The sequence below is a fragment of the Rhizobium herbae genome, from assembly GCF_017873135.1.
GTDB classification, from domain to species: domain Bacteria; phylum Pseudomonadota; class Alphaproteobacteria; order Rhizobiales; family Rhizobiaceae; genus Pararhizobium; species Pararhizobium herbae.
Window position 1 is genome coordinate 1 of record NZ_JAGGJV010000003.1, and the last position, 57,671, is coordinate 57,671.

Below are 57,671 nucleotides of genomic sequence, written 5' to 3' on the forward strand. Positions count from 1 at the left end.
AACTATTTCCACAAACAACCAAAAACACCCCGAATCCGACCAACATTCAAACAACCCAACCGACAATTCCTTGTCCAAATGGTCAAAATCGGGAAAGCGCTGCTTGCATCGATGAAGGCGCCTAAAGCGCCTTCACGCTGCGGCTCACCTTGAACTTGCGCTTCTCCAGCTCGGGGAAGAAATCGGCAGCCGTGAAATATTCCTCCGGCGCCCAGACGCCGGGACGTTTCGGGTTCTTCAAAACCAGCTGGGCGGCGATCGATGCGCTCATCGACGTGCCGGCATCGACATAGGGAGCATACATCTCGTCCGGCGTGACGATCACCTCATAGCGGACCTCGACCGGCTTGCCGTCTTTCATGCCCCGGCCGATGGCAAAGTGGATCTCGGAACTCTCCTGCTGCGGAATGCGGTGCGGATTGCGGGCGATGTTGCGCTGGATCACCGCGTTGAGCACATCCAGCGGCTTCACCGAGACGCCGCCGACCTCGACCGGATCGTTGAAATCGCCAAAGCCGGCCTTCACCAGGCCGACCCAGGCCTCGTGCTCGCGATGCGGCAGGTGCAGCTTCCAGGTGAACTCGCGGATCCCCTTGTCGCGGATGCCGTCGGCGAGCGGCACGGTCAGCTGTTCGGAATGCGGCGAATACATGAATTCGCAGCGCCCCCAGGGCTGTGGCAAATCGATCACCTCCCTGCCCGTCATCGGCGCGCATTCGATATGCTTGCCATCGAAGAACTGGGTGCTCGGATGGGCATATTCGGCCAGGACCGTCGAGACGCTGTAGGGCGGCATCAGGATCGGGTTCTCGTCACCCGTCAGTTCGGCCGCCCAGTAGAGGTTGATTTTCTCGATCGTATCAAGCTCGTCGGCCACCGCCCGGCAGATGACGTTGGACATGCCGGGATCGGCGCCGACGCCGACGACAGCCGTAACGCCCGCCGCCTTGAAGCGGTCGTGTTCGGCGATCTGCTTGACCGTGAAGGTACCGAGGCCGCCGAGATCCATATAGGCGACCTTTGCCGTAAGCGCCGCCTCGAAGATGGTCATCTGGAAACCGAGCAGGGTCGGAACGCAGTTGATGCAGAGGTCAGCCCCCTCGATCGCTTCAGCCAGCCGGGCGGGATCGGTGACATCGAGATCGAACAGCTCCAGCCGCGGATCGCCGAGGTCTGCCGCCAGGCTTTCCATGCGCTCGCGCGAGGTGTCGCAGATGCGGATCGAGGCAATGTCGACGATGGCACGATCGGAGACGAGGTCGCGGACGATACCGGCGCCCATCAGGCCGGCGCCACCGAGAATGGAGATTTTCATGAGCTAGGCGTCCTTTTTCGAATTCTTGCCCGGCGGGCATCGTGTTTTCGGAGAGTTGTGCTCCCCCTCATCCGGCGCTTCGCGCCACCGTCTCCCCGTTGGGGAGAAGAGGAAATCAGACGTGCTTGCGCCCGCCCTCCTCGTAGAACCAGCTGTCGGGATAGGGGTACCACCACTCGTGGATGACCGGCTTGTGGTCGATGATCACCATTTTCGACCGGCGGAAGGCATCGAGACCCTGGCGGCCAAGTTCGCGGCCCATGCCGGACGCTTTCCAGCCGCCGAAGGGCAACGCATCATTGTCGATCATCGGATTGTTGACCCAGACCATGCCGGCCTCCAGCCGCTCGGCCGCCTCCATCGCCTCCTCCAGGCTGGTGGTGAAGACCGAGGCGCCAAGGCCGAAGGGACTGTCGTTGGCCCGTTCGATCGCCTCGTTAAAATCCGCGACGCGGGCGACGGCGGCGACCGGACCGAAACATTCCTCCTGCAGGATCGCCATGTCGGGCGTGCAGCCGGTGAGAATCGTCGGCTCATAGAACCAGCCGACAGGCTCGCTGTCGGGAATCCTGCCGCCGAGGACAACCGTTGCGCCCTTGGCTTTGGCATCCTCGACCAGCCGGATCACTTTTTCGCGCGCTGCCTCACTGACCAGCGGGCCGATCTCGGCCTTGGTCAGGCCGTTGCCGACGCGCAGCCGTTTCGTCTCGGCTGCAAACTTCGCGATGAAGGCGTCATGGACGCTATCGACCACGAAGAAGCGTTCGGCCGAGGTGCAGACCTGGCCGGAGAGGTGGAAGGCGGCGGTGACCGCACCGGCGGCGGCGACATCGAGCGGCGCATGCGCGGTGATGATCATCGGATCGCTGCCTCCGGCCTCGATCACGGCCGGCTTCATCTGGCCGGCAGCCGCCGCGGCAACGGCTTTCCCGGCGGCAACCGAACCGGTGAAGGCGACGGCATGCGTCAGCGGAGAAGCAATCAGGTATTGTGCGACCTCGGCACCGCCCGGCACGCAGGCGATCAGGCCCTCGGGCAAAGCCTCGAACACCTGCATGAATTCGAGCGTGCAGAGCGTCGTCGCCAAGGCCGGCTTGATGATGCAGGCATTGCCCGACGCGAGCGAGGCCGCGACCGTCCAGCACATCAACAGGATCGGAAAATTGAACGGCATGATGTGGACGCTGGTGCCGAGCGCCTCGTAACGGGCATACTGGAACGACCCGGCCTGCGTCGTGCCGGCCACCTTGCCGGCCTCGTCGCGAGCCATCTCCGCGAAATAGCGGAAGGCACCGGCGCAATTGGCGACCTCGCCGATCGCTTCCGGATAGGGTTTGCCCATCTCGCGCGACATCAGTTCGGCGCAGACGCGCATGTCGGTCGCTTCAATTCTGTTGGCAATTTTGTGCAGGATCGTAGCCCGGCTCTTGGCGTCAAGGCGCTTCCATACGGATTGCGCCGACTTGGCGGTCAGAAGCACGGAATCCAGCTCTGCAGATGTCGTTCCCGCAAACGTACCTTCTTTTCCGAACGTGGCTGGGTTGATCACCGAATGGCGTTCACCCTTGGCTGGAACATAGACCGGGTGCCGGTAGAAGACGGGCTCGGCTGGATTGAACATCGGTTTTTCCTTGTCGCTCTATGTCGAGAGGCGAAGCCCCCTCACCCTGCCCTCTCCCCGCTGGGGAGGGGGGGGTACAGAGGTCGCCGCGAACCTCTTCTCCCCAGCGGGGAGAAGGTGCCCGAAGGGCGGATGAGGGGGCCTTCGCCACTTGCTCGAACAGAGCAAGAAAGCCCTCCCACCCCAAGCTCAACGGATCATGTAAACCTTCTTGATTGTCTCATGCACGGTGCACACACCCTTCCAGTCCTGCGGAAAGAAGGCCGCCGTATCCGGCACGATCTCGATCACCTCGCCACTCTCGTGCACATAGGTGCAGCGGCCTTCGAGGAAGTGGCAGAATTCGTCGCGGGTCACATGGCAATCCCATTTGCCGGGCGTGCAGATCCACAACCCGCATTCGGATTCCCCATTCGGACCCTTGTGGATCAGCTTGCCGGTCGTGCGGCTTTCGCCCTCGATCATGGTCGGGATAATGCCCCAGTCCTTGAGGTCGGTTTGGTCGAGCGGCTTGCGCATCAGTGGCGTTGATGTCATCGGATGTTTCCTTTCGTTTTTTCTTCCAGCAGCGTCCGCGTTCTCAAGAAAGAGCAGAAGACTGCGGCAGTAATTTCAAGTTCGGCCCTTCAGGCCAGCATGTAGATATTGCGCATGGTCTCGATCACGTGGCACTCGCCGGTCCAGCCGCCGGGGAACATCACGACCGTGCCCGCCTCGACCTCGATCACCTCGCCCTCGTCCGAGCGATAGACCGCGCGGCCGGCGACGAAATGGCAGAACTCGTCGCGCGGGATCGACAGCCGCCAGCGGCCGGGCGTGCAGACCCAGATGCCGGATTCCGGCTGGTTGTTCGGCCCCTTGTGCACCAGGCGGCCGGTCGATTTCGACTGACCCTCGACGCTGTCGGGCTGCAGGCCCCAATCGACGAGGTCGTCATATGTGGTGGCGCTGTAGATACGCGGTGCGGAGGAGGGTTTCGGCTCACCCATGAAGATACCCCCCTCTGTCGGCGACGCCGACATCTCCCCCACAAGGGGGGAGATCACCATGAGCCTCGAGGTCGATAAGGGAAAAGAATAATCTCCCCCCTTGTGGGGGAGATGTCAGCAAAGCTGACAGAGCGGGGTACCCACGCACCGTCAGGATTTGTCCTGTTTTACCCATCGAATTTCCCCGTCGTTGCCAGCTGGTCGAGGATTGCCGCCGCCTTCTGCGGACCGTTTTGCGACTGCATATGGGCACTGGTGGCGGCAAGCTTGGCCTTCATCTTCGGGTCGCTGACACAGGCATCGAGCTTTGCGGCCAGGTCCGCATCCGTCCAGTCGTAGCGCGGCATCTTGAAGCCGTGGCCGGTCTCGTCGACCCGCGTCGCATTGTCATGGCCGTCCCAGACATAGGGCATGATGATCGCCGGCTTGCCGAAATAGAGGCACTCGGTGAACGAGTTGTTGCCACCGTGATGGATGGCCGCATCGATCTGCGGAATGACGGAAGGTTGCGGGAACCAGCTTTCGACAATGATATTGCCGGGCAGATCGATATACTGCTCCTTATAGTCGCCGACATTGACGAGCGCCCGATAGGGCAGCTTTCCAATTGCGGTGATCAGCCGTTTCAACAGGTCTGTATCGCCGGCACCAAGACTGCCGAAGGATATATAGAGAAGAGGCTTGTCGTTATTCTCGGCGAAGACCGGAACGTCGTAGGGCTTTTCCTTGCGCACGCAGCCTTCTAGATACTGGAACTGCGAAGGCGGCAACGGATGCTCGCGATCGAACTTCACCGCCTCCGGATAAAGCAGCAGGTTCATGAACGGCGATGCCTCGAAGAACTGGCCGATCGGATAGGCCTCCTCTCCGGTCGAGGCGAGGAAGGCATTGAAATCATCGTGGATCGACTTGATCACGGCATTGAATTTTTCGCGGTAGGCGGCATGGCCGGCAAGATCGTCCTGGCGGCAGCCGGACAGATGCGGCGGGATTTTTTCGTCTTCGATCTCGTTTTCCGAGCAGGAGATGATGCGCACCCAGGGCTTGCCGAACTGCTTGATCGCCGGAAACAGGATGACGTTATCAACGCAGATCAGGTCCGGTTTGATCTGCGCCAGCACGCCCGGCAGATCCTTCTGCGCCCACTTGGCGCTGTCGACGATCGCTTCCCAGCAATCGCGCACATAGTTGTCGATCTGGTCGTAGGGGCTTTTGCGGAAATTCGGAATATGGCCGTTGATGAAATCCTCCCAGAACTTCGCCATCTGCTCCGGCGGCATCGGCGCCGACAGGTTCACCGGATAGGCCTCGAAACCATAACCCTTGTAGACATCGACGAAGCCCGGATCGGACAGGAAGACCGCCTTGTGGCCAAGCGCCTCGACGGCCTGGGCAATGCCGACGGAATTCAGCGCCGGGCCGAAGGCTGCTTCGGGAAAGAATGCAATCGTCTTGGACATGAGTTCCCTCTTGTTTTCTTTCAATCTTGGAAAAGGCGGCAGGTCGCGGCATCAAACCCGAGCGACACCACCGCCCCGGTCTGCGCAGCAGACGCGCCGGGTCCGGTCGCTGCCACACGAACCTGAAGTGGCACCGTGGACAGCGCCGTCTTGACGTAGATCTGCCGGTCGAGACCATGATACGCGACGTCGACGACCGTGCCGGAAACACCGGCACCTGCCGGTTTCAACGCGATGTTCTCGGGGCGCACGGCCAGCACGGCCTTCTGATCGCGTTTCAGCCCGCCGAGATCGCAGGCCAGCGCTTCGCCGCCGGCGCGAAACAGGGCGTCGGCACCGATCTCCCCCTCGATGAAATTCATCACGCCGATGAAGCCCGCGACGAAGCGATTGGCCGGCCGCTCGTAAACCTCTTCCGGCGTACCGCATTGCAGGATGCTGCCATCCTTGAGTACCGCGACCCGGTCGGCCATGACCAGCGCTTCTTCCTGATCATGGGTGACGATGATGAAGGTGATGCCGACCTCGTGCTGCAGCCGCTTCAGTTCCAGCTGCATCTTTTCGCGCAGCTTCTTGTCGAGCGCGCCCAGCGGTTCATCGAGCAGAAGCACTTTCGGCCGCTTGATCAGTGCGCGGGCCAGCGCCACGCGCTGTTTCTGGCCGCCGGACAATTCGGCCGGCTTGCGCCCGGCCAGCGCCTGCAGATCCGTCGTCTTCAGCATCTCCTCCACCCGGGCGGAAATCTCCGGCTTGCCGAGCCGTTCCATCTCAAGGCCGTAGGCGAGATTCTGCCGGACCGTCATGTGCGGAAACAGGGCATAGGACTGGAACATCAGGTTGAGCGGACGCTTTTCCGGCGCCTGCTCGGTGATATCGCTGCCCGAAAGCCTGATCCGTCCCTCGTCCGGCACTTCGAAACCCGCGATCATCCGCAACAATGTCGTCTTGCCGCAGCCGGACGGCCCAAGCAGCGCGAAGAACTCGTTCTCGCGGATATCGAGCGACAGGCCGTTGACGGCAACCGTCTTACCGAAGCGCTTGACGACGTGATCGACCGCCAGAACCGGGGCTTTCAAAGGAGTGTTCATCGGGTCATCTGTTCTTTGTTCAGCCATTGCGAAACGAGCAGGGCGGCGGCGCTGACGCCCATGACGATGGTGGCGAGCGCGTTGATTTCCGGCGTGACGCCGAAACGGATCATCGAATAGATCTGCATCGGCAGGGTGATCGAGGAGCGACCGGCGCCGGAGGTGAAGAAGGCGATGATGAATTCATCGACCGACAGCGTGAAGGCAAGCAGTGCACCCGCGATGATGGCCGGCAACAAAACCGGGAAGGTGATCCGCCAGAAGGTCGTCAACGACGAAGCGCCAAGATCGCGAGAGGCTTCGACGATGGAGAAATCAAAATTCTTCAGCCGAGCCCGCACCACCGAGCACACGAAGGCGAGATCGAAGATCACGTGGCTGACGACGATCGTGGAGAGACCCATGGTCACGTTCAGCCGCGAGAACAGGGTGAGCAGAGCCACCGCCAGCACGATGTCAGGAATGACCATCGGCGCGAAGGCGAGCGCTTCCAGCGCCGTACTCTTGCGCTTGCGCGTTTCCATGCCGATCGCCAGCATCGTTCCGAGAACGGTCGCGATCAACGTCGCAAAGATCGCAACGACGAGCGTATTCCACGCGGCATGCAGGATATCGCTATTGCCGGCAAGCGAGACATACCAGCGCAGCGAAAAGCCCGACCACGTTGTCGGCAGACCACTGTCGTTGAACGACAGGAGGACGAGGACCGCAATCGGCAGATAGAGAAAGCCGAAGACAAGAACGAGGATGGTCCGTCCGGTCAATTTCATGCGCCACGCATCAGCCATTGGCGGCTCCCTGCGTTTCGCCGCTGAAGCGGGAGGAGGCGCGGGCCTGCAACAGCAGGAGCCCGATCATGACGGCGATCAACACCATGCCGAGGGCCGCGCCGAACGGCCAGTCGTTGGCGGTCAGGAACTGGTCGTAGACAAGATTGCCGATCATCTGGAACCGGCCGCCGCCGAGCAGCGCCGGCGTGACGAAATTGCCGATCGACAGCACGAAGACGAAGACGCCGCCGGCAGCCACGCCCGGCATGGTCAGCGGCAGGGTCACGCGGAAGAATGTCCGCACCCGCCCCGCCCCGAGATCGCGCGAAGCCTCGATCAGCTCGCCGTTCAGCCGCGACAGGCTGGAATAGATGGCGAGGATGACGAAGGGCAGGTAGTTGTAGACGAGGCCGGTGATAACGGCGCCTTCGCTATAGAGCAGGGCCAGCGGTTCACCCTCGTAGCCGAACCAGCGCAGCAGGTTGTTGATCAGCCCTTCGCGATTCAAGAGTACGATCCAGGCATAGGTGCGGATCAGGTAGTTGCTCCAGAACGGCAGCACGGCGAAGAACAGCAGCAGCGGTTGCGTCCGTTTCGGCGCAAGGCAGATGGCGTAGGCGGCGGGATAGGCGATCAGGATTGCAAGCAGCGTCGCCAAGCCCGCGATGCGCACGGACGTCAGGAAGATCTTCGCATAAAGCGGATCGACGACGCGCTGAAAATTCTCGGCGGTCAGCGTGTATTCGATGCCGCCATACAGCCCGCGCGTCAGGAATGCATAGGCAAGGATGATCAGGCAGGGAACGACCATGAACAGGCCAAGCCAGGCGACGGCAGGCAGAGCCATGAGATTGGAACGAGCCGTCTGCGATGACAAGAAAAGGACTCCGGATTAGATATGTGCCCTCTCCCCGTTTCCGGGGAGAGGGCTGGGGTGAAGATCAAAACAGCCCCCTCTTCACCCTTTAGGCGCCGTCGCCGCAAAAGCGCGGGACGAAAACACAACTCAGTTGGCAGCCTTGATCTCGCTCACCGCGCGCGAATAGTCGCGTTGCGCTTCGCCGAGATCCTGAAGTTCCTCGTATTTCACCAGCGTCTCCGGCGAGACGCCCATCGTCGGGTATTTCTTGATCAGCTCGGGATCGAGGCTTTCCATCGCCGGCTTGTTGGGCACTTCGTAGAAGATGTTGGAGGCCGCCCAGGCGTGGTTCTTCGGTTCGAGGATATAATCCAGGAACTTCAGCGCCGCCTCCTTGTGTTCGGAATTCTTCATGACGACCATGGTGTCGATCCAGAGATCCGAGCCTTCCTTCGGCACGACGAACTTGATCTTGTCGTTTTCGGCGATGCCGTAGTTGCACCAGCCGTCCCAGGCCTGCACCAGAGATGCTTCGCCGGAAACGAGCTTCGAATAGAAGGTCGTGTCGTCATAGGCGAGCAGGCTCTTCTTGGCTTCGATCAGCGCGGTCTTCGCCTCTTCGATCTTGGCCGGGTCTTTCTCGTTGACCGAGTATCCCTTGTAGAGCAGGCCCGCAGCCATAAGCCAGCGGTCGGTCGAGAGCATGGTGATCTTGCCCTTCAGGGCTTCCGGCGGATTGAGCAGATAGGACCAGCTGTCCGGTGTGCCTTCGACGAGATCCGAGCGATAGCAAAGACCGGTGGTGCCCCAGGCATATGGTACCGCATAGGTATTGCCCGGATCGAAGGCCAGCTTGGTCGCCTGCGGGTAGAGGTTTTTCAGGTTCGGCACCTTCTCCACGCCGAGCGGTTCGAGCAGACCCTGGCCGTTGAGGATATGCGCAAAGGGAGAGGAGACGAACACGACGTCATAACCCTTGCCCTGGCCCGCCATCAGCTTGCCCATGATCTCTTCGTTGGTGGCATGGTTGACCACCTCGATGGTGAGGCCCGTCGCCGCCTTGAAGGTATCGGCAATATCGGGCGCCATGTATCCAGCCCAGTTGGAGATCACCAGATCGGCCGACAGCACGGTTCCCGCAGAAAGAACCATGGCTGTCGCAGCAAGGCCGACCAGACGCAATTTCACTGATGTTTTCAAGGACATCTCCCGTTGCTGGCGCAGTCCGGATGACCAAGGTGCCTTGGGCAATCTCCGCTTGCGCAAATCCATCATCCCGGAGGGTTTCGCGGTTCCGCGCGGTGCCTGTTCCGAGGGTTCAACCTCTGTTCCCGAAGCGGCGCGCCGGTTATCCGATCTGCGCCTCGCTTCATCAGGCAGTATTATTTATAAAAAAAATACGTCAATACGAAATCGTACTATGGCCAAAATTTTATAAATCCTCTTGCGCGCCCATTCCGGAAGAGGCAGCATGCGTTCTGTTGCAGAAGGCACAGGGCAAAGGGCGATGACCGTGGAGGCGAAAAAAGTAAATCATCGCCATGTTGAACTAGCGCAAAGAATACTGGATATCGCCACAGAACGCGGTATGAGCCGCGGCGAGCGGCTTCCCGAACAGGCCCTTGCTTCCCGCTGCAACGTTTCACGCACGCCGATCCGCAAGGCGCTGCAGTTCCTCGCCGAGAAGTCGATCGTCACCACGGAAGCCGAAGGTGGCTATCTGCTCGCCATCGACCCGGCCTCCTTTCCCGGCCTTGAAGATACCGCCCAGCCGGCCGAGGAAACCGAACTCTACAATGCCATCCTGCGCGACGTCTCTGCCGGGCGCATCAGCGATTCCCAAACCGTCGCCGGCCTGCAGCGACGTTACGCGGCATCACGAAACGCTGTGCAAAATGCGTTGACGCGACTGGCCGAGGACAATCTGGCCGAACGCGCCGCCGGCCAGCAATGGCTGATCAAGCAATTCGCCATCAGCGGCGATGCGGTTGCCAAGAGTTTCGAATACCGGCTCTCCTGCGAGCCCCTCGCATTGACCATGCCCGGCTTCCGCCGCGACATCGCGGCGATCACGTCGCTCAGACAATCGATGGAAATCCTGCGTTCGATGACGGAGAGCAGCTTCGACCAGAAACTGTTCGAGCGCACCGATTTCGATTTCCACATGCTGATCGCCAGAAGCTGCGGCAATCCCTTCATGTCGGAGGCGCTCTCCAGCCATCACCGCCGCCGCCGCTCCAACCAGCCGCCGGTGCATGTCAACGCCTTCCGGCTGATGCAATCCAACATGGAGCACATCCAGATGCTGGAGCAGATCGAGCGCGGCCAGCTTGAGCTTGCGGCCGACCTGATGCGCGTGCATATCCAGCTTTCCCATTCCCAGCGGCCACGCCTTGCCGGGCGCGGCGTTCCGCCCGTCTTCAAGGTCGTGGGATAGACAGTCGGTGCATGCATGACCCAGCCCAAGGTGATCGCCTTTTTTCCGGAAGCCAGCTACGGGGCGGCGCTCAATTGCGTCGGCATCGCCCAGGAACTGCGCCGGCTGGGCGCGCGGCCGGTATTCATCTGTCATCCCGGCTTTCGCGGCGTCTTCAGCGAATACGGGTTTCCCGAATATCAGCTGCAGTCGGCGGGCGCTGAAAGCCAGACCGATTGGACCGATTTCATCAACCGGCATCAGGACGCCTTTCGGCAAACGCCGCTGGAGCAGCTGAAAAGCTATGTCGCGCCGACCTGGGAGGCGATCGTCGATACCGCGATCGCGGCGGAAGAGCCGCTTCGCCAGCTTCTGGCACAGTTGAAACCGGCCGCAATCGTGCTCGACAATGTGGTGATGTTTCCGGCCATCGCCAATGCCGGCGTCCCCTGGATCCGGGTCGTTTCCTGCGCCGAGACGGAACTGCCCGATCCGCTGGTGCCGCCCTATCTGTCGGGGTGCGGCGGCAAGCCCGGCCCGGAGTGGGCGGCTTTTTCGCGAGCGTATGCCAAGGCCGTGGCGCCGGCGCAGAAACGCATGAACGCCTTTCTGGCCGAATGCGGCCTGAACCCGCTGCCGCCCACAGAATTCCTTGAAAACTCCCCCTTTCTCAATCTGCTCCTCTCGCCCGGCGTCGTCCGCTTCGAGCGCCAAAACCCGCTCGATCCAAAAAAATTCGTCTATCTCGACGGCTGCGTCCGGCAGGAGGCACCCTATACGTTGCCACATTTCGCCTCGCAGCAGGATGCGCCGCTGGTACTGGCGAGCTTCGGCAGCCTTGGGGCCATGGACGTGTCGATGATCAAACGGATGATCGGTGTTTTCGAGACCCTGCCCTACCGTTTCATCGTCAATGTCGGCCCATGGCGCGACGAGTACAGCCGCATCCCCGACAACGTCTTCCTCGAAAGCTGGTTTCCCCAGCCTTCCGTCGTCAGGCAGTCGAGCCTGTTCATCCATCACGGCGGCAACAACAGTTTTTGCGAGGCGCTGTATTTCGGGGTTCCTTCCCTCGTCATGCCGTTCTGCTGGGACGGACACGACAATGCCCGCCGCGCGGAAGAGGTCAACGTCGGCCGCAAGCTCGACCGCTATCGGTGGAGCGACGGCGAACTCGTCTCCGCGATCACCGGGCTTCTCGACAATCCGGCCCTGAACGATAAACTCGCGGCCAATTCCGCTGCCATGAAAAAGGCTGCCGGCGTGACGGTGGCTGCCAAGGCAATTCTCGACCTGATCTAATGAGGGACGGCGACATGCAGGACAGGCTTTATATCGACGGCGAATGGGTGCGGCCGGAAAAGGGCGGCACGTTCGATGTCATCGATCCCGCCACAGAAGAGGTCATCCACACGGCTCCATCAGGTACCAGCGGCGATATCGACAAGGCCGTCAAGGCCGCCCGCTACGCCTTCGATTCCGGGCCGTGGCCGAAACTCACCGGCAGCGAGCGCGCCGTCTATCTGCGCGCCATCGCCGCAAAGATCGTCGAGAAACGGCAATTCCTCGCCGAACTTGAAGTCGCCGACAACGGCAAGCCCCTGCCCGAAGCGCTCTGGGACATCGACGATGTCGCCGGCTGCTTCAATTTCTACGCCGGCCTTGCCGAAGAGCTCGATCAGCATCCGGAAGAAACCATTCCGCTCACTGAGCCTCGTTTTTCGTCGCGGGTGGTGCGTGAACCGCTCGGCGTCGTCGGCGCCATCACGCCCTGGAACTATCCGCTGCTGATGGTTTCCTGGAAGGTCGCACCCGCCTTGGCCGCCGGCTGCACCATGGTGCTAAAGCCCTCAGAATTGACGCCGCTGACCGCGCTCGAACTTGGCGTCATTGCCGAGGAAGTCGGGCTCCCGGCCGGCGTACTCAACATCGTTACCGGCACCGGGATGCAGGCCGGCGAGCCGCTGACCGAACATCCGCTGGTCGACAAGCTCGCCTTCACCGGGTCGGTCGCCACCGGACGGAAAGTCATGATGGCCGGTGCGCAGGACATCAAGACTGTCAGCCTCGAACTCGGCGGCAAATCGCCCTTCGTCATCTTCGCCGACAGCGACATCGAAAAAGCCGTCGAATGGATCATGTTCGGCATCTTCTGGAACCAGGGCCAGGTCTGTTCGGCGACCTCGCGCGTGCTGGTCGAGGCAAGCATCTACGACGCCGTCGTTTCGCGGCTCTGCGAGGAAGCGGCCAGGATCAGGATCGGCAACGGCATGGATGAGGGCACGCTGCTGGGCCCGATCGTCTCCAAGGGCCAGTACGACAAGATACTGTCGGCGATCGAACGTGCCCGCATCGACGGCGCGACGGTCGCCCATGGCGGCAGCCGCCCGGCCGGTCTCGACAGCGGCTATTTCATCGAGCCGACTGTCCTGACCGATATGAGCGAGGACAGCTATGTCTGGAAGGAGGAGATCTTCGGCCCGGTCGTCTGCGTCAAGCCGTTCAAGAACGAGGACGATGCGATCCGCATGGCCAATGACAGCCGCTTCGGCCTGGCCGCCGCCGTCATGTCGAAGGACGTGATCCGCGCCGAACGCGTGGCGGAGGCTTTTCGCGCCGGCATCGTCTGGGTCAACTGCTCGCAGCCGACCTTCGTCGAAGCCCCCTGGGGCGGCTACAAACAATCCGGCATCGGCCGCGAACTGGGGCGCTGGGGGCTTTCGAACTATTTGGAGACGAAGCAGATCACGCGTTTCAACAGCGACGAGCCGTGGGGGTGGTATATCAAGGGGTGAGGCTGGGCCACGGGCCGGGAGGGTTCTTTACCCTCCCCTCGAGGGGGAGGTGGGCTTCCCGCTTCTCCCCGGCGGGGAGAAGGTGCCCGAAGGGCGGATGAGGGGGCGGTTCGGCATAGAGGAGGAGACCTTTCATCGACGTGGTTTCCCAATTTTCCCAATCTGAGTTTGTCCGGGGTTTCTTCTTCAAGGTGGCTTCGCCCCCCTCATCCGGCCCTACGGGCCACCTTCTCCCCGATGGGGAGAAGAGGGAGATCGCGGCAGCTTCAACGGCCTATAGCCACGCGCGAAAAATTCGCCGTGGGTTTCAAAGAGCAGGTGGCCGGGGCACAACGTATGCCTCAATAGATAGTAATAGGTGACACACGCTGTGCCCCGTTTCAGTGTCTTTTGCCGCGCTTCTCAGGTTCTTCTACGCTTTTGCCTCTTGTGAAGGAAAAAGCCTCCAATGCCCCAGCCCGGCCGCTTATCCGCCGAGCCTTTCAATGAGGCGGGGTTTAGCCCTGGACCCTCGGACGGCAAAGCCGTCCGGCGGTGTTACCCGCCCGTGGTGTGGCTACCCGGCACGCCCGGTTCATTCACGAACCGGAGGAGAACCGCCTTTCACGCAGCCCCGGGGATTTCGCGCGCGTTTCGCCAAACCGTCCGGGCACCGGCCCCGCCTCGCCGGCAACGCAAACCGGTGTATCCTTGGCGGAACGAGGTCATGATGGCATGGAACCAAAGGGCGGGGATGAACGGGGATGATTTTTGTTAGGTCGGTCTATCTCGCCCCTGGCGGGCGAGAAAGCAATTTCAGCATCTTGGCGAAACGCCAAGTGCTAGAAATTGCAAGAGCGGAGGTAGGACAAAGGGCAAGGACTTCCCTCCCACTCAATCCCGCCGCCGCCCTCTCTTTCGTTGGAAACCCGCACCAACTTCGGCCAAGTGATCGGCTACGCTTCTCACGACCTTCGTATCCTCTCCGGCAAGGGGAGAGGTAGGGTGCCACAAACACCGACCTATCCACGGGTGGATCACAGCAGACCCACCCGTAATCATTGAAAATGTGGTGCCGTCAGGAACCGGTCTCCAAATTACGGCGAGACACATTGGCGACGCCCGCCATTGTACGGCTGGAACGTGTTGTCGTAAGCCCTGTACGAGCGATAGCGCGCGAAGCACCAATCGGCGTGCGAGCTGCCGCGATAATAGCGCTCGCCGGAATATCTGGGTTGCGCCAGCATGCCGCCAATGATCGCCCCGGCAGCCAGGCCGCCAAACGCTGCGCCGAAATTATCGCCGCGGTGACGGTAGTAGCTCCGGCCATGGCGGTAGTAGCCATCATTGCGATAGTAGCTCCGATCGCGATGGTGGCGCCTTATGTAACGGCGATTGCCGCCATATCGGCCGATACCCCACGAACTGCGGTATGATTCGACCTGTTGGACATCCGAAGCCTGAATCTTCGGCCTCTCGATGGATGGAAAAGCCTGCGCCGGCGCTATGCTGGAAAAGGCGGTCGCCAGAGACAGACCAATGATTGCGAGCATCTTCATTTGATTCACCATTTTGCCTTTCAACAAGCAAACGTTTGAAACAATGATTTGTGCCACTGCCGGACCGAAGTAACGGCATTGTGATAGCACCGCACGCGCAATCAGATACTCCCGCTGACGTCTTTTCAGAAGAGACGCTGGAATGTCCATTTGACAGTATATTCGCCGTTGCGCTTCATTTTTGTCTTGGTTCGCACCCGGACCGGGCCGCCGAGCGCAACCTCGGCGTCTTCGAAGGCCTGGCGGGCCTCCGCAATCGCTTGATGATAGGCGCTGTTGTCTCGCTTGGGATCTGCGGCAATCGCCTTGAGCAGCGCGATCGTATCCAGTTTGTCTTCGGCCATGAATTCGTCGCACTCCTTCTCGCCATATCGCGGCTTGGCATCGACCCTTCTCGCGCCGCCGAACACAGGGGGTTCAATACACCAACATGTAAGACCGTCTCAAGGTAAACGCCCGGCAGGTAGGTCTATTGCCGCCACGGAAAGTGTGTCACCAAGGCCCTTGCGCCTTCGCCGTCAAATCAGCGGGTCCCAATGAGTTATTTGCCTGAAACCAGCCCTGCCCGTCACAACCCGCACAAGATGGCCATCGTACTCCTAGCCATATCGCAACTGGCGGCCTGCGCGACGCGCCCGACCGATGCCGTCTTGCAGCCGGCAAGCGCGGCGGGCGGCGAAAGACAGATCACACTCCTGACGGCGACCGACAGGACGAAAGATATCGACGGTCACGGCTTTTCAAGCGGCCGGGCGCCATCGATGGCGTTCGAGGAATATACGATCTCCATTCCGCCCACGCACAAGCCGTCGAAAATCGAATGGGCGAACAGCAAACCGAACGCGCAACGTGACTTCGTGGTCACGAAGCGGACCGCTATCGACAAGCGGAAGTTCGTGGCTTTGGCTGGGATACCGGACCGCGACGGAGCTGTCGGTCTGTTCGTTCACGGCTATAATTACAGCTATCAGGAGGGTCTGTTCCGCCTGGCGCAGATCGCCGCGGACGCAAAGATCGACGCCACGCCGGTCCTCTTTTCATGGCCGTCGGAAGCGACGCTCACAGGCTACGTGGCTGACAAGGATGCGGCTCTCTATTCCCGGGACGATCTGGTGGCCGTCATCACCGAGATGTCGCGCCAGCCGCAAGTGAAAAAGCTCATTCTTTTCGGGCACAGCATGGGATGCTTCCTGATCATGGAGGCGCTGCGACAGATCAAGTTCGAAGGCCGTAACGATGTCCTGGACAAGCTTGTCGTCATGCTGGCGGCGCCCGACATCGATGCGGATATTTTCCGCCGGCAGCTTGCCGTCATCGGACCGTTGAAGACGCCGCTGACAGTGTTTGTGGCGAAGGACGACAAGGCATTGAGGGTTTCCAGCTTTCTGGGCGGCGAAAGACAACGCGCCGGCGGTCTGGATGTCGATGATCCCATCGTCGAGGACGCCGCCGCCCGGTACGGTATCAAGGTTATCGACATCACCTCCGTAAAGGCCGATGACGGCCTCGGTCACGACCGCTACGCCAACCTCGCCGCGATCGGTCCCGAACTCGTCTCACTCGACAAGCGCCAGGGAGTATCGACCGCAGAAACGGGCGCGTTCGTTTTCGACGCCGCGGCTTCCGTCGTTTCGAGCCCTTTCAAGCTGGCTCGCAGGGTCGTGGCTGGACAATGAGTTGACCTAAGCCATCGACGATGAACGGCGGCGGTTTGATCGAAACCGCCGCTTCACATCAGCCGACGGCCGCCAAATCTACTCCGCCGCTTCCGCCCTCGGTGCAGGTACGTAGTTCAAGATAGGCCCCAGCCAGCGCTCGACCTCGGCGACCGGCATGTCCTTGCGCGCGGCATAGTCCTCGATCTGGTCGCGCTCGACCTTGGCGACGCCGAAATAATAGGCGTCGGGATGGCCGATATAGATGCCGGAGACCGACGAGCCCGGCCACATGGCAAAGCTCTCGGTCAGGGTCACGCCGATTTCGTCCTCGGCTTTCAGGAGATCGAACAGCGTCGCCTTTTCCGTGTGGTCCGGCTGGGCCGGATAGCCCGGAGCCGGGCGGATGCCGGCATAGGGTTCGCCCGCCAGTTCGCTCGGCTCGAAGGCCTCGTTCGCCGCATAGCCCCAGAGTTCCTTGCGGACATATTCGTGCATGCGCTCGGCGAAGGCCTCGGCGAAGCGGTCGGCCAGCGCCTTGACCATGATCGAGGAATAATCGTCGTTGGCGCGCTCGAAACGCTCGGCAATCGCCACTTCCTCGATGCCGGCCGTGACGACGAAACCGCCGAGATAGTCGTGTTTGCCGCTATCGACCGGGGCGACGAAATCCGACAGGGCGACGTTCGGCCGACCGTCGCGCTTGGCCATCTGCTGGCGCAGCGTGAAGAAGGTGGCCCGCTCGGTTGCGCGGGTTTCGTCGGTGAACAGGCGGATATCGTCGCCGACCACGCCGGCCGGCCAGAAGCCGACGACGGCTTTCGGCGCAAACCATTTCTCGGCGATCACCTTGGCCAGCATCGCCTGTGCGTCGGCAAACAGCGCGCGGGCGGCCTCGCCCTGGCGTTCGTCGTCGAGGATTTTCGGATAGACGCCCTTCATCTCCCAGGTCTGGAAGAACGGCGTCCAGTCGATATAGCGGGCCAGTTCTCCCAGGTCCCAGTTCTGGAAAACGCGGGTGCCGAGGAAGGACGGCGTCTTCGGCTGGTAGGCGTCCCAATCGACTTTCTGGGCGTTGGCGCGGGCTTTTGCCAGCGGCAGGCGCTGTTTTTCCAGCTCGTTGCGCGCATGCGCATCGGCCACCTTCCTGTATTCGGCCCGCACCGTCTCGATGTAGCCGTCCTTCGCCTCCGGCGACAGCAGGCTCGACACCACGCCGACCGCGCGGCTGGCGTCGGTGACGTAGATCGCCTGGCCCTGATGGTAGCGCGGGTGGATCTTGACCGCGGTATGGACGCGGCTCGTCGTCGCGCCGCCGATCAACAACGGGATATTAAAACCCTCGCGCTCCATTTCGGCAGCCACATGCGCCATCTCGTCGAGTGACGGCGTGATCAGGCCGGAGAGGCCGATGATATCGACATTGCGTTCGCGGGCGACTTCGAGGATTTTCGCGGCGGGAACCATGACGCCGAGATCGATAATCTCGTAGTCATTGCAGGCCAGCACCACGCCGACAATGTTCTTGCCGATATCGTGGACATCGCCCTTGACCGTCGCCATCAGCACCTTGCCGGCGCTCTTGCGTTCGCCAAGCCCGCCGCCGGCCAGCCGTTCGGCCTCCATGTAAGGCAGGAGAATGGCCACCGCCTGCTTCATCACGCGGGCGGACTTCACCACCTGCGGCAGGAACATCTTGCCCGCGCCAAAGAGATCGCCGACGACATTCATGCCGGCCATCAGCGGGCCCTCGATGACATGCAGCGGCCGCTCGGCGTTCTGGCGGGCTTCCTCGGTGTCGGCCTCGATAAATTCGGTGATGCCGTTGACCAGCGCATGTTCCAGCCGCTTTTCGACCGGCCATTCACGCCACTTCAGGTCCCGTTCCTTGGCTTCCTTGCCGGCTACGCCCTTGAAGCGCTCGGCCAGCTCCAGAAGCCGCTCGGTCGAATCGGCCCGGCGGTTGAGGACGACGTCCTCGCAGGCTTCCTTCAGCTCGGGCTCGATGGATTCATAGACCGCCAGCTGTCCGGCATTGACGATGCCCATGTCCATACCCGCCTGGATGGCGTGGTAGAGGAACACGGCATGCATCGCCTCACGCACCGGCTCGTTGCCGCGAAACGAGAAGGAGAGGTTGGAGACGCCGCCGGAAATATGCACATGCGGCAGGGTCTGGATGATCTCGCGGGTCGCCTCGATGAAATCGACGCCGTAATTGTTGTGCTCCTCGATGCCGGTCGCCACAGCGAAGATGTTCGGATCGAAGATGATATCTTCCGGCGAAAAACCCGCCTGCTCCGTCAGCAGCCTGTAGGCGCGGGTGCAGATTTCGACCTTGCGGGCTTGCGTATCCGCCTGCCCCTTTTCATCGAAAGCCATGACGACGACGGCGGCGCCATAGGCGCGGCAGAGTCTGGCGTGATGCAGAAAGGCCTCCTCGCCTTCCTTCATCGAGATCGAATTGACCAGCGGCTTGCCCTGCACGCATTTCAGGCCGGCCTCGATGATCTCCCATTTTGACGAGTCGATCATCACAGGCACGCGGGCAATATCCGGCTCGGCGGCGATCAGGTTGAGGAACTCGACCATTGCCTGCTTCGAATCGATCAGGCCCTCGTCCATGTTTATGTCGATGATCTGGGCGCCGTTGGCCACCTGATCGCGGGCGACATCAAGTGCTGCCGCATAATCGCCCGCCGTGATCAGCTTGCGGAACTTGGCCGAGCCGGTGACGTTGGTGCGCTCGCCGACATTGACGAAGGGAATGTCCTTGGTCAGCGTGAACGGTTCCAGCCCCGACAGTTTCATCAGCCTCGGCACGTCGGGAATGGCGCGCGGCGGGTGCTTGGCCACCGCTTGCGCGATCGCCCGGATATGTGCCGGCGTCGAACCGCAGCAGCCGCCGACGATATTGACCAGACCTTCGCGGGCGAAGCCCTCGATCTGGGCGGCCATTTCCTCCGGGCTCTCATCATACTGGCCGAACTCGTTCGGCAGGCCGGCATTCGGATAGGCGCAGACGAATGTGTCGGCGACGCCGGAGATCTCACTCAGATGCTCGCGCATGGCGTTGGCGCCGAGCGCGCAGTTCAGCCCGATGGTGAAGGGATCGGCGTGGCGCACCGAATGCCAGAAAGCGGTCGGCGTCTGGCCGGAGAGCGTGCGGCCGGAAAGGTCGGTGATCGTTCCCGAAATCATCACCGGCAGGCGGATGCCCTTTTCGGTGAACACTTCCTCGGTCGCAAAGATCGCCGCCTTGGCGTTCAGGGTGTCGAAAATCGTTTCGATCAGGATGATGTCGGCGCCGCCGTCGATCAGGCCGCGCAGCTGCTCGCCATAGGCGATGCGCAGGTCGTCGAAGGAAACCGCGCGGTAGCCGGGATTGTTGACGTCGGGCGAGATCGAGGCGGTGCGGTTGGTCGGCCCGAGCGCGCCGGCAACGAAGCGGCGCTTGCCGTCGACCTGCTGCGCCCGCAATCCGGCCCGCCGCGCCAGGCGCGCGCCGTCGCGGTTCAATTCATAGACCATCGCCTCCATGCCGTAATCGGCCTGGGCGATGGACGTTGAGGAAAACGTGTTGGTTTCGAGGATATCGGCGCCGGCGATGGCATAGTTGTAGTGGATCTCCTCGATGGCGCCGGGCTGGGTCAGCGTCAGAAGGTCGTTGTTGCCCTGCAGATGGCAATCGCAACCGACGAAACGGTCGCCGCGGAAGTGATCCTCGCCGAGACCGAGCTGCTGGATCTCCGTGCCCATGGCGCCATCCATGATCAGGATGCGCTCGCTGGCCGCCGCTTTCAGCGCGGCCATAACTTCGGATCCATCCGGCCTGGAGGAAACGGCGCCGAAGAGTGCATCGATGGCGGACATGGGAAATCTCCCGTTCTGAAAACGACAATATAACGAAAAACAGAAGTCACATAAAGATATCTTTATGTCAATATATGACTTGCGTCCTTGATCGCAGGCAAAACGAAACCGGCCCGCCTCCTTCGAAGCGGGCCGGTTGCAGAATAACAGCAAGAATGTCGAATCAAAGCCGCTTCAGGCAATCGTCCATTTCATAGATGGCGCAGAGAATATGATAGAAGCTGCTGGCCGGCGCTGGTTCGTCGACGAAACTGCCATCCGCCTTCTGCTTGTCGCGCCAAAGGCCTTTGACCGGCGTATCGAGAAACCGGGTGAGCGCTGTTGCGGCACGCACGGCGGAGCGCAGGTAACGCTCGCGCTCCTCGCCTTGCGTCAGCGCCGCAAAGCGGACCGCCGCCTTCAGCCATTCCGTCTGCGGCCAGAGCCGGGCGATCGGATCGGCAACGGAGAAATCGTCGAGAAGCGTCATGACAACCACCTCCCGCGGCTGCGCGATCCCGTATTGCTCGCCGATCTCGAACAGCCGCCGCGCCTTCACCAGCGCATCGGCATTGCCGCGCCGTTCACCCCAGCGCAGCAGCAGCCACGCCCATTCGAACTGGTGGCCCGGCTCGACGATCCGTCCCTTGTCGCCCGGCATCGGCGACCAGTCATGATCGAAGAATTCCCGCAATGCGCCGGTTTCCCGGTCGATGAAATGGTCCATGCAAAGGGTGGCGATTTCATCGGCGAGATTGGTCCAGGCAACGGTATCGAAACCATCGACCGCTTCACTGGCGAGACACGCTTCGAACAGATGCATATGCGGATTGGAGCAGAGCGGCAGACGCGGCGGATTGTCTTCCTCGAAGCCCGCCGCCGGATGCTTGCAATGGGCCTCCAGGTTGTCGCGCAGCGTGTTGCTGCGCGCAATCATCTCCGCCTTCCGCTGCGGGAATACCTGCGCCAGATAGGCAAAGGACAAAAGCGCGAAGGCCTGATTGTAGAGATCGAAGGACGGATCGATCAGATTGCCGTCCGCATCCGCCAGCGCTCCGTAAAAACCGCTCGGCTGCCGGTAGACCCGGTCGAAATAGGCGATGCCATCGGTGGCGACTGTCTGCCAGTCTCCCTTCCAGCCGCGGCGGCCCGCTTCCGCGAAACAATAGACCTGGCGCGGCTGGACGCGCGAACGGCGATCGGCCCGCGTCGGCTGCCCCGCCATGTCGATCGTCTCGACAAAGCCGCCGCTCAATGGGTCGAATCCCCTGTCCCGCCAGAGCGGCAGGGCCGCCTGCGTCAACCATTCGTTCAATGTGGCGGAAAAGCCGGCAATATCCATGGTCATCTATCCGTTCAGACGCTAGGTATCGAACTTCAGCGCTTTGATGTCCTTATCAAGCAGCGTGGCAATCGCCTCGACAACCATGATGTGATCGTCACGTTGCGGCAAGCCGGAAACGGTCACCGCTCCGATGCAGCCGGTGCCCTTGACGACGATCGGAAAGCTGCCGCCATGCGGCGCATATTCTGCATCCGGCAATCCGAACTTCGCCTGAATGGTGCTTTCCTGCTTCGTAAGCGACAGGCCGACCGCATAGCTGCTCTTCAGGAAACGGAAGACGCAGTTGCGCTTGCGGCGAACCCAGCTCGGGTTGTCTGGCGTCGAGCCCTCAAGTGCTGCGTAGAACACCGGCATGGAAAACAGCGTGACGTCGATGACGACGCCGAGCTTGCGCTCCACCGCCATGCCGCGCAGCAGCGAACCGAGCGCCCAGCCCGTTTCCAGGCTGAAGCTGTCGAACTGCAGCTCGCTTTCCTGCAAAGCAATCCGTTCCAGATCCGCGTCGATACCCATTCTGCTCTCCACTTCGGTTTTCAGTCTTTCCAGAGCCATGCAGCGCCGCGCACGCCGGAACTGTCGCTATGCACCGCCTTGCGAATCGGCGTCTCGAAACTGTCGCCGAAAATGTATTTGACGATCAGATCCGGCAATTCATCGTAGATTTCATCGACATTCGACATGCCGCCGCCGAGCACGAAGACATCCGGATCGACGACATTGGTCAGCAGCGCCAGGCTGCGCGCCAGCCGATCGACAAACCGCGTATAGACGGCGGTCGCAACAGGTTCGCCGTTGCGCTTGTCGGCGATGATGTCGCGGCCGCGCCGGTCGACCCCGGTCGTCAGGCGGTAATCCAGCTCCACGCCGGTGCCGCAGGCATACATGTCAAGGCAGCCATGTTTGCCGCACCAGCATTTGTGGCCCGGATACTCATCCGGCGTCATCCAGGGCAGCGGATAGTGGCCGATTTCGGCGGCGATGCCCTGATAGCCGGCATGCACATGCTTGCCGATCGCCAGTCCGCCGCCATGGCCGGTACCGACGATGATGCCGAACACCGTATGCTCGTCCTTGCCGGCACCATCCACCGCTTCGGAAACCGCCAGACAGTTGGCATCGTTGGCAAGCCGCACGTCCCGTCCGAGCGCCGCCTGAAGATCGCGCCCGAGCGGCTGGCCGTTCAGCAGGACCGCGTTGGAATTGCGCACGATGCCGGTGCGCGGATTGGGGCTGCCGGGAATGCCGATACCGATCGTTCCCTTTTCGCCCGCCATCTGCTCGGCGGTTGCCACAAGTTCCTGCACGGCGCGGATGCAGGCATCGTAGCCGCTGGTCGGCGTGGCGATGCGGTGCCTTGCCCTTGTCGTGCCATCGCGGTCGAGCGCGATGACTTCCATTTTCGTGCCGCCCCAATCAATTCCGATAAACATGCTGGATCAAACTCTGTGGGTCTCGTTGTCGAAGGCGACGCCGTTCCGGCCGGGTCTCCTCCCCGTTGCGCCGCACCCTGCTTAACATCGGAAAGTCATCCGGCGCCAGCCCCGGCCTGCGTCACGCACATCAGAAACGCCTGTTCCTGCAAAAGCATCAAAAAGCGCACCGGAAAACACTTGGCTTCCGCCGTCTCCTTTTGTAAGTGTTCTCTCCGGTCGGTCCCATAGCTCAGCAGGATAGAGCGCAAGATTCCTAATCTTGAGGCCACTGGTTCGAATCCAGTTGGGATCACCATTTATCCGCAATACATATCGGAAAACGCGCGGAGCCAATCGGCCGGCCGCCGATGCCGCGCGCATCGTCACCGGCAGAGCCCGGCAAGCGAGGCGCACAAGGGGCACGCGCCTGCCCCTTGATACCGACGCTTCAGCGACGGATTAGTAGCTCACCCGAACGCCACCGGGATCGGAAGCACCGAAGTCCGGGACTGGGCCATAGCCCTGATATTGCGCATAGGTGGTGTTGTTTCCGCCGGTGCTTGCACATCCCGAAAGGGCCAAAAGCGCCATTGCCGCAACTACCATCAAGGATCTCAGTGGCATGGTTTTCTCCTGTCGAGGGGACTGGCCAGACAGCCGAACAGTCCGACCGCGATCCTTCCCCAAATCGTCTTCAATGGCAAGTAGGGCCATCTTCCGGAAAGGCGAGATGATGAACAGCGAAGCAAACACCGGTTTCAAAAAGAAACATCGTGCGTGGCAGCCGGCGGATGGTCCGGCCAAAGAAAAAGGCCGGGTGAAAACCCGACCTCTCCGACCCGTCTCGACAACAGCTGCCAGTACATCCGTGGTCAACCGCTGGAAACGAATTCCATGGGCCCAATATGGCAACGGAATGTAACTGTTTCAAGACAAAAGGAAAATTTCTCGCCGTTTGCAAATGTTCAAAATTCGCCCCGACGGATCGGTGAATAGGTGCCCGCTCTTTTTGAGCGGTATATCTCGACAATAAAAAATTAATCATGCAATCTCAGGTTTTATCGAAGGAGGGCTCCATGATTTCACTGACACTTCCCAACGGGGTATCAGTCCAGATCGAACCTGCAGATGTACTAAGGATACGTCATGAAGTTCCTGACCTTTATGCCGGTTGCAATACACGTATCGATACGACAAAAATTTTTCGGGTGATTGAGAATGCGTCAGCCGTTGCTGACATGGTTCGACCTTTTCTCCCGACCATGAGAGAACTGAAACTGCCCGGTGGGCAGCCAGTTTGGTTCAACGCAAAAATGGCAGAAGGCCCGGTATACATGGGGCCACTTGAACGAGCCCGAGGCAATATATCAGGCTTCCGCTTCGGCAAGGACCTAACCTATGTCGGCAGCAGTGCCCAAGAAGTGGCTGATGCAATTGCATCCGCCGGCGGGCAACCGGGGCCGATATTGCCCGACGGATTTATGACCACAGTCGTCCAGACTTTTAAGAACTGGATGACGCCCATGAATGACTGGGACAAGCCACCCACTCAGTAAAACCGCTTTTTTTGATCCTTGGATTCGGCGAAAAAAGTCAACTTCATGCCGCATCCAGGGCGATCGTCAGGTCGGCAATCAGATCGTCCGGATGTTCGATGCCGATCGACAGGCGGATGGTCGATTCCAGCACGCCGATCCGTTGACGGACCTCCAGCGGAACACCGGAGTGGGTCATGGTGGCCGGGTGGCTGGCGAGCGATTCCGTACCGCCGAGGCTGACGGCCAGCTTGAAGATCTGCAGCGCGTTGAGGAACTTGAAGGAGGCCGGCTGCCCGCCGCGAATATCGAAGGAGAATGTCGAGCCCGCGCCTGTGCACTGTGCCGCAAAGGTCTTTCCAAGCGGCGACTGCGGATCGTGGTAGGGCAGATAGTGGATGCCGTCGACCTTCGGATGCTCGCGCAGGAAGTTGGCGACTTCGAGCGCGTTGTTGTTGGCCTTTTCCATGCGGATCGACAATGTTTCCAGCGAGCGTCCGAGCATCCAGCAGGAATGCGGATCAAGCTGCGTGCCGATTGCGCCGCGCAGCGCCTTGACCTGCTTCATTACCGCCTTGCCCCCAAGGGCAGCACCGGCGATCAGATCGGAATGGCCGCCGACATATTTGGTCAGCGAATAGAGCGAAATGTCGGCGCCATGCTCGATCGGCCGCTGGAAAACGGGACCGAGCAGCGTGTTGTCGCAGGCGACGATCGGCGTATGCCCCTGTTTCCGGCCGATTGCATCGGCGATCCTGCGGATCATCGCGACATCGACGAGACTATTGGTGGGATTGGCCGGCGTTTCGATCAGGATCATCGAGACCCGCCCCTTCGCCACGGCCTCATCCGCCGCGCCCTGCACCGATGCCTCGTTGACGCCGTCGGCAAACCCGACGGCCGCGACGCCCATGTTGAGGAAGGTCTTTGCCAGGAGCGTTTCCGTGCCGCCATAGAGCGGCTGCGAATGCAGGATGGCATCGCCCGGCCGCACGAAGGCAAGCAGCGTGGTGGCAATCGCCGACATGCCGGAGGAAAACAGAACGCAGCTTTCCGTGCGCTCGTAAACCGCCAGACGGTCCTCGACGATCTCGCTGTTGGGGTGATTGAAGCGGGAATAGACCAGCCCTGCCCCGGTGCCCGCAGGCGGCTCGCGGCGGCCGGAGACGAAATCGAAGAAATCGCGCCCCTCTTCCGCCGATTTGAAGACGAAAGTCGACGTCAGGAACACCGGTGGCTTGACCGCCCCTTCCGAGAGTTCCGGATCGTAGCCATAGTTCAGCATCTGCGTTTCGGGATGCAGTTTGTGATTGCCGATATGTGTCTTGGAGGGATGGGGAGCGGTCATGACAGTCTCCGGCTTTTGCTGTGAGGTAGAGCAGCTTACATCAACTTCGATTGCTGCATCTTGCCAATCTTCATGCGTTTTCGGCCAAAAATTGCGCCGCGACGAATGAGGGTGGACCACCCCGGCCCACAGGGATTCGGCGTTCGCCGGAGGAACCGCAACAAACGCCCCAGGCCAACTTGCCACCGGTGATCCATATCCCTGACGGGCATCTCCGGCCAGGGTACGGCCGCCATCGGACTTAGGTCCCTGCCACACCCTTAAAGGTCTGAGGGCCGTTCCTCTCCCGCATTTCGTATGTGCATGGTAGCGTCATGAGAAGCCAATACGGGTTCTCAAACCAGCCTTCGACCAGCGTAGAAGGCCCAATGAGGAGCAAGAAGATGTCCATTACCAAACATGCCCTGCGTTCTGTGATCGTGCTTGCCGCACTCTTTTCCGGCGCGTCCGCCAACGCGGCATTGAACGGCAGCATCGGCGCGACAGACAGTTCCACCGCACGCCTCCATCAGAACCTTGATGTTCTTGCCAAGAAGGGCGCCGACGACCGCCCCGGTCACAACCGTCGCGGCCGCGGCCGTGATGATGGACCCAACCACGCGTTTCTGCTCAAACTGGATGATGTGCAGGTTGCACGCCGGGGTGCCGACGATCGCCCGGGCCATATCCGCCATGGCCGAGGTGCCGACGATGCGACCACCGGCCATAACCGCAGGGGACGCGGATCCGACGATGCAGTCGGGCATGACCGCCAGGGGCATGGTTCGGATGACGCGCCGGGCGACGATCACGGCGGTCGCCGGAGCTGAATTCTGCAAGCCCGGCACGCCCGATTTTCCAGCCGGCAAGGCAGGAATGGAGAAACGGCCGACGCGTCCTTGGAGGACGCGTCGGTAAACTGATTTCGAGAGGCCCACGCAATGGTCAGCAACCGCCGACTTACTCTTGCAACAGCCAGAGCGCTTGTTATCGCCACGGGTGTTCTTGCCTCCTTGCTTGTCGCCCCGCAGCTTGCCCTGGCGGACAGGGGAAGCTCGCACGGAGAGCATTCCGGCGATTCGGATTCGGGAGGCCACGGATCGGATGATTCCGGAGACTCCGGCTCGTCCTCTCACGGCGGAAGCGACGGGGATGACGACAGGTCCGGCAGCGGGGGCAAGGACGGCAACGAGCCCGGTCGGGAAGACAGCCGGCGATCCTATGAAGGCGGCTGGCGAGCGCAAATCAAGAACGGTCGCTATGAGGTTTTCGATCCGGCGGGGCGCCTGGTTATCCGCCGGAAGGCCAAGAGTTCGGACTATGGCAAGTTCTGACCGGCTCTGGCCAGAACTCCGACCAGAACTCCGGCCAGCCGGCGCAATCACTCTCAGGACCTGTTGCGTGCATCCCGCAAAAGCATGGCGGCCTCGGTCCTGTTGCGAACCTTCAACTTCTGCAGGATCCTGGTCATGTGATGCTTGATGGTTTTTTCCTGCAGGGCGATCTGGCGGGCGACTTCCTTGTTGCTGTTGCCGTCAGCCACCAGCCGCAGAATTTCCTCCTCCCGACGTGTCAGGCTCGACAACGGGTCTTCGCTCCGCCCCGCATCGACAGCTGATTCCAACGGTCGAGAAGAACCGCCTGTCCGCAGCTCGGCCAGAATACGGGCGGCAAGCGTCGGCGAAACGTAACTTTCTCCGGCAACCGCGCCCCGGACGACCTCGATCAGCGTCGAGGCGCCGACACCCTTGAGAACATAGCCGCGCGCGCCGGCGCGCAGGGCCTGCAACACATCGTCATCCGCCTCGGATGCCGTCAGCACGATGATCTTCGCCTCGGGCGACTGCTCCAGAATGGTTCGCAGCGCATGCTGACCGCCTCCCGGCATGGACAGATCGAGCAGAATGACATCCGGCTTCAGATCCCGGTCGAGCTGGATCGCATTGTCCGCCGAAGCCCCCTCGCCGCACACCAGAAGATCCGCGTGCTCGGAGAGGCTTCTGGAAACGCCCTCCCGGAACATCGGATGGTCATCGATCACGAGTATGCGTGTTGGTCCGTCCGTCATGGCATCATGGTCCCCGGCAGCCGCATGGTCAGTCGCGTGCCCTGCCCAGGGCCGGAAGCGATATCGAGGCTTCCGCCGAGACCGGCGATTCTTTCTTCAAGGCCGAGCAATCCGAGCCCGTCGACCGCATTTGACGGGTCGAAGCCCGGGCCCTTGTCGATGACGCAAATTTCGATCCCGCCATCGCGCGCCGCGGCATTGACCCGCTGGCCGACGCCTCCGGCGTGGCGCGCAGCATTGTTGAGCGTTTCCTGGACGAACCGGTAGACGCAGATCTTCTCGGCCTGTGAAAGGTTGGGAAGATCGGGATCGCACTCGACCACGACCTGTGTCGCCGTGCGGCTTTCATGCGCCGCGATCGCGCGCTTCAACACCTCGCCGACGGGCAGGTCCTCCAGTTCGGGCAATGTCAGGCCCCGGCAGATATTGCGGATATCGCGCATCGCTTCATCGAGAGCGCCCTTGACCCGTTGGCTATCTTGGCTCGAAGCATTGCCATCGATGATCGAGCCGAGCCGCAAGGAGGCGAATGCCAGCAACTGTGCCGGTCCATCGTGAAGTTCCGCCGAAATCCGCCTGAGATACCGCTCGTTCAGATCCGCCGTGCGGTGGGTCGCCTGATCGACGCGACGGCGCAACGCCCGATTCTGATCCAGCAACTTCGACAGCGTTTCCACCTTTTCGTTCAAGGCGGCACGCTGCGATGTGATCAGGCGGCTGCCCCGCGCCACGATGCCGAAGAGAAGCGCCAGCATGGCAAGCGTCACGACGCCGACGACAAGCCAGCTTTGCACCCGCGCCCTGGTCAATTCGGTCCGCAGGTCGTGTCCGTCCTCGTAAAACTCGGCAACGGCAATGATATCGCCGGACCAAGGCTCCCGGATCGGGCTGTAGATCTCAAGCAGCGGTATACCGCTTTGGCGTTCCGTCTCGTTTTCCGGCCCCACAAGATGGTCGAACTCGGCATGAATCTTTCCGGCCTTCGCAGCCTCCAATCCTTCCGTCATGGCAAATTGCTTGCCGACGATATTCTCTTCATTGCTAAAGACGATCGTACCGTCGGGCTTCCAGATCTTGAAGGCGAACATCGTCTTGCTCAGCACGCCCTGGCTCAAGGTTTCGTTGAGGGCAAGGCGAGCCCCTTCCCCGAGCGTGCTTGACGTCGCCAGTTCCTGCGTCAGCGGAGCGATGATGCTGTCAACGTAAAGTGCCGTGGCCGCGGCCGCATTGTGGGTAACCGCGTCCTCGATCCGTCCGCTGACCCAAAAGCCTATGGCGCCCATGCCGAAAAGAAGCACACCGGCTGCCGCGATCGCGAACTGTCTGGCAAGGCTGAGCCCTTTGACACGTGATGGCAATATCTCGGCATTCACTGCGCTGTCCATAACGACTCATAGCGTGTTTTAAGACATGGAAGAAGCCGGACCAATGGCCATTGGCCCATGGACCAAAGTCGGATGAACCGGCTCAAGCCGCGAGGTCAGATCGCTCGCGACACCTCAATCCACCGCATCGCTGCCGACGTCCCGCGACACGTTCATCTGCTTCCTCTCGCGGGCCATGTCGCTGACGGCGGCGCGCAGCCGCGGGTGCCGGGCCATGAAGATGTTGAAGTCACGCCGGTCGAGTTTCAGGAACTGGCAGAAATCCACCGCGATCACGTCGGCGGTGCGCAATCCGCCGCTGAGCAGGGCCATTTCGCCGAAGAAGGCGCCCGCTTCAAGCAGGATCGCCTTGCCCGGCAACCTGACCTCGGCGGCACCGGCGGCAATGAAATACATGGCGTCGCCGCGCTCGCCGACGCGGATCACCTTGTCGCCCGGCGAGGCCGATGCCGGCCGGAACAGCAGCAGGAGCTCTTCGAGAGCATGCTCGTTGACCTCGGAAAATAACGGGAAGGTGCTGACCAGCTGCTGTTTTTTCAGCTGCTGCTGACTTTCCTTTTCTTCAACCTTCGCCTTGACGATATCGAGCTGGCGGCCGAGTGCGGTCAATTTTTGCTCACCGTAGTAGGGCATCGTGCGCGCGAGCCGGGCTTTCAGTTTCCCAGCCGCCCAGAACATCAGCGGATTGAGCGTGATCGAAAGGATCGCCCCGGCAAGGATAAGATCGTGTCCCTCCTGCGACAGGAGCCCAAGCGAAACGCCGAGGCCGGCGACGATGAACGAAAACTCGCCGATCTGCGCCAGGCTTGCACCGACGGTCAGCGCCATGGACAGGGGGTAACGCAAAAGCAGCACGAAACCGACGGCGATCAGCGATTTGCCGCAGGTGATCAACGCCACGATCGCGATCACGGCAAGCGGCTGCTGGATCAGGATCATCGGGTTGAACAGCATGCCGACGGAGACGAAGAACAACACGGAGAACGCGTTCTGCAACGGCAGCGAATCCGCCGCCGCCCTGTGGCTGAGATGGGACTCGCTCATGATGACGCCGGCAAAAAACGCCCCGAGCGCGAAGGATACGCCGAAAATCGTCGCCGAGCCAAAGGCAATGCCGAGCGCGATGGCAAGAACGGTCAGCGTAAACAGTTCGCGCGACCCGGTACGCGCGACCAGCGTCAGGAGCCACGGAACAAGCCGGGGACCGAGGACCACGGCCAGTGCGGCGAAAGCGCCAAGCTTGACGAGCGTCAGCACGATGGTCAAGGCGATGGACGTGCCGCCTGCACTCGGCGCGTGCCCTGCCGCTGCCCCCGGAGCACCCAAAATCTCCGCGACGATCGGCAGGAGGACAAGGGCCAGGACCATCGCCAGGTCCTCGACGATCAGCCAGCCGATCGCCACCCGCCCGTTGGGCGAGTTGACAAGGTTGCGCTCCTCCAGCGCTTTCAACAGAACGACGGTGCTGGCAACGGAAACGCTGAGGCCGAAGACAAGCCCGGCACCGAGGCTCCAGCCCCATAGCGAACATAGGCCGATGCCCAGCAGCGTCGCCAGGATGATCTGCCCGATGGCGCCGGGAATGGCGACGCCGCGAACGGCGATGAGGTCCGAAGCGGAGAAATGCAGGCCGACCCCGAACATCAGCAGGATGACGCCGATCTCAGCCAATTGTACGGCAAGGGCGCTGTCGGCCGTAAAACCCGGCGTAAACGGTCCCATCATGATGCCGGCAACCAGATATCCGACCAGAGGCGGCAGGCGGAGCCGGTCCGCGAAATAGCCAAAGATCGCAGCCAGCACGAAGCTGATCGCGACGGTCGCTACCAAAGCCATATCCTGATGCACGCTTTACTCCCGACCGCCCAAGCTCTTACCGCCATACACTGTTTTCCCCATCGTATGCTGTCGAAAGGCGTTCGATAAAGGGCTACATGAGGAAAACAGCGGTTTTTTCCCCGTCGGCGGTCACACCATCCCCGCGGAAACGTGGTATCATTGCATCTGCTTTCTGCCTAATTTTGATGCTCATGCAGAAACGCAATTATTTTGAGCATTGCCAAGTTTGTTGCACTGCGTCATCTATGCGCCATGGCTTATCTGGACCTCACAATTCTTGTCATCGATGAGAACGCGATCCGCGCTTCCATCATCGAGGAAGGATTGCGCGAGGCCGGGCACGCGAAGGTGACGGTCGTGCACGAGGTCAACGGCATCGCCCGCATCATCGAGACGCTGCAACCCGACGTGATCTTCATCGATCTGGAAAACCCGAACCGCGACATGATGGAGCACCTGTTCCAGCTGACGCGCACGGTCGGCCGGCCGATCGCCATGTTCGTCGACAGATCGGATACCGCATCCATCGAGGCGGCGGTCGATGCCGGCGTATCCGCCTACATCGTCGACGGCCTGAAGAAAGAGCGGGTCAAACCCATCCTCGACATGGCCGTCAGCCGGTTCAACGCCTTTTCGAGGCTGCAGCGGGAACTGGCCGACGCCAAGTCGGCGCTGGAGGAACGCAAGATCGTCGAGCGCGCCAAGGGCATCCTGATGAAGATGCGCGGCATTTCAGAAGAGCAGGCCTTTGCCCTGCTGCGCCAGACGGCCATGAACGAAAAGAAGAAGATGTCGGACATCGCCCAGAGCGTCGTCACGGCGGCTGGATTGCTGATGTGATGAGCAGGCACCAGTCGGACATCTTCCGGTGGGAGGCATTGGAGTGAATATGGTCACGAAAATCACGGATACGGCCAATGCTCCGCGCGGCGGCGATAGCCGCCTTGCCGCGCCCGCAGCACTGGCTGGCGAAGGCTCGCGGACCCTGCGCGCCGGCTTCATTCCGCTCGTCGATGCGTCCGTGCTGATCGCAGCCGCCGAATTCGGCTTCGCGCGGAAGGAAGGCATCGTTCTCGATCTGGTCAAGGATGTCTCCTGGGCCAATGTGCGCGACCGGCTCGCCTTCCGGCAGTTCGACATTGCCCACATGCTGTCGCCCATGCCGGTCGCCTCGATGCTGGGCCTGGGCTCCAATCCGTCACCGACGATAACCCCGTTTTCTCTCGGCGGCGGCGGCAATGCCATCACCCTATCGACGCGTCTCTATGCCCGCATGCGGCAAGAGGCATCCTTGACCGAAACGGCGAGCGCTCTGGAAAATGCACAGGCGCTGGCAAAGGTCATCCTCGGGATGAAGGCGCGCGGCGAGCCGCTGCCGACGCTTGGCGTCACGTATCCCTTCTCCTCGCACAACTACGAATTCCGCTTCTGGCTGGCAGCCGGCGGCATCGATCCGGATCGGGACGTCAAGCTCGTCGTCGTGCCGCCGCCGATGACGTCCGACGCGCTCGCCGCGGGCGCCATCGACGGCTTCTGCGTCGGCGCGCCGTGGAACATGGTCGCCTCCGAGCGCGGCGTCGGCCGCATCGTCGCCGCCAAGCAGGATATCTGGCCGTCCGCCCCGGAAAAGGTGATCGGCATGCGGCCGGAATGGGCCGAAACGCATCCGGAAACCGTCTCGCGGCTGATCGTTGCGCTGGATGCGGCCGCGCGCTGGTGCGACCGCCCGGAAAATCATGATGCATTATCGGAGGCGCTGGCCGAGACCCGTTACCTCGCGGCGCCCGTCGATATCATTCGTCGTGTGCTTGCCGGCGAATTCAATCTCGACGATCAAGGCAATCGCCGCGTCATCGATGGCTATTTCAAGTTTCATGACGGCTTTGCCAACTATCCGCGTCCGAGCCAGGCGCTGTGGATCTACAGCCAGATGATCCGCTGGGGCCAGACCGATCTTTCCTCCACCGGCATGACGGCGGCAGCGGCGGCCTATCGGCCCGATATCTATCGCCTGGCGCTTGGGGCGGACGCAGCACCTCTGCTGGACAACGATATTCGCGTCGAAGGCGACATGGATGGCGATCGGTTCATCGATGGGCAGGTTTTCGATCCGGCCCGGATCGCCGACTATATCGCCGGATTTGCCGTCAAAAGCATGACGCGCAGCGGGTCGCCCGCCGAGGAAAACTGACGGCGGCGAATTTTGCATTGCACAAAATTTCCCACTCGGAAATGAGAGAGCCGAAGCAGACGCTGAAATTTTTTGCACATGCAGGACATGATCAAAATTTACGCGCAGCCCTGAGATCGACGAAAATCCATTCAATTTCAAAGCGCTAATGTTTTCCCACAAAACTGGCACAGGCTTTGCATGAGTTAATTCGCTGCGGTCAATGGCGACCGCAGTAAGCCGAGCCCAAGACAGGCGCTCGCAGAGACATCGACGTCGCAAGGTTTTTGCAGTCCGGGAATCTTTTTCTCCCGAAGACGCAATCTCCGAGCGGCGTTTTTTATTGCCAAATTTCCGACCGGCCACTCTCAAGGGAACCTGCCTCATGAAAACGATTTTGAGCAACGGCATCACCCGTCGCAGCCTCCTGAAAACCACCGCAACCGCCGCGCTGTTTAGCGCCATCAAGACGGCTTTCCCGTCCGGCGCCTTTGCCGCCACGGCCGGCCCCGAAGTGACCGGCGTCAAGCTCGGCTATATCGCACTGACGGATTCGGCGTCGCTGATCATCGCCAAGGAAAAGGGCTTTTTCGAAAAGCACGGGCTGCCGGATGTCGAAGTCGCCAAGCAGGCCTCCTGGGGCGCGACCCGCGACAACCTTGTGCTCGGCGGCGCAGCCAACGGCATCGATGGCGCCCATATCCTCTCGCCGATGCCCTATCTGATGCACACCGGCAAGGTGACGCAGAACAATGTTCCCGTGCCGATGGCGATCCTCGCCCGCCTCAACTGTGACAGCCAGGCAATTTCGGTTGCCAAGGAATATGCCGATACCGGCGTCCAGCTCGATGCCTCCAAGCTCAAGGCAGCCTTTGAAAAGAAGAAGGCCGACGGCGGCGAAGTGAAGGTCGCGATGACCTTCCCGGGCGGCACGCATGACCTCTGGCTTCGCTACTGGCTGGCCGCCGGCGGCATCGATCCGGACAAGGACGTCTCGACCATCGTCGTGCCGCCGCCCCAGATGGTGGCCAACATGAAGGTCGGCAACATGGATGCCTTCTGTGTCGGCGAGCCGTGGAACGAACAGCTGGTCAACCAGGGCATCGGCTTTACCGCAGCCTCGACCGGAGAAATCTGGAAGGGTCACCCGGAAAAGGCATTGGGTATGCGCGCCGACTGGGTCGAAAAGAACCCGAACGCCGCCAAGGCGCTGATGATGGCCGTGATGGAAGCCCAGCAGTGGTGCGAAAGCATGGACAACAAGGACGAGATGGCGGCGATCGTCGGCAAGCGCCAATGGTTCAACGTCCCCGTAAAAGACATCATCGGCCGCCTGAAGGGCGACATCAATTACGGCAACGGCCGCGTCGTGCACGGCACCGACCTCTACATGAAGTTCTGGGCGAACGGCGCGTCCTATCCGTTCAAGAGCCACGATACCTGGTTCATGGCCGAGAACATCCGCTGGGGCAAGCTGGCGCCCGATACCGACATCAAGGCACTGGTCGACCAGGTGAACCGCGAGGACATCTGGAGGGCTGCCGCCGCCGACCTGGGCATTGCCGCCGCCGACATTCCGGCCACGACCTCGCGCGGCAAGGAAACCTTCTTCGACGGCAAGGTCTTCGATCCGGAAAATCCCTCCGCCTATCTCGACAGCCTGTCGATCAAGGCGGCGTCCTGATCAAAACAATCCCGGCGCATGACCGTTTGCGCCGGCTTTCCTCTTTACCTTCAGGAGATGTTCCATGCCCGCACTGGCCCGCACGGAAAAAATCGTGACCGCCGCACCGCCAAAGACAAGCGCAAGCATCGTCACCCTGCCGGGCCGGCCGGCCCCAAAATTCAAGCCGAAGCAAGTCGCGCTTGCGGTTGCGCGCAACGTCGTGCCGCCGCTGATCGTGCTGGCCGTCATTCTGGTGATCTGGCAGATACTCTGTTCGGGAGCGGGCGCCACACTGCCGCCGCCAACGCAGGTCTGGCAGGAGAGCTACGACCTGATCGCCTATCCCTTCTTCAACTACGGATCACAGGATATCGGCCTTGGCTGGCGGGTGCTGATCTCGCTGCAGCGCGTCGCCTATGGCTTCGGGTTTGCCGCCGTCGCCGGCATCCTGATCGGCGCCCTGATCGGCCAGTCGATCTGGGCGATGCGCGGTCTTGATCCGATCTTCCAGATCCTGCGCACCGTTCCGCCGCTCGCCTGGCTGCCGCTGTCGCTGGCCGCCTTCCAGGACTCGAACCCCTCGGCGATCTTCGTGATCTTCATCACCTCGATCTGGCCGGTGATCATCAACACCGCCGTCGGCGTCCGCAATATCCCGCAGGATTACCGCAACGTCGCCAAGGTGCTTTGCCTCAACCAGTTCGAATTCTTCTTCAAGATCATGCTGCCATCGGCCGCACCCTACATCTTCACCGGCCTTCGCATCGGCATCGGGCTGTCGTGGCTTGCCATCGTCGCCGCCGAAATGCTCACCGGCGGCGTCGGCATCGGCTTCTTCATCTGGGATGCGTGGAACTCGTCGCGCCTGCCCGACATCATCGTCGCGCTCGCCTATATCGGCGTCGTCGGCTTCATCCTCGACAAGCTGGTCTCAGCCGTCGGCACCATCGTCACCCGCGGCGCATCCGCCAACTGAGGATACTGTCATGAGCGCCTATCTGAAACTCGATCATATCGACAAGCATTTCGACCGGGGCGGCCAGCGCGCCGAGGTGCTGAAGGGCATCAACCTGACGATTGCCAAGGGCGAGTTCGTGTCGATCATCGGCCATTCCGGCTGCGGAAAATCGACACTGCTCAATCTCATCGCCGGCCTGACGCCGGTTTCGTCCGGGGCTGTGCTTCTGGAAAACCGCGAGGTCAACGCGCCCGGTCCGGAACGCGCCGTCGTGTTCCAGAACCACAGCCTGCTGCCCTGGCTGACGGTCTACGAAAACGTCAATCTCGCCGTCTCCAAGGTTTTCGGCAGGACCAAGAGCAAGACCGAGCGCCACGACTGGGTCATGGCCAATCTCGACCTCGTCCAGATGGCCCATGCCAAGGACAAGCGCCCATCCGAGATTTCCGGCGGCATGAAGCAGCGCGTCGGCATTGCCCGGGCGCTGGCCATGGAGCCGAAGATCCTCCTGCTCGACGAGCCTTTCGGCGCGCTCGATGCTCTGACCCGGGCTCATCTGCAGGATGCGGTGATGGAGATCCACCTTCGTCTCGGCAATACCATGCTGATGATCACCCACGACGTCGACGAGGCCGTGCTCTTGTCCGACCGGATCGTGATGATGACCAACGGTCCCGCGGCCTGCATCGGCGAAGTGCTCGACGTGCCGATCGTCCGGCCGCGCAACCGCATCGAGCTTGCCTCGGACCGGACCTATCTCAAATGCCGCGAGGCCGTGCTGAAGTTCCTCTACGAACGGCACCGCTTCGTCGAAGCCGCGGAGTGACCGGCATGACCCAGAAACTCGTCATCATCGGCAATGGCATGGCGCCCGGGCGCATGCTGGAGCACCTGTTCGAACAGGCGCCTGGCCAATACGCCGTCACGATCTTCAACGCCGAGCCCCGCGTCAACTACGACCGCATCATGCTCTCGCCTGTGCTATCCGGCGAGAAGACCTACGAGCAGATCGTCATCCATGGCGACGGCTGGTACATCGAAAACGGCATCACCCTCTACAAGGGCCACAAGATCATCGCGATCGACCGCGCCGCCAAGACTGTCACCTCCGATCACGGCGTGACCGAGAGCTACGACAAGCTGGTGATCGCCACCGGCTCCATGCCCTTCATCATTCCCGTGCCCGGCAAGGATCTGCCCGGCGTCATCACCTATCGTGACATCGACGACGTGCAAGCCATGCTGCTGGCCGCCCAGTCGCGCGAAAAGGCCATCGTCATCGGCGGCGGCCTTCTCGGCCTCGAAGCGGCGGCAGGGCTCAATTCGCGCGGCATGGACGTCACCGTGCTGCATGTCATGCCGACACTGATGGACCGCCAGCTCGATCCGGCGGCCGGCTACCTGTTGCAGCGCGCCTTCGAGGAACGCGGCATCAAGGTTATCACCAAGGCCAACACCAAGCAGATCGTCGGCAACGGCAAGGTTGAAGGCATCGAGTTGGACGATGGTACGATCATCCCGGCAAGCCTGGTTGTCATGGCCGTCGGTATCCGACCGAATTCTGCGATTGCCAAGGAAGCAGGCCTTGCGGTCAACCGCGGCATCGTCGTCGATTCCGGCATGCAGACCTCGGATGGCGATATCCTGGCGCTGGGCGAATGCGCCGAAGTCGGCGGCATGGTCTACGGTCTCGTCGCCCCCTTGTACGAAATGGCCCGCGTCGCCGCTTCGCACCTGGCCGGCGACCGCTCGCCCGCCTTCGTGCATTCGGACACACCGACGAAACTCAAGGTCACCGGCATCAACCTCTTCTCTCTCGGCGACTTTGCCGAAGGCGAGGACCGTGAGGAGATCGTGCTGCGTGACGCCACCGCCGGCGTCTACAAGCGGCTGGTCCTGAAGGACAACAGGATCATCGGCACGGTGCTATACGGCGAAACCGCCGACGGCGCCTGGTTCAACGACCTGAAGAAAAAAGCCACCGATATCTCCGAAATGCGCGAAACGCTCATTTTCGGCCAGGCCTACCAGGGAGGGTCCCCGCTGGACCCTACGGCGGCCGTTGCAGCCTTGCCGGATGATGCGGAAATCTGCGGCTGCAACGGCGTCTGCAAAGGCAAGATCACCTCGACGATCACCGGCAAGGGGCTGACCTCGCTGGACGAGGTGCGTGCCCACACCAAGGCGTCCGCCTCCTGCGGCTCCTGCACCGGGCTCGTCGAGCAGCTGATGAGCATCACGCTGGGCGACGCCTACAATCCGAAGGCCGTGCAGCCGATGTGCGGCTGTACCGATCTCGGCCATGACGACGTGCGCCGCCTGATCATGGCCAAGGGGCTGAAGACCATTCCGGCGGTCATGCAGGAGCTGGAGTGGAAGACCTCCTGCGGCTGCGCCAAATGCCGCCCGGCGCTCAACTACTACCTCGTCTGCGACTGGCCGAACGAGTATGCCGACGACTATCAGTCGCGGTTCATCAACGAGCGCGTCCACGCCAATATCCAGAAGGACGGCACCTATTCCGTCGTGCCGCGCATGTGGGGCGGCGTCACCAATTCCGGCGAATTGCGGGCGATCGCCGATGTCGTCGACAAGTTCGAAATCCCGATGGTGAAGGTGACAGGCGGCCAGCGCATCGACCTGCTCGGCATCGAGAAGGAAGACCTGCCCGCTGTCTGGGCCGATCTCGGCAAGGCCGGCTTCGTCTCAGGCCAGGCCTATGCCAAAGGCCTGCGCACGGTAAAGACCTGCGTCGGTTCCGACTGGTGCCGCTTCGGCACGCAGGATTCGACCGGGCTCGGCATCCGCATCGAGAAGTTCATGTGGGGCTCCTGGACACCGGCCAAGCTGAAGATGGCCGTCTCCGGCTGTCCGCGCAACTGCGCCGAGGCGACCTGCAAGGATATCGGCGTCATCTGCGTCGATTCAGGCTTCGAGATCCATTTTGCAGGGGCTGCCGGTCTCGACATCAAGGGCACCGAAGTTCTCGGCCTCGTCAAAACCGAGGACGAGGCGCTGCACTACATCGTGGCTCTGACCCAGATGTACCGCGAACAGGGCCGCTATCTCGAGCGCATCTACAAATGGGCGAAACGTATCGGGCTCGACGAAATCCGCCGCCAGATCATGGGCGATGCGGACAAGCGCCAAGCCTATTACGACCGCTTCGTGTTTTCCCAGAAGTTTGCCCAGGTCGACCCATGGTCGGAGCGCGTCTCCGGCAAGGACAAGCATGAATTCCGGCCGATGGCGACGGTCGGCTATCCAGAGGCGGCGGAATGATGGAGATGGATATGAACTGGGTTGGTATCGGCGACATCACCGACATCCCGCTGCGCGGTGCGCGCTGCGTCAAGACCCCGCAGGGCAAGATCGCCGTGTTCCGCACGGCCGACAACGAAGTCTTCGCCATCGAGGACCATTGCCCGCACAAGGGCGGACCGCTCAGCCAGGGCATCGTTCACGGAACGGCCGTGACATGCCCGCTGCACAACTGGGTCATCTCGCTCGAAACCGGCAAGGCGCTCGGCGCCGATCAGGGCGAGGTGCGAACGATCCGGGTGCGCAACGACAATGGTGCTCTCTCCATCGCGCTCGAAAGCCTGATGATGGCGGCGGAATAGGCGGATGACGGAGTTTGTGGCGTTACCCCCCTCTGCCAGCTTCGCTGACATCTCCCCCACAGGGAGGGAGATTGTTCTTTTCCCTCTTGGCCTAGTGAGTGAGGGACGCAAGAAGCATACGGTCAATCTCCTCCCTTGTGGGGGAGATGTCCCGGAGGGACAGAGGGGGGTGACGCACCTCAATCTCGAAATGCGGATACGGGGCAGCTCCCATGTCCACTGAAATCAAGACCACCTGCCCCTATTGCGGCGTCGGCTGCGGCGTCATCGCAAGGATCGACGACAACGGCACGGTCAGCGTCAAGGGTGACGCGGATCATCCGGCCAATTTCGGAAGGCTCTGTTCCAAGGGTTCGGCGCTGGCCGAAACCATCGATCTCGACGGACGAGTTCTTCATCCGCAGATCAATGGAGAGCGTGCAAGCTGGGACAAGGCGCTGGATCTGGTGGCGTCGCGTTTCTCGCAAACCATCGCCGAGCATGGCCCGGATTCGGTGGCCTTCTACGTTTCCGGCCAGCTGCTGACCGAAGATTATTACATCGCCAACAAGCTGATGAAGGGCTTTATCGGCTCGGCCAATATCGACACCAATTCGCGGCTCTGCATGTCCTCCTCTGTTGCCGGACACAAACGCGCCTTCGGCGCCGACACCGTGCCCGGCACCTACGAGGACATCGAGCTTGCCGATCTCGTCATCCTGACCGGCTCCAACCTCGCCTGGTGTCACCCGGTGATCTACCAGCGCCTCGCCGCCGCCAAGGCCGCCCGGCCCTCGATGAAAATCGTGGTCATCGACCCGCGCCGGACGATGACAGCCGATATCGCCGATCTACACCTGGCCATCCGGCCGGATGGCGACGTGGCGCTGTTCATGGGCCTGCTGGCCCATCTCGCCGGCACCGCCGCGATCGACCAGAACTATATCGGAAAACACACCAACGGTTTTGCAGAAGCCTTTGCTGCCGCGTCGACCCTCGACATCGCCGACCTGATGGAGCTGACCGGCCTGCCGTCGATGCAGTTGCGCCAGTTCTTCCGGCTGTTCGAGGAAACGGAAAAGGTCGTCACCTGCTACAGCCAGGGCGTCAACCAGTCCGCCTCCGGCACCGACAAGGTCAACGCCATCGTCAACTGCCATCTGGCGACCGGTCGCATCGGCCGTCCCGGGATGGGCCCATTCTCGCTGACCGGCCAGCCGAATGCCATGGGCGGACGCGAGGTCGGTGGCCTCGCCAATATGCTGGCCGCTCATATGGCGATCGAAAACCCGGAAGATTGCGACCGCGTCCAGCGCTTCTGGCAATCGCCCGATATTGCCCGCAAAGCCGGTCTCAAGGCCGTCGACATGTTTCGCGCCGTGGCCGACGGCCGAATCAAGGCGCTGTGGATCATGGCCACCAATCCGGTTGTCTCGATGCCAGACGCGGATGCGGTGGCCGCTGCGATCGCCGCCTGTCCGTTCGTCGTGGTGTCTGATGTCCTTCAGGAAACCGACACGACGCAATACGCCCATGTGCTTTTGCCATCGCTCGGCTGGGGCGAAAAGGATGGTACGGTTACCAATTCCGAGCGCCGCATCTCCCGCCAGCGCGCCTTTCTCGACCAACCCGGCGAGGCGAAGGCCGACTGGTGGCAGATGGCGGAGGTCGGGCGCCGCATGGGCTTTGCAGACGAATTTTCCTTTCCGTCCGCAGCGGATGTCTTTGCAGAACATGCCGCGCTCTCGGCGTTCGAAAACGATGGCAGCCGCGATTTCGATATCGGCGCCCACGCGAGGACCGATGCTGCGACCTACGACGCCTTGGCACCGTTTCAATGGCCGCAGCCGGAACATGCGGCAGCAGGGATAACACGCTTCTTCGGCGAAGGTGGCTTCTTCCATGCCGATCGCAAGGCCCGCTTCATTGCCGTCGAGGTGCCCGTCTCAGACCGGACCAACACGGATTTCCCGCTGACGCTCAACACCGGCCGTATCCGCGACCAGTGGCACACGATGACCCGGACGGGAAAGAGTGCCCGTCTCTCCGCCCACATCGCCGAGCCCTTCGCCGAAATCCATCCGCGCGACGCCATGGAGATCGGCGTCGCCAGTGCAGCCCTCGTTGAAATCGAAAGCCCCTATGGCACAGCCGTTGTGCGTGCCCTCGTCACCGACCGGCAGGCGCGCGGCAGCCTGTTCGTGCCGATGCACTGGAACGATCAGTTTGCCGCGAAAGCCCGTATCGACGCCGTTGTCGCGCCGCTCACCGACCCCGTCTCCGGCCAGCCGGCTTCCAAGAATGTCGCCGTCTCTGCCCGACCACTGAGGGTGGAAAGCTACGGTTTTGCCGTTTCCTTCGCCAAGCCGCAAAACCTCGACACTGTTTACTGGGCTCTGGCGAAGGCGATCGGCGGTTGGCGGCTGGAACTTGCGTTCGATGCAGCACCGGACAGCTGGACCGAATGGTGCCGCGTCCACTTCGGCATTCCAGATCATATCGAACCGCTCGGCTATGCGGACGCGCAATCCGGTGATCTACGCCTCGCCTTCTTTGAGGGTGACCGGCTGCTTGCCGCCTTCTTCCTCGCCCGCCAGCCCGTCGCCGTCGCCCGCAACTGGGCGATCGAGCAGCTGGCCGTGCGACATACCGAACTCGCCAAACGCTTTGCTGTCGTCGCCGGACGTCCCGGCGCGGGACGCATGGACCCGGGCGCCACCGTCTGTTCCTGCTTCGGCGTCGGCGTCAACCAGATCGTCGCGGCCGTGCGCGGCGGCTGCCATAGCGTCGAAGCCGTCGGCAAGGACTTGAACGCCGGAACCAATTGCGGCTCGTGCCGCGCGGAAATCAGGGGGATCATCGATGGATGTCTTGCAGCTGCTGCCGAGTGACCGGACCACCACCCCCGCCCGCATGGCGCCGCTCGCCAAGCTGCCGGTCTTCTGGGCGCTCGACGGAAAACGTGCCGTTGTCGCCGGCGGGTCGGACGCAGCCGCCTGGAAGGCGGAGCTGCTGGCGGCCTGCGGCGCCGAGGTCCATGTCTATGCCGAAGAGCTGAGCGAGACGTTTTCGACCCTCATCGATCGGGGTTCGGAATCGGAAAGCGGACTTTTCGTCCACCACGCCCATGAGTGGAACGCCGCCGCGTTCGACAGTGCAGCCATCGCCATCGCCGACTGCGAGAGCGATGACGCCGCAGCGGACTTCTTCGATGCCGCCTGCAAGGCCGGCGTCCCGGTCAATGTCATCGACAAACCGAGATACTGCCAGTTCCAGTTCGGCTCGATCGTCAACCGCTCCCCTGTCGTTGTCGCCATCTCCACCGACGGCGCAGCCCCGATCCTCGCGCAGGCAATCCGCCGCCGCATCGAAACGCTGTTGCCGCCATCGCTGAAGTCATGGGCGGCGCTGGCACATTCCATTCGCGACAGGGTCAATGCCAAGATAAGCCCCGGTGCGCCGAGACGGGCCTTCTGGGAAAGCTTCGTCGATCGCGCTTTCGGCACGTTGCCAGAGGCGAATACGGAAGCCGATCTGATCTCCGATGCCGGACGCATTGTTGGACACTCAAAATCGTCCGTCGGCCGCGTGACCCTCGTCGGCGCCGGTCCCGGTGATGCGGAACTGTTGACGCTGAAGGCCGTGCGCGCCCTTCAGGCCGCCGATGTCATCCTGTTCGATGATCTCGTCTCCGACGAGGTGCTGGAACTTGCCCGCCGCGAGGCCAAGCGCATGCTGGTGGGAAAGCGCGGCGGCCGGACGAGCTGCAAGCAGGAAGACATCAATGCCACGATGATTTCGCTCGCCAAGGCCGGTAAGCGCGTCGTTCGGCTCAAATCCGGCGATCCGATGATCTTCGGCCGCGCCGGCGAGGAAATCGCCTGCCTTGAACAGGAAGGCATTCCCGTCGATGTCGTGCCCGGCATTACCTCCGCCAGCGCCATGGCCGCAAGGCTCGGCGTCTCGCTGACCCATCGCGACCACGCGCAGGCGGTCCGCTTCGTTACCGGCCATTCCCGCCTTGGCGATCTTCCGGCGGACCTCGACTGGCAGAATCTGGCCGAACCGCGCACCACGACGATCTTCTACATGGGCGGCCGTACCGCAGGGCAGATTCGCGCCAGGCTTCTGGCAGCGGGCATGCACGGCAAGACCCCGGCGGTCGTCATGAGCGCAGTCACGCGCAGCAATGAAAACCGCTGGATCGGAACGCTGAACGACCTTGCGGAGGCCGTGGAAAAAATCGGCGTCGACAACCCGATCCTGATCGGTGTCGGCCAGGCCTTTTCGCAAGCGCGGTCGAGCGCGGAAACGACCGAACGACCGAAGCCGGACCTCGGTCACCCTCAAGCCCGGGCGATATGATGTCGATGGATCTTATCGCCGCCTTGTCCCTCAGCCTTGCCATCGGCCTCAGCTGGCACCGGTTCCGGCAGATCTTCTCGCAGGCGACGGACCGGACCATTCTTCTGTCGCCCGCCACGACGCTTGCCAGCGCCGTCAACCTATCCGCAATGGCGATGGCATTCAACAGCAATACAGCCGCTGTCGGCGGGATGATCGTCGCACTTGGACTGATGCTGGCGATGGTCGTCGATCGGTCCACTCTTGGCTCGCCGGCGCGCCTGACATTGGCCGCAGTGAGCCTACTTGTCCATACGGGTCTCGGCGGCTCATTTTAAATTTGCTCGGCCATCGAATTGACATGCGCTTCGACGAATATGCGCCCGCAAGCCGAGACGCTCGTCTCGGACATAAGCGGTACCGCGGCCGACCTTCGGAACAACCTGTTGATCCACACGTTTGCACGGATGCTTAAACAGGAAATAATGCAATGCAAATGACCATGCGCGCCGTTGTCTTCGTGATCGTCGGTTCCATTCTGAGCATCCTTGCCATCAAATATGCCAGGAACGATCTGAATGCCGCCGTGCCGATGATGGATCCCGCCACCGCCGCGGAACCTGCCTGATCTCAGGTCCGTCGGCAGTCGCACCGATAGAAAAACTGCCACAATCCTTCGTCACTCGTATTAGGCAACGCGGTCGCTATCGCCCGCGACCGGACGGCAGGAGACGAAGCATGAAGAAATGGCGCAACGAGCCGATGCTCCCCCATCACGTTGAGCTATGCCAGCGTGTCTTCGATGCCGCGAGGACTGCCCGCAACATATCGCCTGACAGCGATGCCAACGACCCGGTGGCAGCACTGGTCCTGACGCTTTATCGCCATGGCGTCTGGGAGGAGGAGGAGTTGTTGCGGCGGGTACTCCAGGCCCTCGACGAGAAATCCTGAGCGAAACCGGCGGCACAGCCGAGCTTCCCGCGCAAAACTGATTTGTTCCAGCCACGCAAAAAGGCTAAAACTTACAGGCTTGACCGCTGATCAATATTGATAAAAACTATAGACTATCTGAAACGGCCTGGCGGTGAGGTGTCGTGAACCAATTGATCGTCAATCCGATGACATTGTCTGCTATCAGCGAACCGGCATTTTCCAAATCGAAACGGCCGGTGGTCGCCGTCATCGGTGGCGGTGTTTCGGGCGCGGCCACGGCTTTTCATCTCGCGCAGGCAAGCCAGAGCCCGATGCCGGAAATCATTGTCTTCGAACCGCGCGAAGGTCTCGGCAGGGGCCTCGCCTACGATACCGCCGAACCGGCCCACCGCATCAACGTGCCCGCGGCGCGCATGAGCCTGCTCACCGATGAGCCGGATCATTTCCTGCGGTGGATCGAGGAACAGGCGGCAACGTCCGGCGATGCCGATGCCCTGCGGCCGGACGGCAATCTCTTTCCCCGGCGCAGCGTGTTCGGCGACTATGTCAATGCCATGCTGCAACCGCTTGTTGCCAGCGGTGCCGTCCTGCACAGCCGCTCCGCCGTCGCCCACCTTTTGCGCGAGGGGCAGCGCTGGTGCCTCATCGGCGACGACGGCGCGCGGACAATGGCCGATATCGTCGTCATTGCCACAAGCCATCCGCCGCCGGTGGCGCCCGGCCAGCTTCAGGCCTTGCTGAAGGGTCATCCCCGCTTCGTGCCGGATCCGACCAGGGCTGGCGCGCTTGAGGCTATTCGTCCGTCGGATCGCGTGCTGGTCGTCGGCAACGGCCTCACCTCCGCCGATGTGATCGCGTCGCTGGCACTCAGGGGACACAAGGGGCCGATCACGGCGATCTCGCGGCGCGGGCTGCGGTCGCGCGGTCATGCGCTCGTTCCGCAGGATCCGGCTGGCGATTTCTTGACGAACCCGGCCTTCACCGCGCGCGCACTTCTGAAAAACATTCGCGGCACCATCCGGCAAGCCACCGCGGATGGCCTCACCTGGCATGGCGTCATCGACCAGGTGCGGGCGCAGGGGCAGGCTCTCTGGCAGGTTCTGCCGCTGGTGGAACGGCAGCGCATCGTCCGGCACCTGCGCCCCTATTGGGATGTCCATCGCTTCCGCGTCGCGCCGCAGGTGGAGGCGGCGCTCGATGAAGCGATTGCCGAAGGACGCCTCGAAATTCTCGCCGGATCGATCGCGGCGAGCCATGTCGAAAACGATGCCGTCCACTGCAGGCTTCGCCTGCGGCGAAGCCATGAGACCGTCGACAAGATTTACGACGCCGTCGTCGTCACCACCGGCCCGGGGCATGGCGGCATTCTCGCCAGCCAGCCGTTTCTCGCCGAACTCTCCGAAAGCGGCTATCTCGAACTCGACCCGACCGGCCTCGGGCTGTTCTGTACCCGGAATTCGGAAGCCATCGGCCCGGCGGCGGGCGTAAGCCCTTCGCTGCTGATCGCCGGCCCGTTGGCACGCGGTACGTTCGGCGAGCTGATGGGCCTGCCGCAGGTGACGGAACACGCCGCCTTCGTGGCCTCGGTGGTGGCCGGACGCCTGCAGGCGCAGGCACCAAAGGCAGCGCAAAACCGGCTTTAAGGAAAGACTTTTCTTAGTCCAGTCGATCTATAGAAATTATAATCTTATCTTTCGGCCCGACTTCTTCCACCCATGGTCCGTGCAAAAAATCGGAGCGTGCGATGGAAACCCTCTTGCAGTACCAGCCTCATATCCGGCAAACGGCCAACCGCCTCCGCAGCGATTTCGAAGCGATCGAGACCGCCCGGACGCTCGCCGCCGATTTCGCCACCCGCGCCACCGACCGGGACGCCGAGCGCATCCTGCCCTACAGCGAACTCGATGAGATTGCCCGGTCCGGCCTGCTGGCGATCACCGTTCCCGCCGAGTACGGCGGACTTGACGTCTCCAATGCCGTATTGGCCGAAGTCACGGCCATTCTCTCCGAAGCCGACGCCTCGATCGGCCAGATTCCGCAGAACCATTTCTACATTCTCGAGGCCCTGCGGGTTGACGGCAGCGAGGAACAGAAGCGTTACTTCTTCGGCCGCGCGCTGGCGGGCGACCGTTTCGGCAACGCGCTCTCCGAACGCGGGACCAAGACCGTGGCCGACTACAACACTCGCATCACGCCCGAAGGACCGGGTTATCGCGTCAACGGCCGGAAATTCTATTCGACCGGCGTGCTTTTCGCCGACTGGATCACCGTTTTTGCGCTCGACCCCGAGGACCGGCTGACCATGTCCTTCGTTGCCAAGGGCACGGAAGGCATTGAAATCATCGACGACTGGGACGGCTTCGGCCAGCGCACCACCGGCAGCGGCACGACGGTTTTCAACAATGTCTATGTCAACGCCGACGCCATCGTCTTCCATCACAAAGGTTTCGAACGGCCGACGACGATCGGCTCGGTCGGCCAGATCATCCATGCCGGCGTCGATCTCGGCATCGCTCGCGCCGCCTTTGCCGAGACGCTGGATTTCGTCCGAACCCAGAGCCGCCCCTGGAAAGATGCCGGCGTCGAGCGCGCCTCGGACGACCCGCTGACCATCGCCAAGATCGGCGAGATCGCCATCCGCATCGAGGCTGCGACAGCCATCATCGAGCGGGCCGGCCGCAAGGTCGATGTCGCCCAGATGGACCCGACCGAGGCCAATGTCATCGACGCGACGCTATCGGTCGCAGCCGCAAAGGTTCTCACGACCGAGGTCGCGCTCGCAGCCTCCACCACATTGTTCGAACTCGCCGGCACCTCCGCCACCCGCATCGGCCTCAACCTCGACCGCCACTGGCGCAACGCCCGCACCCACACCCTGCACGACCCGGTTCGCTGGAAATCTCACGTGGTCGGGAATTATCATCTGAACGGGGTCAAGCCGCCGAAGAACGGAGCGTTGTGAGGTCGTACCAAGCCCGATGCTGATCGTTGCGGCTAAACGCTCCGCCTTTAGCGATCGGTTTCGAGTGTGCTTCAGAATTCGGTAATCGGAGAGTGTTATACGGCCGGTCATTCGGAACAATTACAACCTGCGGATGACGATACACGTGGACCTTGCGACCGTACTGCTTCTTCACAAGTCATCATTTTTCATAGGTGCGCTCTGTTTCCTATACGTTCGATGGCAATCTCCCCGGAGTCATGGGCTGGGCGTCCTGGCCATAGCCTTCCTGCTCCTCGCCATTGCTTCGACTGTTGCGGGTCTGGGTGAAAAACGCGCTTTGCCCTTGTATGCCTGGGCATTGTCAAGTTTCGCGCTTGGCACGTTTGGTTACGCCGTGTTCTGGATCGGCATAAGAAGGCTCAGCAGCAGGAAAAAGCGCCCATTTGATTGGCTTGCGACGGCATTGCCAATGCTGCTGACCGCAACGGCAGTGATCACGGGGTTTCACCTCGACAACCTTTTCCGCGGCAGCGTTTTTCAGTTCAACTCGATCTTGTTTTTGAGCGCCTCTGCCGTCGCGCTGGTCCACGACACTCGGCATGAGAAACTATCGGCCAGATATGCATTGGCGGCCTCGATCGTCGTAGCCGCGATATTGTCGCTGTTTATAATCCTCGGATTGGTGGCCTGGAAGGCCATTCATCCTCGTGACGCATTCTTTCTGCTCATTCTGTGCCATTTCGCCATAGCGTTGTTTACACTCGTTTTTGTCAAGGAACGGGCGGAGGCAACACTTACAAAACTGCTAGATACGGATGCCCTCACGCAGATCCACAATCGGCGTTGGTTCTTTTCACAGCTACCGGCAGCACCCCGCGCAGGGGACGCATTCATCATCATCGACATTGATCACTTCAAGCGCGTGAACGATACGTTTGGCCATGCGGCGGGCGACGCAGTGCTCGCCTCCGTCGCACAAAAGATGGCAGAAAACCTGCGCAAGAGTGAAATCTTCGCGCGCCTCGGCGGTGAGGAATTCGGCATCTACCTGCCTGCCGCCTCTGATCTTGAGCCGCGCTTTGTTGCCGAGAAATTGCGCAATGCCATCCAGTTTCTCGATGTCAGGTCCGGCGAGACGGATATTCCCGTCACAATCAGCGCAGGCATCGCGATTGCCGGCGATGGTCTGCAAATGAATGAACTGATGAGCGTTGCCGATATCGCCTTATACTCGGCAAAGAATTTGGGACGGAACCGCGTTGAGCTGCATCCGTCCAGCCCATCATCCGCAAATGTTGCAGCTGCACGGCACAGCATGAGCCTATCGCGCGCCAAAAACACCGGGCGGGCGGCGTAACAGGACTATACCGGGCATTATAGCCTGCGCCGCAGTTTCAACGGACACCTCCGGCGCGAACCGGTCTTTTCTGCCTGTAACGCAGTTCGGCATGGTGCCGGCCTGCTCCCTCGTCAGCTATACAAGCTCACCACCGGAATCCTGCCATTGAGTACGAACTCGCCGACTTCCTTGGCCTTGTAGAACACCGGATCGTGCAGCGTGTGGGTGCGCACGTTACGCCAGAAGCGGTCGAAACGGTACTTTTCCGCCGTCGAGCGGGCGCCGGTGATCTCGAAGACGCGCGACGTGATATCGAGTGCCACATGGGTCGAATGCACCTTCGCCGCATAGGCTTCCGCCGCCGCCTCGCCACGTTCGATGGCCGTGACGTCCCGCCCCTTCGACAAGGCCGTCTGCACCGCCAATGCAGCGCTGTCGGCAAGGGCGGCGGAGGCTTTCAGCGAGGCCGTAAACTCGCCGACACGTTCCAGAATATACGGATCGTCCGATGCCTTCTCGACGCCGGAGGTGATCCAGGGGCGGGTCGTGGTGCGGACATAATCGACGGCAGCCGCCAGCGCGCCCTCGGCGGCGCCCAGATAGAAGTTCACGAAAACCAGCTGGATCAGCGGGGTATTGAACGTCGCCAGCACCGGTGGCGGATCGTTTTCATCGGCCGGCGGACCTGTGAAATCCTCGTCGTAGACGGGAAAATCATGGAACTCGACGCTGCCTGAATCGGAAAGCCGCTGGCCGATATTGTCCCAGTCGTCATTGGCGACATAACCGGGACGATCGGTCGGCACGGCGAAATTGGCGATCTTGCCGTCAAGCGTCGCATTGGCGTTGATATAATCGGACACGCGGGCGGCGGTGGAGAAGGACTTGCGGCCGTTCAGCACATAGCCGCTGCCCCGACGCGTCAGCATCAGGCCGGGATCACGCGGATTGACCGCCGCGCCCCAATAGAGATTTTGCGCCACGGTTTCGACGCCCAGCACCTGCGCGCGCGCCTGATCGGCAAAGGACCAGTAGATCGACTGGCTGTTGACGTAATGATAGCCGAGCAACTGGCCGATCGAACTCTCGCCGCGCGCCAGGATGCGGACCAGCTTGAGGCCATCCACCCAATCGAGCCCACCACCGCCGATCTCGCGGGCATGCAGGGCATTGAGCAGGCCGGCCTTTTTCAGCTTGACGATCTCGCCGATGGGCGGGCGGCCCTCCCTGTCGAGGTCTGCCGCGCGCAACGACAGATCGCTGGAGATTTCGGCGGCGCTGGCAAAAAGGCTGTCGCGCGTGACGCCGAGGCCGGCCGCATAGACGACGTTGGATTGGCTCATGGGGATGCTCCAGTTCATGAAAAGAAGATCGGTGGAGCCACGATCGACCCCACCTATAAGATTTGAATGTTCAGAACAGCTTGGCCGGGATCCAGCTCGCCGTGGCCGCATCGCTGGCGCTGAAGGCCGGAATCTTGGCCGCCAGTTCCTCGATCGACTTGACGCCGGCTTCACGCAGGCCCTTCTGGGTGAGCAGCGTCGGCTCGACGGTGATCTGGCGGGGAACTTCCTGGCCTGCGATTTCGAGCGCTGCGGCCCGGATCGACACGGCACCGACGACGGCCGGATTGGTCGCGACGGTTGCCACCCACGGGCTTCCTTCCTCAACGATCTCCTGGATATCGGCGGTCGAGACATCGGCCGAATAGATCTTGAGCTTGTCGGAAATGCCGAGATCGGCCGCCGCCAGCTTCACGCCGCGGGCAAATTCATCATAGGGCGCAAAAACCACGGTGATATCCGGATTGGCCCGCAGCGCAGCCTTGGCCTGATCGGCGGTGCTCGTCGCCGTCGTATCGCTGACATTGCCGAAGCGCGCCTTTTCGACGACGCCCTTGTTTTCCGCCTTGAACGTGTCCCAGACCTCGTTGCGGCGATCGAGCGGCGCAAAGCCCGCGACATAGACGTAGCCGGCATTGAAGCTGGTGCCATTGTCCTTGACGGCCTGCTCAAGCGCCTGCCTGGCCAGCGCATGGTCGCTCTGCTCGACCTGCGGCACCTTGGGATTGTTGAGATTGACGTCGAAGGCGACGACCTTGATGCCCTTGTCGAGCGCCTGCTGCACGACATCGCCAAGCGATTCCGGAACGCCGTGATCGACGACGATCCCCTCGACGCCGAGATTGATCGCTTGCAGGACCTGCTCGCGCTGCTCGGCTGCGTCCTGGCGGCCGGGGAAGACCCTCAGATCGATGCCGAGCGCCTTGGCCTGCGCTTCGGCACCCGCCTGATAGGCCTGGAAGAAATCGCCCGCCGAAATATAGCTGATCAGCGCCAGTTTCACACCGCCCTTGTCGAACGGGGCCGGCGCGCCGGCCACACCCTCGGCCTTGGCGACAGAAGCGAAGAGAAGTGGAACAAGAGCGGCGGTTGCCGCCAGACGGAGAATGGTTTTCATAAAAAGCGTTCCTTCTGAAGACAATCGAAAGCGTCACCCGGCAGGCTGCCTGCCCTCTTCGGGACGCACCGCTTATTAGATATGCAATCCATAAATTTAATAGAGTAATTGATGCCATTTTCGCCGAACAGGGAGAATGCTGTTTCACCGAAACCAAGCTGCGCGGCAAAGTTTTACCGACGCAAACTGGCTTCATCGATGTGCGGATGCTCCACGCGAACATTCCGCCGCAGCCCAGCCGGCCGCAAAGAAATTGTCCGGGCTGCCGCTACTTCGCAAAGCTGTTCTCCCCGTGCGGCTGTCGCCAATCCCAAATATATGACAAATTATATAGACAATAACGATATTGGAATGCCGACCCATGCCGCTGTTACAGATCGATGCGCTCAGCCGCAGTTTCGGCCCCACACGCGCGCTTTCCGGCGCGACATTGACGATAGACGCCGGCGAGATCGTCGCCCTGATGGGAGCGAACGGCGCCGGCAAGTCGACACTGGTGAAAATCCTCTCCGGCGTCCTGCCGGCGGACAATGGCACGATCACCCTGAAACAGCGGCCCTACGCGCCCCGCACGCCCGCCGAGGCGGCCGCTGCCGGCGTCGTCACTGTCCACCAATCGACCGATCTGGTCGGCGCTCCGGGGCTCTCTGTCGCCGATACGCTGCTGCTCACCCGCTTCGCAGAGCGCGGCCAGCCCTTTTTCGTTTCCCGTTCCGGCATCCGGCGGCAGGCCCGGGCGATCCTTGACGCCGCCGGGTTCGACCTGCCGCTGGACCGCGATTTCGCCGATCTGTCCGCTGCCGACCGGCAGCTGGTGGCCATTGCCCGAGCGCTTGCCAACAAGGCGGAACTGCTGATCCTCGACGAGCCGACCGCGAGCCTGTCGATCGAGGAAAGCCGGCGCCTCTTCGATATTCTCAGGCGTCTGCGCGATGGCGGCCTTGCCATTCTCTACATTTCGCACCGGACCGCCGATCTTGAGGCGATCGCCGACCGGGCCCTGGTCATGCGCGGCGGCGTGATTGCCGGCGCGTTCCGGCGGCCCATCGATTTTTCCGCCGCCATCGAAACGATGATCGGCCGCAAGCTGCAATCGGCACGGCCGGATATCCGGATTGCCGAGGGGGCGCCTGTCTTCGAAATGCGCGGCGCGCAGCTGCTGCCGGATTCAACTCCCTTCGATCTCGCCATTCATACGGGTGAAGTGGTTGCGATCACCGGCGTGCTTGGCGCGGGAAAAAGCCGCCTCCTGTCGGCGATCTTCGGCGCTGGCCGCCTTGCGGCCGGTGAGATGCTGCTCAATGGACACGCCCACCGGCCGGAAACGCCGGCTCAGGCGATTGCAGCCGGGGTCGCCATGGCCGCGGAGGACCGGCATCGCTCCTCATTGATGCCGGCCAATTGGCCGGGCAGTTCGCTGGCGGCCACCATCAGCCTTCCCCACCTCGCCAAATGGTATCCGCATGGCTTGCTGTTCGGCGGCCGGGAGCAACACGAGGCGGAAAAGGCCATAGCCCGGCTGCGCATCAAGGCATCCGGCCCGCAGGCCCCGATCGCCTCGCTCTCCGGCGGCAATCAGCAAAAGGTCGTGCTTGCCCGATGGGAAGCCGAGCCGAGCAAGCTCCTGCTGCTCGACGAACCGTTCCAGGGCGTCGATGTCGGCGCCCGCCACGACATCATCCAGGCGATCCGCAGCCGGACCGACCGTGCCACGCTGATCGCCACCTCCGACCCGGAAGAGGCCTATGAGGTCGCCGACCGCATCCTCGTCATCGACCATCACAGCCTCGTCCAGGCAGCGCATGGGCCATCTGCCGTTTCCCAAGGAATTCACGCATGACCTCGATCAATGATGAAAGCCTGTCTCCGCCGGCACGCGGCGACACGACAAAAGGTGAGACAATCCATTGGCTCGCCGGTTTCAGCGCAGCGCTCAGATCCGGCGCCGTCTTCATCCTGCTGGCAGCGCTCCTTCTCGGATTCACCGCCGCCGAACCCGCCTTCGCCAATATCGGCAACCTGATGAGCATTCTTCAGGCGGTTGCCGTCGTCGCGATTCTGGGCGCGGGCGTCACCGTCACGCTCGCCGTCGGCGGTTTCGACCTATCGATCGGCGCGGTCGCCGCGTCCAGCGTCATGGCAGCCAGCTATGCGATGATCGTCTGGGGGCTCGATGCCTTTGCGGCCGTGCCGCTGGTGCTTGCCTTCGGCGCACTTGTCGGCCTCGTCAACGCGCTCCTCATCGTCCGGCTCAAGGTTCCCGATCTTCTCGCCACCCTGTCGATGATGTTCCTCCTCTCAGGCCTGCAATTGATCCCCACCGCCGGCCGCTCGATCTCCGCCGGGCTGATCCTGCCGGATGGAACGACGGCCACCGGTGCCTACGATCCGGCATTCCTGCTGATCGGCCGCGCCAGCCTGTTCGGCGTCGTCCCCGTCTCCGTCGTGCTGATGACGATTGTCGCCGTCGTCCTGTTCGTGCTGACGGAGCGAACCCGCATCGGCCGCCTGCTGTTCGCCACCGGCGGAAACGAAGTGGCGACGCGGCTGGCCGGCGCCTCGACGGCAAGGCTGAAGGTGCTTGCCTATGTCATCTCCGGCACGCTCGCATCGCTTGGCGGCATCGTCATCGCCGCCCGCGTCGGCCGTGGCGATGTTTCCTCCGGCGGCTCGCTGCTGATGGATGCCGTCGCCGCGGCGCTGATCGGATTCGCGGTGCTTGGAAAGCGCCGGCCGAACGTTCTCGGCGCCATCGTCGGCGCCGTCTTCGTCGGCGTCCTGCTCAATGGCCTCACCATGCTCAACGCGCCCTACTACACCCAGGATTTCGTCAAGGGCGCGGTGCTGGTCGGCGCTCTCGCGCTCACCTACGGGCTTGGGCGCAACAATTCCTGCTGACGCGCGGAAGGCATCAAGTTTTCCGGGCCGGGCATTTTCTTTGGAAATTCCTTCCTCGGCACGGCCATTAATAGACTTATTCTATAGACATTATTTTCTCATGGAGAATGTGTCATGGAACAGGAAAAATCGGGACGGGGCGTCGGACGCCGTGACCTCTTGAAACTCTCGGCAGTGGCAGGCGCGGCACTGGCCGGCGCCAGCCTCACCGGCAGCCGCACGGCGGCGGCGGCAGAGGAGCTCTCGCTGAAGGGCAAGCGCATTGCCATCAGCGCCACCGGCACCGACCACTTCTTCGACCTTCAGGCCTACAATGCCCAGATCGAGGAAGTGAAGCGGCTTGGCGGCGAGCCGATCGCGGTCGATGCCGGCCGCAACGACGGCAAGCTCGTATCGCAGCTTCAGACGCTGATCGCCCAGAAGCCGGATGCGATCGTCCAGATCCTCGGCACGCTCAGCGTCATCGATCCCTGGCTGAAAAAGGCGCGCGATGCCGGCATCCCAGTGCTGACCGTCGACGTCGGCTCGACCAACTCGATCAACAACACGACATCAGACAATTGGGGCATCGGCAAGGACCTGGCGCTGCAACTCGTTTCCGACATCGGCGGCGAAGGCAATATCGTCGTCTTCAACGGCTTTTACGGCGTGACGCCCTGCGCCATCCGCTACGACCAGCTGGTCAATGTCGTCAAGTATTTCCCGAAGGTGAAAATCCTCGAGCCGGAACTGCGCGACGTCATCCCGAACACGGTGCAGGACGCCTTCACGCAGATCACAGCGCTACTCAACAAATATCCGGAGAAGGGCTCGATCAAGGCGATCTGGTCGGCCTGGGATATCCCGCAGCTCGGCGCGACACAGGCAGTGGCCGCGGCCGGCCGCACCGAAATCCGCACCTATGGTGTCGATGGCAGCCCGGAAGTGCTTCAGCTCGTTGCCGATCCGAACTCGCCGGCCGGTGCCGACGTGGCGCAGCAGCCAGCCGAAATCGGCCGCACGGCGATCCAGAATGTCGCCCGCCTTCTCGCCGGCCAGACCCTGCCGCGCGAAACCTACGTTCCGGCGCTCCTTGCCAACAAGGCGAACGTCAACGAGGTCAGCAAGAAGCTCGGCATCGGCTGACGCCGCCGCGCATTCGGTCGATCCGGGCATCGTCCGGATCGACTCTTCTGTTCCAGATCGACCAGCAGGACGGATATGCCATGAGCGCAGCTTCACCAGCCGCAGACAGAAGCGGCGACGCCATCCATCTCACGCGCATCGTCAAGCGTTTCGATGGCGCCCAGGCGCTCAGCGGCGCCTCGTTGCGCGTCCGGCGCGGCACCGTTCACGGCCTCGTCGGCCAGAACGGCGCCGGCAAATCGACGCTTATCAAGCTGCTGGCCGGCCTGCACCAGCCCGACGAAGGCCGCATCGAGATCGATGGCCAGGCCTATGACAAGCTTACGCCGCACCGGGTTGAGGAGCTTGGCATCCACTTCATCCATCAGGATCGTCTGCTGGTCCCGACCTTCACGGTGGGCGAAGCCCTGTTTCTCGGCCGCGAGCCGCGCATCCCCGGCACGCCCTTTCTCGACCGGCGGCTGATGCAGCGCCGCGCCAGCGAAATCCTCGATGATTATTTCGGCGTCAGGCTGCCCAACAGCGCCCTGATCAGCGAACTCTCCACCGCCGAGAAGCAGATCGTCCAGATCACCCGCGCGCTGCTCGATCAGCCGAAGGTACTGGTGTTCGACGAGCCGACGGCGGCGCTGGTGCGTCGCGAGGCGGATATTCTCTTCCGGCTGATCCGCCGCCTGCGCGACGAAGGGGTGACGATCATCTACATCTCGCACTACCTCAACGAGATCGAGGAACTCTGCGACCACGTCACGGTGTTGCGCAATGGCGAGGACGTCGCGACCCTGGCTCTGAGCGAGACATCCGCCGCAGCTATCGCGCGGCTGATGGTGGCGCGTGATATCGCGGATATGTTCCCCAAGCGCAGCGTCGTACTCGGCAAGGACATCCTGACACTCGACCGCCTCTCGGTGCGCGGGAAATATCAGGACGTCTCGCTCACCCTGCGCCGTGGCGAAGTACTCGGCCTGACGGGGCTGCTCGGCTCCGGCGCCAAGGAGCTCATCCGCACGCTGTTCGGCCTCGAAACCGCGACGTCCGGACAGATCGCGATCGACGGCAGGGCCGTGCGTTCGGTCAACCCGGCGCAGGCCGTCGATCAGCACCTTGCGCTTGTTCCGGAAGACCGGCGCGGCAATGGTGTGGCACTGGACCTGAGCGTCACCGAGAACATCACGTTATCGTCGCTGAAACGGTTCACCCGCCTCGGTTTCCTCTATTTCGGCGGCGAGCGCCGCGAGGCGGACGACTTGATCCGCCGCCTCGAGGTCAAGACGGCGGGCAGGGACGCGCTCGTGCGCACGCTCTCGGGCGGCAACCAGCAGAAGGTGGCGATCGCCAAATGGCTGAGCCGCCATTCCGAGGTCTATCTACTCGATGAGCCCACAGTCGGCGTCGATATCGGCTCGAAGGTCGAGATCTACAATCTGATCGGCGACCTCGCCGCTCGTGGCGCCGGCATCATCGTGCTGTCGTCGGACCTGCCGGAGCTGATCGGCATCACCGATCGCATCATCGTGCTTTTCCGGGGCCATGTCGTGCGCGAGTTCGTCCCTTCCGAGACCTCGCCGGACGAGGTTCTCGCCACATCCACCGGATCTTCGGAGACGCTCCGCCATGTCGGTTGACATCCAGCTCGCCCCCGTCATCCACTTCGAACCGGGCAAAATCGGCGGCGACACGACCAGAAGCGGACATCTCGCCGCGACGGCGCTCCGCGCCGGATCGCTGATCGCCTTCGTCGCGATCCTCGTCGTCTTCTCGGCGACGGCACCCTATTTTCTGAGCGTCGGCAATATCGGCAACGTACTCGGCCAATCGGCCATTTCCGGCGTGCTGGCCATCGGCCTGACCGTGGTCCTGATCGCCGGCGGCTCCAATGTCGTCACCGGCGGCATCGACCTGTCGCTTGCCGCCAACATGGGGCTGAGCGCCGCCGTCTACGCGACGGTCGCGCAGCTCGGCT

At 61.9% G+C, this 57,671-nt stretch carries 50 protein-coding genes and 1 tRNA gene (1 of these 51 running past the window's edge); 29 read left to right on the plus strand and 22 right to left on the minus strand.

The genetic code is table 11. The features are described from left to right. Nucleotides 1-121: 121 nt before the first annotated feature. The 9 genes from J2Z75_RS08850 to J2Z75_RS08890 form a co-directional block, all read right to left on the minus strand. A complete protein-coding gene (locus J2Z75_RS08850; RefSeq protein ID WP_209850719.1) occupies nt 122-1,315 on the minus strand; it encodes a saccharopine dehydrogenase family protein in 1,194 nt (397 codons plus the stop codon). 115 nt (nt 1,316-1,430) lie between these two features. Further along, nucleotides 1,431-2,936, minus strand: a complete 1,506-nt coding sequence (locus J2Z75_RS08855; protein ID WP_209850722.1) for an aldehyde dehydrogenase family protein — start codon at nt 2,934-2,936, stop codon at nt 1,431-1,433. Nucleotides 2,937-3,125: 189 nt separating this feature from the next. Continuing rightward, complete coding sequence (locus J2Z75_RS08860) at nt 3,126-3,473, minus strand: cupin domain-containing protein (RefSeq protein ID WP_209850725.1); 348 nt, start codon at nt 3,471-3,473, stop codon at nt 3,126-3,128. Nucleotides 3,474-3,562: 89 nt separating this feature from the next. After that, on the minus strand, nt 3,563-3,925 hold the full coding sequence (locus J2Z75_RS08865) for a cupin domain-containing protein (RefSeq protein WP_209850729.1): 363 nt from the start codon (nt 3,923-3,925) through the stop codon (nt 3,563-3,565). A gap of 167 nt (nt 3,926-4,092) precedes the next feature. Further along, nucleotides 4,093-5,385 carry a glycosyltransferase gene (locus J2Z75_RS08870; RefSeq protein WP_209850732.1) on the minus strand — a complete coding sequence of 431 codons (1,293 nt, stop codon included), beginning with the start codon at nt 5,383-5,385 and terminating at the stop codon, nt 4,093-4,095. Between the two features lie 20 nt (nt 5,386-5,405). Further along, the gene (locus J2Z75_RS08875) at nt 5,406-6,473 is read right to left on the minus strand and encodes an ABC transporter ATP-binding protein (RefSeq protein ID WP_209850735.1); all 1,068 of its coding nucleotides are present in this window, start codon (nt 6,471-6,473) and stop codon (nt 5,406-5,408) included. After that, entirely contained in the window at nt 6,470-7,261 is a 792-nt protein-coding gene (locus tag J2Z75_RS08880; RefSeq protein ID WP_209850737.1) for an ABC transporter permease, read from the minus strand. The genes J2Z75_RS08875 and J2Z75_RS08880 overlap by 4 nt, the downstream gene beginning before the upstream one ends. Next, a complete protein-coding gene (locus J2Z75_RS08885) occupies nt 7,254-8,090 on the minus strand; it encodes an ABC transporter permease (protein WP_209852147.1) in 837 nt (278 codons plus the stop codon). The genes J2Z75_RS08880 and J2Z75_RS08885 overlap by 8 nt, the downstream gene beginning before the upstream one ends. A 159-nt stretch (nt 8,091-8,249) precedes the next feature. Next, nucleotides 8,250-9,308 (minus strand): polyamine ABC transporter substrate-binding protein, encoded by a 1,059-nt coding sequence (locus tag J2Z75_RS08890; RefSeq protein ID WP_209850740.1) that lies wholly within the window; start codon nt 9,306-9,308, stop codon nt 8,250-8,252. 265 nt (nt 9,309-9,573) lie between these two features. Between J2Z75_RS08890 and J2Z75_RS08895 the strand changes: the two genes are divergently transcribed. From J2Z75_RS08895 to J2Z75_RS08905, 3 genes are read left to right on the plus strand one after another with little or no spacing between them, the layout of a single operon-like run. Further along, entirely contained in the window at nt 9,574-10,539 is a 966-nt protein-coding gene (locus J2Z75_RS08895) for a GntR family transcriptional regulator (RefSeq protein ID WP_209850743.1), read from the plus strand. Between the two features lie 15 nt (nt 10,540-10,554). After that, nucleotides 10,555-11,820: a glycosyltransferase gene (locus J2Z75_RS08900; protein ID WP_209850746.1), complete on the plus strand. Its 1,266-nt coding sequence runs from the start codon at nt 10,555-10,557 to the stop codon at nt 11,818-11,820. A gap of 14 nt (nt 11,821-11,834) precedes the next feature. After that, nucleotides 11,835-13,313 (plus strand): aldehyde dehydrogenase family protein, encoded by a 1,479-nt coding sequence (locus tag J2Z75_RS08905; RefSeq protein ID WP_209850749.1) that lies wholly within the window; start codon nt 11,835-11,837, stop codon nt 13,311-13,313. Between the two features lie 1,076 nt (nt 13,314-14,389). Here J2Z75_RS08905 and J2Z75_RS08910 read toward each other — a convergent pair. Both J2Z75_RS08910 and J2Z75_RS08915 read right to left on the minus strand, forming a co-directional pair. After that, nucleotides 14,390-14,851: a BA14K family protein gene (locus J2Z75_RS08910; protein ID WP_209850752.1), complete on the minus strand. Its 462-nt coding sequence runs from the start codon at nt 14,849-14,851 to the stop codon at nt 14,390-14,392. A 125-nt stretch (nt 14,852-14,976) separates the two neighbouring features. Next, nucleotides 14,977-15,195: a hypothetical protein gene (locus J2Z75_RS08915; RefSeq protein WP_209850755.1), complete on the minus strand. Its 219-nt coding sequence runs from the start codon at nt 15,193-15,195 to the stop codon at nt 14,977-14,979. Nucleotides 15,196-15,387: 192 nt separating this feature from the next. Here J2Z75_RS08915 and J2Z75_RS08920 point away from each other — a divergent pair, with 192 nt between their 5' ends. Then, complete coding sequence (locus tag J2Z75_RS08920) at nt 15,388-16,527, plus strand: alpha/beta hydrolase (RefSeq protein ID WP_209850759.1); 1,140 nt, start codon at nt 15,388-15,390, stop codon at nt 16,525-16,527. Nucleotides 16,528-16,605: 78 nt separating this feature from the next. Here J2Z75_RS08920 and metH read toward each other — a convergent pair whose 3' ends face one another. The 4 genes from metH to J2Z75_RS08940 form a co-directional block, all read right to left on the minus strand. Continuing rightward, nucleotides 16,606-20,379 carry a methionine synthase gene (metH, locus tag J2Z75_RS08925; protein ID WP_209850762.1) on the minus strand — a complete coding sequence of 1,258 codons (3,774 nt, stop codon included), beginning with the start codon at nt 20,377-20,379 and terminating at the stop codon, nt 16,606-16,608. Nucleotides 20,380-20,542: 163 nt separating this feature from the next. Continuing rightward, nucleotides 20,543-21,706: an AGE family epimerase/isomerase gene (locus J2Z75_RS08930; protein ID WP_407692751.1), complete on the minus strand. Its 1,164-nt coding sequence runs from the start codon at nt 21,704-21,706 to the stop codon at nt 20,543-20,545. Between the two features lie 15 nt (nt 21,707-21,721). Beyond that, complete coding sequence (locus tag J2Z75_RS08935; protein ID WP_209850767.1) at nt 21,722-22,216, minus strand: heme-degrading domain-containing protein; 495 nt, start codon at nt 22,214-22,216, stop codon at nt 21,722-21,724. 20 nt (nt 22,217-22,236) lie between these two features. Next, the gene (locus J2Z75_RS08940) at nt 22,237-23,133 is read right to left on the minus strand and encodes an ROK family protein (protein WP_209850770.1); all 897 of its coding nucleotides are present in this window, start codon (nt 23,131-23,133) and stop codon (nt 22,237-22,239) included. Between the two features lie 221 nt (nt 23,134-23,354). Here J2Z75_RS08940 and J2Z75_RS08945 point away from each other — a divergent pair. Beyond that, a tRNA-Arg gene (locus J2Z75_RS08945) sits at nt 23,355-23,431 on the plus strand. 143 nt (nt 23,432-23,574) lie between these two features. On the opposite strand, the gene J2Z75_RS08950 is transcribed toward J2Z75_RS08945, so the two are convergent. Continuing rightward, a complete protein-coding gene (locus J2Z75_RS08950; protein WP_209850773.1) occupies nt 23,575-23,739 on the minus strand; it encodes a hypothetical protein in 165 nt (54 codons plus the stop codon). Between the two features lie 106 nt (nt 23,740-23,845). On the opposite strand from J2Z75_RS08950, the gene J2Z75_RS08955 reads away from it, so the two are divergent. Together J2Z75_RS08955 and J2Z75_RS08960 are read left to right on the plus strand one after the other, a co-directional pair. Further along, the gene (locus J2Z75_RS08955) at nt 23,846-24,037 is read left to right on the plus strand and encodes a hypothetical protein (protein WP_209850776.1); all 192 of its coding nucleotides are present in this window, start codon (nt 23,846-23,848) and stop codon (nt 24,035-24,037) included. 154 nt (nt 24,038-24,191) lie between these two features. Next, the gene (locus tag J2Z75_RS08960) at nt 24,192-24,671 is read left to right on the plus strand and encodes a hypothetical protein (RefSeq protein WP_209850779.1); all 480 of its coding nucleotides are present in this window, start codon (nt 24,192-24,194) and stop codon (nt 24,669-24,671) included. A gap of 43 nt (nt 24,672-24,714) precedes the next feature. Here J2Z75_RS08960 and J2Z75_RS08965 read toward each other — a convergent pair whose 3' ends face one another. After that, nucleotides 24,715-25,998: a cystathionine gamma-synthase family protein gene (locus tag J2Z75_RS08965; protein ID WP_209850784.1), complete on the minus strand. Its 1,284-nt coding sequence runs from the start codon at nt 25,996-25,998 to the stop codon at nt 24,715-24,717. A 383-nt stretch (nt 25,999-26,381) separates the two neighbouring features. Here J2Z75_RS08965 and J2Z75_RS08970 point away from each other — a divergent pair, with 383 nt between their 5' ends. Then, nucleotides 26,382-26,807, plus strand: coding sequence for a hypothetical protein (locus J2Z75_RS08970; RefSeq protein ID WP_209850787.1), 426 nt, complete (start codon nt 26,382-26,384; stop codon nt 26,805-26,807). Nucleotides 26,808-26,918: 111 nt separating this feature from the next. Next, nucleotides 26,919-27,311, plus strand: a complete 393-nt coding sequence (locus J2Z75_RS08975; protein ID WP_209850791.1) for a hypothetical protein — start codon at nt 26,919-26,921, stop codon at nt 27,309-27,311. 53 nt (nt 27,312-27,364) lie between these two features. On the opposite strand, the gene J2Z75_RS08980 is transcribed toward J2Z75_RS08975, so the two are convergent. The 3 genes from J2Z75_RS08980 to J2Z75_RS08990 all read right to left on the minus strand — a co-directional run bounded on the left by J2Z75_RS08980 (nt 27,365) and on the right by J2Z75_RS08990 (nt 31,278). Further along, on the minus strand, nt 27,365-28,045 hold the full coding sequence (locus J2Z75_RS08980; protein ID WP_209850794.1) for a response regulator: 681 nt from the start codon (nt 28,043-28,045) through the stop codon (nt 27,365-27,367). Then, on the minus strand, nt 28,042-29,430 hold the full coding sequence (locus J2Z75_RS08985) for a sensor histidine kinase (RefSeq protein WP_209850797.1): 1,389 nt from the start codon (nt 29,428-29,430) through the stop codon (nt 28,042-28,044). The genes J2Z75_RS08980 and J2Z75_RS08985 overlap by 4 nt, the downstream gene beginning before the upstream one ends. Before the next feature lie 114 nt (nt 29,431-29,544). Beyond that, nucleotides 29,545-31,278, minus strand: coding sequence for a cation:proton antiporter domain-containing protein (locus J2Z75_RS08990; RefSeq protein ID WP_209850800.1), 1,734 nt, complete (start codon nt 31,276-31,278; stop codon nt 29,545-29,547). 243 nt (nt 31,279-31,521) lie between these two features. Here J2Z75_RS08990 and J2Z75_RS08995 point away from each other — a divergent pair, with 243 nt between their 5' ends. From J2Z75_RS08995 to J2Z75_RS09065, 15 genes are all read left to right on the plus strand, one after another. Continuing rightward, nucleotides 31,522-32,109 (plus strand): ANTAR domain-containing response regulator, encoded by a 588-nt coding sequence (locus J2Z75_RS08995; protein ID WP_209850803.1) that lies wholly within the window; start codon nt 31,522-31,524, stop codon nt 32,107-32,109. Nucleotides 32,110-32,158: 49 nt separating this feature from the next. After that, complete coding sequence (locus J2Z75_RS09000; RefSeq protein WP_209850806.1) at nt 32,159-33,460, plus strand: CmpA/NrtA family ABC transporter substrate-binding protein; 1,302 nt, start codon at nt 32,159-32,161, stop codon at nt 33,458-33,460. A 364-nt stretch (nt 33,461-33,824) separates the two neighbouring features. Continuing rightward, nucleotides 33,825-35,123, plus strand: coding sequence for a CmpA/NrtA family ABC transporter substrate-binding protein (locus J2Z75_RS09005; RefSeq protein WP_209850809.1), 1,299 nt, complete (start codon nt 33,825-33,827; stop codon nt 35,121-35,123). Nucleotides 35,124-35,187: 64 nt separating this feature from the next. Next, nucleotides 35,188-36,081: a nitrate ABC transporter permease gene (ntrB, locus tag J2Z75_RS09010; RefSeq protein ID WP_209850812.1), complete on the plus strand. Its 894-nt coding sequence runs from the start codon at nt 35,188-35,190 to the stop codon at nt 36,079-36,081. 10 nt (nt 36,082-36,091) lie between these two features. Continuing rightward, complete coding sequence (locus J2Z75_RS09015; protein WP_209850815.1) at nt 36,092-36,889, plus strand: ABC transporter ATP-binding protein; 798 nt, start codon at nt 36,092-36,094, stop codon at nt 36,887-36,889. A 5-nt stretch (nt 36,890-36,894) separates the two neighbouring features. Next, nucleotides 36,895-39,345: a nitrite reductase large subunit NirB gene (nirB, locus tag J2Z75_RS09020; protein ID WP_209850817.1), complete on the plus strand. Its 2,451-nt coding sequence runs from the start codon at nt 36,895-36,897 to the stop codon at nt 39,343-39,345. 5 nt (nt 39,346-39,350) lie between these two features. Continuing rightward, the gene (gene nirD / locus J2Z75_RS09025) at nt 39,351-39,686 is read left to right on the plus strand and encodes a nitrite reductase small subunit NirD (RefSeq protein WP_209852154.1); all 336 of its coding nucleotides are present in this window, start codon (nt 39,351-39,353) and stop codon (nt 39,684-39,686) included. Between the two features lie 212 nt (nt 39,687-39,898). Continuing rightward, a complete protein-coding gene (locus J2Z75_RS09030) occupies nt 39,899-42,556 on the plus strand; it encodes a nitrate reductase (protein WP_209850819.1) in 2,658 nt (885 codons plus the stop codon). Beyond that, on the plus strand, nt 42,528-44,030 hold the full coding sequence (gene cysG, locus J2Z75_RS09035; RefSeq protein WP_209850822.1) for a siroheme synthase CysG: 1,503 nt from the start codon (nt 42,528-42,530) through the stop codon (nt 44,028-44,030). The genes J2Z75_RS09030 and cysG overlap by 29 nt, the downstream gene beginning before the upstream one ends. After that, on the plus strand, nt 44,030-44,347 hold the full coding sequence (locus J2Z75_RS09040) for a hypothetical protein (RefSeq protein ID WP_209850825.1): 318 nt from the start codon (nt 44,030-44,032) through the stop codon (nt 44,345-44,347). Before cysG ends, J2Z75_RS09040 begins: the two co-directional genes overlap by 1 nt. Before the next feature lie 152 nt (nt 44,348-44,499). Then, nucleotides 44,500-44,637, plus strand: coding sequence for a hypothetical protein (locus J2Z75_RS09045; RefSeq protein WP_209850829.1), 138 nt, complete (start codon nt 44,500-44,502; stop codon nt 44,635-44,637). Nucleotides 44,638-44,747: 110 nt separating this feature from the next. Next, nucleotides 44,748-44,960: a hypothetical protein gene (locus J2Z75_RS09050; protein WP_209850832.1), complete on the plus strand. Its 213-nt coding sequence runs from the start codon at nt 44,748-44,750 to the stop codon at nt 44,958-44,960. 167 nt (nt 44,961-45,127) lie between these two features. After that, the gene (locus J2Z75_RS09055) at nt 45,128-46,585 is read left to right on the plus strand and encodes an FAD/NAD(P)-binding protein (protein ID WP_209852157.1); all 1,458 of its coding nucleotides are present in this window, start codon (nt 45,128-45,130) and stop codon (nt 46,583-46,585) included. A 101-nt stretch (nt 46,586-46,686) separates the two neighbouring features. Next, nucleotides 46,687-47,904, plus strand: a complete 1,218-nt coding sequence (locus J2Z75_RS09060; RefSeq protein WP_209850835.1) for an SfnB family sulfur acquisition oxidoreductase — start codon at nt 46,687-46,689, stop codon at nt 47,902-47,904. A gap of 145 nt (nt 47,905-48,049) precedes the next feature. Continuing rightward, the gene (locus tag J2Z75_RS09065) at nt 48,050-49,243 is read left to right on the plus strand and encodes a GGDEF domain-containing protein (RefSeq protein WP_209850838.1); all 1,194 of its coding nucleotides are present in this window, start codon (nt 48,050-48,052) and stop codon (nt 49,241-49,243) included. 113 nt (nt 49,244-49,356) lie between these two features. Here the strand turns inward: J2Z75_RS09065 and J2Z75_RS09070 are convergent, their stop codons facing one another. Further along, a complete protein-coding gene (locus J2Z75_RS09070) occupies nt 49,357-50,568 on the minus strand; it encodes an acyl-CoA dehydrogenase family protein (RefSeq protein WP_209850841.1) in 1,212 nt (403 codons plus the stop codon). Nucleotides 50,569-50,638: 70 nt separating this feature from the next. Next, nucleotides 50,639-51,685, minus strand: coding sequence for a substrate-binding domain-containing protein (locus J2Z75_RS09075; protein WP_209850844.1), 1,047 nt, complete (start codon nt 51,683-51,685; stop codon nt 50,639-50,641). A 361-nt stretch (nt 51,686-52,046) separates the two neighbouring features. On the opposite strand from J2Z75_RS09075, the gene J2Z75_RS09080 reads away from it, so the two are divergent. The 5 genes from J2Z75_RS09080 to J2Z75_RS09100 form a co-directional block, all read left to right on the plus strand. Then, on the plus strand, nt 52,047-53,525 hold the full coding sequence (locus J2Z75_RS09080; protein WP_209850847.1) for a sugar ABC transporter ATP-binding protein: 1,479 nt from the start codon (nt 52,047-52,049) through the stop codon (nt 53,523-53,525). Continuing rightward, on the plus strand, nt 53,522-54,583 hold the full coding sequence (locus J2Z75_RS09085) for an ABC transporter permease (RefSeq protein ID WP_209850850.1): 1,062 nt from the start codon (nt 53,522-53,524) through the stop codon (nt 54,581-54,583). The genes J2Z75_RS09080 and J2Z75_RS09085 overlap by 4 nt, the downstream gene beginning before the upstream one ends. A gap of 114 nt (nt 54,584-54,697) precedes the next feature. After that, nucleotides 54,698-55,708, plus strand: a complete 1,011-nt coding sequence (locus J2Z75_RS09090; protein WP_209850853.1) for a sugar ABC transporter substrate-binding protein — start codon at nt 54,698-54,700, stop codon at nt 55,706-55,708. An 80-nt stretch (nt 55,709-55,788) separates the two neighbouring features. Continuing rightward, the gene (locus J2Z75_RS09095) at nt 55,789-57,333 is read left to right on the plus strand and encodes a sugar ABC transporter ATP-binding protein (protein WP_209850856.1); all 1,545 of its coding nucleotides are present in this window, start codon (nt 55,789-55,791) and stop codon (nt 57,331-57,333) included. After that, nucleotides 57,323-57,671 carry the start of an ABC transporter permease gene (locus J2Z75_RS09100; RefSeq protein WP_209850859.1) on the plus strand. Its footprint extends 680 nt past the window's final position, so the window shows 349 of its 1,029 coding nt (coding positions 1-349); it begins with the start codon at nt 57,323-57,325; its stop codon lies off the right edge, out of view. The genes J2Z75_RS09095 and J2Z75_RS09100 overlap by 11 nt, the downstream gene beginning before the upstream one ends.

Bases quoted from the DNA above. Each gene is read 5' to 3' on its own strand.
- J2Z75_RS08850 (WP_209850719.1), bottom strand. From the start codon at position 1,315: ATGAAAATCTCCATTCTCGGTGGCGCCGGCCTGATGGGCGCCGGTATC.
- J2Z75_RS08855 (WP_209850722.1), bottom strand. From the start codon at position 2,936: ATGTTCAATCCAGCCGAGCCCGTCTTCTACCGGCACCCGGTCTATGTT.
- J2Z75_RS08860 (WP_209850725.1), bottom strand. From the start codon at position 3,473: ATGACATCAACGCCACTGATGCGCAAGCCGCTCGACCAAACCGACCTC.
- J2Z75_RS08865 (WP_209850729.1), bottom strand. From the start codon at position 3,925: ATGGGTGAGCCGAAACCCTCCTCCGCACCGCGTATCTACAGCGCCACC.
- J2Z75_RS08870 (WP_209850732.1), bottom strand. From the start codon at position 5,385: ATGTCCAAGACGATTGCATTCTTTCCCGAAGCAGCCTTCGGCCCGGCG.
- J2Z75_RS08875 (WP_209850735.1), bottom strand. From the start codon at position 6,473: ATGAACACTCCTTTGAAAGCCCCGGTTCTGGCGGTCGATCACGTCGTC.
- J2Z75_RS08880 (WP_209850737.1), bottom strand. From the start codon at position 7,261: ATGGCTGATGCGTGGCGCATGAAATTGACCGGACGGACCATCCTCGTT.
- J2Z75_RS08885 (WP_209852147.1), bottom strand. From the start codon at position 8,090: ATGGCTCTGCCTGCCGTCGCCTGGCTTGGCCTGTTCATGGTCGTTCCC.
- J2Z75_RS08890 (WP_209850740.1), bottom strand. From the start codon at position 9,308: ATGTCCTTGAAAACATCAGTGAAATTGCGTCTGGTCGGCCTTGCTGCG.
- J2Z75_RS08895 (WP_209850743.1), top strand. From the start codon at position 9,574: ATGCGTTCTGTTGCAGAAGGCACAGGGCAAAGGGCGATGACCGTGGAG.
- J2Z75_RS08900 (WP_209850746.1), top strand. From the start codon at position 10,555: ATGACCCAGCCCAAGGTGATCGCCTTTTTTCCGGAAGCCAGCTACGGG.
- J2Z75_RS08905 (WP_209850749.1), top strand. From the start codon at position 11,835: ATGCAGGACAGGCTTTATATCGACGGCGAATGGGTGCGGCCGGAAAAG.
- J2Z75_RS08910 (WP_209850752.1), bottom strand. From the start codon at position 14,851: ATGAAGATGCTCGCAATCATTGGTCTGTCTCTGGCGACCGCCTTTTCC.
- J2Z75_RS08915 (WP_209850755.1), bottom strand. From the start codon at position 15,195: ATGGCCGAAGACAAACTGGATACGATCGCGCTGCTCAAGGCGATTGCC.
- J2Z75_RS08920 (WP_209850759.1), top strand. From the start codon at position 15,388: ATGAGTTATTTGCCTGAAACCAGCCCTGCCCGTCACAACCCGCACAAG.
- metH (WP_209850762.1), bottom strand. From the start codon at position 20,379: ATGTCCGCCATCGATGCACTCTTCGGCGCCGTTTCCTCCAGGCCGGAT.
- J2Z75_RS08930 (WP_407692751.1), bottom strand. From the start codon at position 21,706: ATGACCATGGATATTGCCGGCTTTTCCGCCACATTGAACGAATGGTTG.
- J2Z75_RS08935 (WP_209850767.1), bottom strand. From the start codon at position 22,216: ATGGGTATCGACGCGGATCTGGAACGGATTGCTTTGCAGGAAAGCGAG.
- J2Z75_RS08940 (WP_209850770.1), bottom strand. From the start codon at position 23,133: ATGTTTATCGGAATTGATTGGGGCGGCACGAAAATGGAAGTCATCGCG.
- J2Z75_RS08950 (WP_209850773.1), bottom strand. From the start codon at position 23,739: ATGCCACTGAGATCCTTGATGGTAGTTGCGGCAATGGCGCTTTTGGCC.
- J2Z75_RS08955 (WP_209850776.1), top strand. From the start codon at position 23,846: ATGATGAACAGCGAAGCAAACACCGGTTTCAAAAAGAAACATCGTGCG.
- J2Z75_RS08960 (WP_209850779.1), top strand. From the start codon at position 24,192: ATGATTTCACTGACACTTCCCAACGGGGTATCAGTCCAGATCGAACCT.
- J2Z75_RS08965 (WP_209850784.1), bottom strand. From the start codon at position 25,998: ATGACCGCTCCCCATCCCTCCAAGACACATATCGGCAATCACAAACTG.
- J2Z75_RS08970 (WP_209850787.1), top strand. From the start codon at position 26,382: ATGTCCATTACCAAACATGCCCTGCGTTCTGTGATCGTGCTTGCCGCA.
- J2Z75_RS08975 (WP_209850791.1), top strand. From the start codon at position 26,919: ATGGTCAGCAACCGCCGACTTACTCTTGCAACAGCCAGAGCGCTTGTT.
- J2Z75_RS08980 (WP_209850794.1), bottom strand. From the start codon at position 28,045: ATGACGGACGGACCAACACGCATACTCGTGATCGATGACCATCCGATG.
- J2Z75_RS08985 (WP_209850797.1), bottom strand. From the start codon at position 29,430: ATGGACAGCGCAGTGAATGCCGAGATATTGCCATCACGTGTCAAAGGG.
- J2Z75_RS08995 (WP_209850803.1), top strand. From the start codon at position 31,522: ATGGCTTATCTGGACCTCACAATTCTTGTCATCGATGAGAACGCGATC.
- J2Z75_RS09000 (WP_209850806.1), top strand. From the start codon at position 32,159: ATGGTCACGAAAATCACGGATACGGCCAATGCTCCGCGCGGCGGCGAT.
- J2Z75_RS09005 (WP_209850809.1), top strand. From the start codon at position 33,825: ATGAAAACGATTTTGAGCAACGGCATCACCCGTCGCAGCCTCCTGAAA.
- ntrB (WP_209850812.1), top strand. From the start codon at position 35,188: ATGCCCGCACTGGCCCGCACGGAAAAAATCGTGACCGCCGCACCGCCA.
- J2Z75_RS09015 (WP_209850815.1), top strand. From the start codon at position 36,092: ATGAGCGCCTATCTGAAACTCGATCATATCGACAAGCATTTCGACCGG.
- nirB (WP_209850817.1), top strand. From the start codon at position 36,895: ATGACCCAGAAACTCGTCATCATCGGCAATGGCATGGCGCCCGGGCGC.
- nirD (WP_209852154.1), top strand. From the start codon at position 39,351: ATGGATATGAACTGGGTTGGTATCGGCGACATCACCGACATCCCGCTG.
- J2Z75_RS09030 (WP_209850819.1), top strand. From the start codon at position 39,899: ATGTCCACTGAAATCAAGACCACCTGCCCCTATTGCGGCGTCGGCTGC.
- cysG (WP_209850822.1), top strand. From the start codon at position 42,528: ATGGATGTCTTGCAGCTGCTGCCGAGTGACCGGACCACCACCCCCGCC.
- J2Z75_RS09040 (WP_209850825.1), top strand. From the start codon at position 44,030: ATGTCGATGGATCTTATCGCCGCCTTGTCCCTCAGCCTTGCCATCGGC.
- J2Z75_RS09045 (WP_209850829.1), top strand. From the start codon at position 44,500: ATGCAAATGACCATGCGCGCCGTTGTCTTCGTGATCGTCGGTTCCATT.
- J2Z75_RS09050 (WP_209850832.1), top strand. From the start codon at position 44,748: ATGAAGAAATGGCGCAACGAGCCGATGCTCCCCCATCACGTTGAGCTA.
- J2Z75_RS09055 (WP_209852157.1), top strand. From the start codon at position 45,128: ATGACATTGTCTGCTATCAGCGAACCGGCATTTTCCAAATCGAAACGG.
- J2Z75_RS09060 (WP_209850835.1), top strand. From the start codon at position 46,687: ATGGAAACCCTCTTGCAGTACCAGCCTCATATCCGGCAAACGGCCAAC.
- J2Z75_RS09070 (WP_209850841.1), bottom strand. From the start codon at position 50,568: ATGAGCCAATCCAACGTCGTCTATGCGGCCGGCCTCGGCGTCACGCGC.
- J2Z75_RS09075 (WP_209850844.1), bottom strand. From the start codon at position 51,685: ATGAAAACCATTCTCCGTCTGGCGGCAACCGCCGCTCTTGTTCCACTT.
- J2Z75_RS09080 (WP_209850847.1), top strand. From the start codon at position 52,047: ATGCCGCTGTTACAGATCGATGCGCTCAGCCGCAGTTTCGGCCCCACA.
- J2Z75_RS09085 (WP_209850850.1), top strand. From the start codon at position 53,522: ATGACCTCGATCAATGATGAAAGCCTGTCTCCGCCGGCACGCGGCGAC.
- J2Z75_RS09090 (WP_209850853.1), top strand. From the start codon at position 54,698: ATGGAACAGGAAAAATCGGGACGGGGCGTCGGACGCCGTGACCTCTTG.
- J2Z75_RS09095 (WP_209850856.1), top strand. From the start codon at position 55,789: ATGAGCGCAGCTTCACCAGCCGCAGACAGAAGCGGCGACGCCATCCAT.